The 56,051-nt window shown below is 71.0% G+C and carries 55 protein-coding genes and 1 pseudogene (1 of these 56 running past the window's edge); 33 read left to right on the top strand and 23 right to left on the bottom strand.

The annotated features are described in order from the left end of the window. Both murQ and Aco03nite_RS36855 read right to left on the bottom strand, forming a co-directional pair. On the bottom strand, positions 1-715 hold the 5' portion of the coding sequence (murQ, locus tag Aco03nite_RS36860) for an N-acetylmuramic acid 6-phosphate etherase (RefSeq protein ID WP_239145742.1). The gene continues 179 nt to the left of window position 1, outside the view; the window shows 715 of its 894 coding nt (coding positions 1-715); its start codon is at positions 713-715; the stop codon falls past the left edge of the window. Positions 716-738: 23 nt separating this feature from the next. After that, positions 739-1,632 (bottom strand): MurR/RpiR family transcriptional regulator, encoded by an 894-nt coding sequence (locus Aco03nite_RS36855; RefSeq protein WP_203804589.1) that lies wholly within the window; start codon positions 1,630-1,632, stop codon positions 739-741. Between the two features lie 48 nt (positions 1,633-1,680). Here Aco03nite_RS36855 and Aco03nite_RS36850 point away from each other — a divergent pair, with 48 nt between their 5' ends. Further along, positions 1,681-2,760, top strand: coding sequence for an N-acetylglucosamine kinase (locus Aco03nite_RS36850; RefSeq protein ID WP_203804586.1), 1,080 nt, complete (start codon positions 1,681-1,683; stop codon positions 2,758-2,760). Between the two features lie 29 nt (positions 2,761-2,789). On the opposite strand, the gene Aco03nite_RS36845 is transcribed toward Aco03nite_RS36850, so the two are convergent. Then, on the bottom strand, positions 2,790-4,019 hold the full coding sequence (locus Aco03nite_RS36845) for an exo-beta-N-acetylmuramidase NamZ family protein (protein ID WP_203804583.1): 1,230 nt from the start codon (positions 4,017-4,019) through the stop codon (positions 2,790-2,792). After that, entirely contained in the window at positions 4,016-5,698 is a 1,683-nt protein-coding gene (locus tag Aco03nite_RS36840) for a glycoside hydrolase family 3 protein (protein WP_203804580.1), read from the bottom strand. Before Aco03nite_RS36840 ends, Aco03nite_RS36845 begins: the two co-directional genes overlap by 4 nt. 109 nt (positions 5,699-5,807) lie before the next feature. On the opposite strand from Aco03nite_RS36840, the gene Aco03nite_RS36835 reads away from it, so the two are divergent. The 7 genes from Aco03nite_RS36835 (at position 5,808) to Aco03nite_RS36805 (ending at position 12,358) form a co-directional block, all read left to right on the top strand. Further along, the gene (locus Aco03nite_RS36835; protein ID WP_203804577.1) at positions 5,808-7,451 is read left to right on the top strand and encodes a serine hydrolase domain-containing protein; all 1,644 of its coding nucleotides are present in this window, start codon (positions 5,808-5,810) and stop codon (positions 7,449-7,451) included. 16 nt (positions 7,452-7,467) lie between these two features. After that, positions 7,468-8,868 carry an N-acetylglucosamine/diacetylchitobiose ABC transporter substrate-binding protein gene (ngcE, locus tag Aco03nite_RS36830; RefSeq protein WP_239145741.1) on the top strand — a complete coding sequence of 467 codons (1,401 nt, stop codon included), beginning with the start codon at positions 7,468-7,470 and terminating at the stop codon, positions 8,866-8,868. Position 8,869: 1 nt separating this feature from the next. Further along, entirely contained in the window at positions 8,870-9,742 is an 873-nt protein-coding gene (locus tag Aco03nite_RS36825; RefSeq protein WP_239145740.1) for a carbohydrate ABC transporter permease, read from the top strand. After that, positions 9,739-10,560, top strand: a complete 822-nt coding sequence (locus tag Aco03nite_RS36820; RefSeq protein WP_373872664.1) for a carbohydrate ABC transporter permease — start codon at positions 9,739-9,741, stop codon at positions 10,558-10,560. Before Aco03nite_RS36825 ends, Aco03nite_RS36820 begins: the two co-directional genes overlap by 4 nt. 13 nt (positions 10,561-10,573) lie before the next feature. Next, entirely contained in the window at positions 10,574-10,894 is a 321-nt protein-coding gene (locus tag Aco03nite_RS36815) for an RIP homotypic interaction motif-containing protein (protein WP_203804575.1), read from the top strand. Positions 10,895-10,942: 48 nt separating this feature from the next. Continuing rightward, positions 10,943-11,791, top strand: coding sequence for an ion transporter (locus tag Aco03nite_RS36810; RefSeq protein WP_203804572.1), 849 nt, complete (start codon positions 10,943-10,945; stop codon positions 11,789-11,791). 84 nt (positions 11,792-11,875) lie between these two features. Further along, a complete protein-coding gene (locus Aco03nite_RS36805) occupies positions 11,876-12,358 on the top strand; it encodes a hypothetical protein (protein WP_203804569.1) in 483 nt (160 codons plus the stop codon). A 270-nt stretch (positions 12,359-12,628) separates the two neighbouring features. On the opposite strand, the gene Aco03nite_RS36800 is transcribed toward Aco03nite_RS36805, so the two are convergent. Further along, positions 12,629-12,802 (bottom strand): hypothetical protein, encoded by a 174-nt coding sequence (locus tag Aco03nite_RS36800; protein WP_203804566.1) that lies wholly within the window; start codon positions 12,800-12,802, stop codon positions 12,629-12,631. Positions 12,803-12,911: 109 nt separating this feature from the next. Here Aco03nite_RS36800 and Aco03nite_RS36795 point away from each other — a divergent pair, with 109 nt between their 5' ends. From Aco03nite_RS36795 to Aco03nite_RS36780, 4 genes are all read left to right on the top strand, one after another. Next, positions 12,912-14,138 carry a sensor histidine kinase gene (locus Aco03nite_RS36795; protein ID WP_203804563.1) on the top strand — a complete coding sequence of 409 codons (1,227 nt, stop codon included), beginning with the start codon at positions 12,912-12,914 and terminating at the stop codon, positions 14,136-14,138. Beyond that, complete coding sequence (locus Aco03nite_RS36790; RefSeq protein ID WP_203804561.1) at positions 14,126-14,779, top strand: response regulator transcription factor; 654 nt, start codon at positions 14,126-14,128, stop codon at positions 14,777-14,779. The genes Aco03nite_RS36795 and Aco03nite_RS36790 overlap by 13 nt, the downstream gene beginning before the upstream one ends. A 105-nt stretch (positions 14,780-14,884) precedes the next feature. Further along, the gene (locus Aco03nite_RS36785; protein ID WP_203804559.1) at positions 14,885-15,652 is read left to right on the top strand and encodes an ABC transporter ATP-binding protein; all 768 of its coding nucleotides are present in this window, start codon (positions 14,885-14,887) and stop codon (positions 15,650-15,652) included. After that, complete coding sequence (locus tag Aco03nite_RS36780; RefSeq protein WP_203804557.1) at positions 15,649-18,120, top strand: ABC transporter permease; 2,472 nt, start codon at positions 15,649-15,651, stop codon at positions 18,118-18,120. Before Aco03nite_RS36785 ends, Aco03nite_RS36780 begins: the two co-directional genes overlap by 4 nt. Positions 18,121-18,226: 106 nt before the next feature. On the opposite strand, the gene Aco03nite_RS36775 is transcribed toward Aco03nite_RS36780, so the two are convergent. Both Aco03nite_RS36775 and Aco03nite_RS36770 read right to left on the bottom strand, forming a co-directional pair. Continuing rightward, entirely contained in the window at positions 18,227-18,937 is a 711-nt protein-coding gene (locus Aco03nite_RS36775; protein WP_203804555.1) for an FKBP-type peptidyl-prolyl cis-trans isomerase, read from the bottom strand. 79 nt (positions 18,938-19,016) lie between these two features. Beyond that, positions 19,017-20,144: a zinc-dependent alcohol dehydrogenase family protein gene (locus Aco03nite_RS36770; protein ID WP_203804553.1), complete on the bottom strand. Its 1,128-nt coding sequence runs from the start codon at positions 20,142-20,144 to the stop codon at positions 19,017-19,019. 82 nt (positions 20,145-20,226) lie between these two features. Here Aco03nite_RS36770 and Aco03nite_RS36765 point away from each other — a divergent pair, with 82 nt between their 5' ends. The 8 genes from Aco03nite_RS36765 to Aco03nite_RS36730 are packed head-to-tail and all read left to right on the top strand — an operon-like array spanning position 20,227 to position 26,858. Then, positions 20,227-20,568: a PadR family transcriptional regulator gene (locus tag Aco03nite_RS36765; RefSeq protein WP_239145739.1), complete on the top strand. Its 342-nt coding sequence runs from the start codon at positions 20,227-20,229 to the stop codon at positions 20,566-20,568. After that, entirely contained in the window at positions 20,561-21,661 is a 1,101-nt protein-coding gene (locus tag Aco03nite_RS36760) for a hypothetical protein (RefSeq protein ID WP_203804551.1), read from the top strand. The genes Aco03nite_RS36765 and Aco03nite_RS36760 overlap by 8 nt, the downstream gene beginning before the upstream one ends. 20 nt (positions 21,662-21,681) lie before the next feature. Continuing rightward, positions 21,682-22,749 carry an NAD-dependent epimerase/dehydratase family protein gene (locus Aco03nite_RS36755; protein WP_203804549.1) on the top strand — a complete coding sequence of 356 codons (1,068 nt, stop codon included), beginning with the start codon at positions 21,682-21,684 and terminating at the stop codon, positions 22,747-22,749. Continuing rightward, positions 22,746-23,888, top strand: a complete 1,143-nt coding sequence (locus Aco03nite_RS36750) for a glycosyltransferase (RefSeq protein WP_203804547.1) — start codon at positions 22,746-22,748, stop codon at positions 23,886-23,888. The genes Aco03nite_RS36755 and Aco03nite_RS36750 overlap by 4 nt, the downstream gene beginning before the upstream one ends. A 12-nt stretch (positions 23,889-23,900) precedes the next feature. Continuing rightward, the gene (locus Aco03nite_RS36745) at positions 23,901-24,617 is read left to right on the top strand and encodes a hypothetical protein (protein WP_203804544.1); all 717 of its coding nucleotides are present in this window, start codon (positions 23,901-23,903) and stop codon (positions 24,615-24,617) included. Between the two features lie 50 nt (positions 24,618-24,667). Continuing rightward, entirely contained in the window at positions 24,668-24,952 is a 285-nt protein-coding gene (locus tag Aco03nite_RS36740) for a hypothetical protein (RefSeq protein ID WP_203804541.1), read from the top strand. Then, positions 24,952-26,040, top strand: coding sequence for a glycosyltransferase family 4 protein (locus Aco03nite_RS36735; protein WP_203804538.1), 1,089 nt, complete (start codon positions 24,952-24,954; stop codon positions 26,038-26,040). The genes Aco03nite_RS36740 and Aco03nite_RS36735 overlap by 1 nt, the downstream gene beginning before the upstream one ends. Then, entirely contained in the window at positions 26,037-26,858 is an 822-nt protein-coding gene (locus tag Aco03nite_RS36730) for a hypothetical protein (RefSeq protein ID WP_203804535.1), read from the top strand. The genes Aco03nite_RS36735 and Aco03nite_RS36730 overlap by 4 nt, the downstream gene beginning before the upstream one ends. Here the strand turns inward: Aco03nite_RS36730 and Aco03nite_RS36725 are convergent. Further along, on the bottom strand, positions 26,840-27,556 hold the full coding sequence (locus Aco03nite_RS36725) for a hypothetical protein (protein ID WP_203804532.1): 717 nt from the start codon (positions 27,554-27,556) through the stop codon (positions 26,840-26,842). The genes Aco03nite_RS36730 and Aco03nite_RS36725 overlap by 19 nt on opposite strands. A 162-nt stretch (positions 27,557-27,718) precedes the next feature. After that, positions 27,719-28,423, bottom strand: a complete 705-nt coding sequence (locus Aco03nite_RS36720) for a hypothetical protein (RefSeq protein WP_203804530.1) — start codon at positions 28,421-28,423, stop codon at positions 27,719-27,721. Between the two features lie 117 nt (positions 28,424-28,540). On the opposite strand from Aco03nite_RS36720, the gene Aco03nite_RS36715 reads away from it, so the two are divergent. Next, the gene (locus tag Aco03nite_RS36715) at positions 28,541-29,224 is read left to right on the top strand and encodes a hypothetical protein (RefSeq protein ID WP_203804529.1); all 684 of its coding nucleotides are present in this window, start codon (positions 28,541-28,543) and stop codon (positions 29,222-29,224) included. Between the two features lie 283 nt (positions 29,225-29,507). Here the strand turns inward: Aco03nite_RS36715 and Aco03nite_RS36710 are convergent, their stop codons facing one another. From Aco03nite_RS36710 to Aco03nite_RS36690, 5 genes are all read right to left on the bottom strand, one after another. Then, positions 29,508-30,551: an NAD(P)-dependent alcohol dehydrogenase gene (locus tag Aco03nite_RS36710; RefSeq protein WP_203804600.1), complete on the bottom strand. Its 1,044-nt coding sequence runs from the start codon at positions 30,549-30,551 to the stop codon at positions 29,508-29,510. 70 nt (positions 30,552-30,621) lie between these two features. After that, on the bottom strand, positions 30,622-31,500 hold the full coding sequence (locus tag Aco03nite_RS36705; protein ID WP_203804527.1) for a helix-turn-helix transcriptional regulator: 879 nt from the start codon (positions 31,498-31,500) through the stop codon (positions 30,622-30,624). A 213-nt stretch (positions 31,501-31,713) separates the two neighbouring features. Then, positions 31,714-32,694 (bottom strand): HEAT repeat domain-containing protein, encoded by a 981-nt coding sequence (locus Aco03nite_RS36700; RefSeq protein ID WP_203804525.1) that lies wholly within the window; start codon positions 32,692-32,694, stop codon positions 31,714-31,716. A 341-nt stretch (positions 32,695-33,035) separates the two neighbouring features. Continuing rightward, positions 33,036-34,232, bottom strand: a complete 1,197-nt coding sequence (locus Aco03nite_RS36695; RefSeq protein ID WP_203804523.1) for a sporulation protein — start codon at positions 34,230-34,232, stop codon at positions 33,036-33,038. A 90-nt stretch (positions 34,233-34,322) separates the two neighbouring features. Continuing rightward, complete coding sequence (locus Aco03nite_RS36690; protein WP_203804520.1) at positions 34,323-35,627, bottom strand: hemolysin family protein; 1,305 nt, start codon at positions 35,625-35,627, stop codon at positions 34,323-34,325. Positions 35,628-35,979: 352 nt separating this feature from the next. On the opposite strand from Aco03nite_RS36690, the gene Aco03nite_RS36685 reads away from it, so the two are divergent. Together Aco03nite_RS36685 and Aco03nite_RS36680 are read left to right on the top strand one after the other, a co-directional pair. Further along, on the top strand, positions 35,980-36,669 hold the full coding sequence (locus Aco03nite_RS36685; RefSeq protein ID WP_203804518.1) for a response regulator transcription factor: 690 nt from the start codon (positions 35,980-35,982) through the stop codon (positions 36,667-36,669). 3 nt (positions 36,670-36,672) lie between these two features. Beyond that, positions 36,673-37,968: a sensor histidine kinase gene (locus tag Aco03nite_RS36680; RefSeq protein WP_203804516.1), complete on the top strand. Its 1,296-nt coding sequence runs from the start codon at positions 36,673-36,675 to the stop codon at positions 37,966-37,968. A 24-nt stretch (positions 37,969-37,992) separates the two neighbouring features. On the opposite strand, the gene Aco03nite_RS36675 is transcribed toward Aco03nite_RS36680, so the two are convergent. Further along, the gene (locus tag Aco03nite_RS36675; protein ID WP_203804514.1) at positions 37,993-38,967 is read right to left on the bottom strand and encodes an NADP-dependent oxidoreductase; all 975 of its coding nucleotides are present in this window, start codon (positions 38,965-38,967) and stop codon (positions 37,993-37,995) included. Positions 38,968-39,350: 383 nt separating this feature from the next. Between Aco03nite_RS36675 and Aco03nite_RS36670 the strand changes: the two genes are divergently transcribed. Continuing rightward, positions 39,351-40,166, top strand: coding sequence for an AraC family transcriptional regulator (locus Aco03nite_RS36670; protein WP_203804512.1), 816 nt, complete (start codon positions 39,351-39,353; stop codon positions 40,164-40,166). 119 nt (positions 40,167-40,285) lie between these two features. On the opposite strand, the gene Aco03nite_RS36665 is transcribed toward Aco03nite_RS36670, so the two are convergent. The 3 genes from Aco03nite_RS36665 to Aco03nite_RS36655 all read right to left on the bottom strand — a co-directional run bounded on the left by Aco03nite_RS36665 (position 40,286) and on the right by Aco03nite_RS36655 (position 42,969). After that, positions 40,286-41,332 (bottom strand): alanine racemase, encoded by a 1,047-nt coding sequence (locus Aco03nite_RS36665; protein WP_239145738.1) that lies wholly within the window; start codon positions 41,330-41,332, stop codon positions 40,286-40,288. After that, the gene (locus Aco03nite_RS36660; RefSeq protein WP_203804510.1) at positions 41,329-42,198 is read right to left on the bottom strand and encodes a patatin-like phospholipase family protein; all 870 of its coding nucleotides are present in this window, start codon (positions 42,196-42,198) and stop codon (positions 41,329-41,331) included. Before Aco03nite_RS36660 ends, Aco03nite_RS36665 begins: the two co-directional genes overlap by 4 nt. Before the next feature lie 228 nt (positions 42,199-42,426). Beyond that, on the bottom strand, positions 42,427-42,969 hold the full coding sequence (locus Aco03nite_RS36655) for a snapalysin family zinc-dependent metalloprotease (protein ID WP_203804507.1): 543 nt from the start codon (positions 42,967-42,969) through the stop codon (positions 42,427-42,429). 134 nt (positions 42,970-43,103) lie between these two features. On the opposite strand from Aco03nite_RS36655, the gene Aco03nite_RS36650 reads away from it, so the two are divergent. After that, positions 43,104-43,574 (top strand): cysteine hydrolase family protein, encoded by a 471-nt coding sequence (locus tag Aco03nite_RS36650; RefSeq protein ID WP_203804504.1) that lies wholly within the window; start codon positions 43,104-43,106, stop codon positions 43,572-43,574. 13 nt (positions 43,575-43,587) lie between these two features. Here Aco03nite_RS36650 and Aco03nite_RS36645 read toward each other — a convergent pair whose 3' ends face one another. Further along, positions 43,588-44,025, bottom strand: coding sequence for a VOC family protein (locus Aco03nite_RS36645; protein ID WP_203804501.1), 438 nt, complete (start codon positions 44,023-44,025; stop codon positions 43,588-43,590). Positions 44,026-44,036: 11 nt separating this feature from the next. Further along, positions 44,037-44,498, bottom strand: coding sequence for an SRPBCC domain-containing protein (locus tag Aco03nite_RS36640; RefSeq protein ID WP_203804499.1), 462 nt, complete (start codon positions 44,496-44,498; stop codon positions 44,037-44,039). Positions 44,499-44,561: 63 nt separating this feature from the next. Between Aco03nite_RS36640 and Aco03nite_RS36635 the strand changes: the two genes are divergently transcribed. Further along, a complete protein-coding gene (locus Aco03nite_RS36635; RefSeq protein ID WP_203804497.1) occupies positions 44,562-45,140 on the top strand; it encodes a hypothetical protein in 579 nt (192 codons plus the stop codon). Between the two features lie 414 nt (positions 45,141-45,554). Here the strand turns inward: Aco03nite_RS36635 and Aco03nite_RS36630 are convergent, their stop codons facing one another. Further along, positions 45,555-47,585, bottom strand: a complete 2,031-nt coding sequence (locus Aco03nite_RS36630; RefSeq protein ID WP_203804495.1) for a cellulose binding domain-containing protein — start codon at positions 47,583-47,585, stop codon at positions 45,555-45,557. Positions 47,586-47,692: 107 nt separating this feature from the next. Between Aco03nite_RS36630 and Aco03nite_RS36625 the strand changes: the two genes are divergently transcribed. Continuing rightward, entirely contained in the window at positions 47,693-48,214 is a 522-nt protein-coding gene (locus Aco03nite_RS36625) for a SigE family RNA polymerase sigma factor (protein WP_203804493.1), read from the top strand. Next, positions 48,211-48,897, top strand: coding sequence for a hypothetical protein (locus tag Aco03nite_RS36620; protein ID WP_203804491.1), 687 nt, complete (start codon positions 48,211-48,213; stop codon positions 48,895-48,897). Before Aco03nite_RS36625 ends, Aco03nite_RS36620 begins: the two co-directional genes overlap by 4 nt. 80 nt (positions 48,898-48,977) lie before the next feature. Here Aco03nite_RS36620 and Aco03nite_RS36615 read toward each other — a convergent pair whose 3' ends face one another. Both Aco03nite_RS36615 and Aco03nite_RS36610 read right to left on the bottom strand, forming a co-directional pair. After that, a complete protein-coding gene (locus Aco03nite_RS36615) occupies positions 48,978-49,262 on the bottom strand; it encodes a hypothetical protein (protein ID WP_203804489.1) in 285 nt (94 codons plus the stop codon). Continuing rightward, positions 49,259-49,966: a CHAT domain-containing protein gene (locus Aco03nite_RS36610; protein ID WP_203804486.1), complete on the bottom strand. Its 708-nt coding sequence runs from the start codon at positions 49,964-49,966 to the stop codon at positions 49,259-49,261. The genes Aco03nite_RS36615 and Aco03nite_RS36610 overlap by 4 nt, the downstream gene beginning before the upstream one ends. A 65-nt stretch (positions 49,967-50,031) precedes the next feature. On the opposite strand from Aco03nite_RS36610, the gene Aco03nite_RS36605 reads away from it, so the two are divergent. From Aco03nite_RS36605 to Aco03nite_RS54290, 5 genes and pseudogenes are all read left to right on the top strand, one after another. Further along, positions 50,032-50,748: a vWA domain-containing protein gene (locus Aco03nite_RS36605; RefSeq protein WP_203804484.1), complete on the top strand. Its 717-nt coding sequence runs from the start codon at positions 50,032-50,034 to the stop codon at positions 50,746-50,748. Beyond that, on the top strand, positions 50,741-51,595 hold the full coding sequence (locus Aco03nite_RS36600; RefSeq protein WP_203804481.1) for a protein phosphatase 2C domain-containing protein: 855 nt from the start codon (positions 50,741-50,743) through the stop codon (positions 51,593-51,595). Before Aco03nite_RS36605 ends, Aco03nite_RS36600 begins: the two co-directional genes overlap by 8 nt. Then, positions 51,592-53,094, top strand: a complete 1,503-nt coding sequence (locus Aco03nite_RS36595; RefSeq protein WP_203804478.1) for a hypothetical protein — start codon at positions 51,592-51,594, stop codon at positions 53,092-53,094. Before Aco03nite_RS36600 ends, Aco03nite_RS36595 begins: the two co-directional genes overlap by 4 nt. A gap of 16 nt (positions 53,095-53,110) precedes the next feature. Beyond that, a complete protein-coding gene (locus Aco03nite_RS36590; protein ID WP_203804475.1) occupies positions 53,111-54,535 on the top strand; it encodes a DUF4407 domain-containing protein in 1,425 nt (474 codons plus the stop codon). Further along, positions 54,535-56,051, top strand: a pseudogene (locus Aco03nite_RS54290) (hypothetical protein); the annotation flags it as partial. The gene Aco03nite_RS36590 and the pseudogene Aco03nite_RS54290, both read left to right, overlap by 1 nt.

The following is a 56,051-nucleotide window of genomic DNA, read 5'->3' as shown; positions in this document are numbered from 1 at the left end:
CCTCGGCGAGTATGCGCAGACGGCGGTCCTTCAACTTGGCGTTGGAGGCCAGCATGTCGGTCATCAGGTTCGAGTAGGTGCGCCCCAGCCGGACCATCGTCGCCGTGGAGAAGGCGTTCAGGATCAGCTTCTGGGCGGTGCCCGCCTTCATCCGGGTGGAGCCGGTCAGCACCTCGGGGCCGGTGTCGGGGGCGATGTGGACGTCCGCCGCGGGGGCGATCGGGGCCGCCGGGTTGGCCGAGATCAGGACGGTGTGCGCGCCGTGCGCCCGGGCGGTGGTCAGGGCGGCGTGGACGTACGGCGTACGACCGCTGGCAGTGACCCCGACGACGACATCGCCCGCCTCGACTGCGGTGACCACCGCCGAACCGGCGGCCTCGTCGTCCTCGGCGGCCTCGGACGGCCGGGTCAGCGCGGGCGGCCCACCGGCGATGTGAGCGACGACCCGGTCGGGTTCCAGGCCGAACGTGGGGATCAGCTCGGCCGCGTCGAGCACCGCGATCCGGCCGGAGGTGCCGGCGCCGACGTAGTGCACCCGGTTGCCGGCGGACAGCGCGGTCACCGCGAGTTCCACGGCGGCGGCCAGCTGCGGCAGCACCGCGGCGACCGAGTCCGGGACGGTGCGGTCCTCGCTGTTGATCAGTTCGAGTACCTCCAGGGTGGACATCCGGTCCAGGCCGGTGCTGCGCGGGTTGCGCTGTTCCGTCCGGGACAACCGTTCACTTGCAAAGGCCGGTCTCACTGGCGCCTCCGGTCGGGGCTGATCCGCCGGTCGCGTACCGCCGCGTAGGTGGCGTCGAGCGCGGTCCGGGTCTGCTGATAGGTGCGCTGCGCGACGCCGACGAACACGCAGTCGATGACGGTGAGCTGGGCCAGTCGGCTGGCCATCGCCCCGGACCGGTAGGTGGTCTCCCGGGCCGCGGTGGTGAGCACCAGGTCGGCGACCGTGGTGATCGGCGACTTGGGGAAGTTGGTGAGCGCGATCGTGCGGGCGCCGTGGATCCGGGCCTGGGTGAACGCGTCGATGGTGTCGCTGGTGGCGCCGGTGTGCGAGATGCCGAAGGCGACGTCCCGCTCGTCGAGCAGGGCGGCGCTGCTCATCGCCACGTGGGTGTCGCTCCAGGCGAACGCGACCCGGCCGATGCGGTGCAGTTTGTGCTGGAAGTCGGTGGCGACGAAGGCGCTGGCGCCGACCCCGTAGATGTCCACCCGGCGGGCTCCGGCGACCAGGTCGACGACCTGTTCCAGGACGGCGACGTCGATCTGGGAGGCGGTCTCCTCCACGGCGCGGGCGTCGGCGAAGGCGATCTTCTTGATCACCTGGGCGAGGTCGTCACCGGGGCTGATGTCGCCGCCGACCTGTTCCACCGCTTCGTCGCGGCGGCCGGCCTCGGCGGCCAGGGTGAGCCGCAACTCGGAGTAGCCGGCGAAGCCCATCGCCCGGCAGAACCGGATGACCGTGGTCTCGCTGGAACCGGCCCGCTCGGCGAGGTCGGTGATGGTGAGCCGGGACGCGGTGGCGGCCTCCTCGATGATCACCCGGGCGACGCGCTGTTCGGCCGGGGACAGGGACGGCAGCAGGCCGCGAGCCCGCACCACCGTTTCGGCTGTGCCACGCTTCCGGACTGTCATGGAGAAAACTTTCCTTTGCTCGGCACAGATCGTCAATATCCTTCATCCATGGGTACGGGGATGGTGATCGGTGTCGACGCGGGAGCGACGACGACCCGGTGTGTGGTCGCGACGGTCGACGGCACGGTGGTGGGCCGGGGCACGGCCGGCGGGGCCAACCGGAACAGCAGCGGCGTCGAGGTGAGCGCGAGCATCGAGGCGGCCCTGACCGAAGCGCTGCGCCGGATCGACCGCGCCACGATAGCAGCGGGTGTGCTCGGGGCGGCCGGCTCGTCGGGCGCGGGGCGGGAGGCGTTCCGGGCGGCGGCGGGGCGGGCCTGGCGGTCGGCCGGGCTGACCGGCGAGCTGGGCACGGTGACCGATCTGGAGGTGGCGTTCGCGGCCGGCACCCCGGAACCGGACGGGGTGCTGCTGCTGGCCGGGACCGGCGCGCTGGCCGCCCGGTTCGCCGCCGGCGCCCTGGAACAGCGCTGCGACGGCTACGGCTGGCTGCTCGGCGACGAGGGGTCGGCGGTGTGGATCGCGGTGCGGGCGCTGCGGGCGGTCCTCGCGGCCCTGGACGGCCGGGGCGAGCCGACGTCCCTGGTGGACGCCGCGATCGCCCACTTCGCCGCAGCCGGCGGAACGCCCGAAGAGAAGGCCGGCGGAACGCCCGGGGAGAAAGCCGTCGGAACGCCCGCGGAGAAGGTTGTCGGAATGCCCGGGGAGAAGGCTGGCGGAACGCCTGGGGAGAAAACCGGCGGAGTTCGGGAGGAGATGGCGCAGGCGCTGATCGCGGCCACCTTCGCGATGCCGCCGGCCCGGCTGGGCGGGTTCGCGCCCGCGGTGAGCGCCGCCGCCGAACAGGACGACGCGGTGGCCGTGCGGATCTGCGCCACGGCCACCGGCCGCCTCCTGCACACCTTCGACCACGTCGGCCCGCCACCCGGCGCGGTCGTGGTGCTCGCAGGATCGGTGCTGCTCACGCCCGGCCCGGTCGCGCGGCAGGTCCGGGCAGGTCTGCTGGCCCGCACCGGCGCGGAGCCCCGGACGGCACGGGACGGCGCCGCGGGGGCGGCCGCGCTGGCGATCTCGCGGGTCACCGGCGCCCCCGTGGCGTCGGTGACCCATGCCAGGTTGACCCGCTGAGAGCCGGACCTGGAGACGAGGTCGGCCCACTACGAGCCGGGCCGGGAGTAGAGCAGGTAGGGCTTACGCCGCCGATCGAAAGCGGCCAGCTCCCCGGCCCAGGCTCCGGCCACCTCGGGGTACGGCGCCCCCGCGTCGATCATGGTGCGCAGCCGGGCCGAACCGGTGAGCAGGTCGATGAAGTACCGGGTGCCGCTGTCGACGCGCCAGGCGAACGAAGGGGACTTGCGCGCCTCGACCAGCATGGCCACGGCGGTGCGGATCGGGTCGTACCGCCGCGGGTCGACGACCTTGACCTCGATGCCGGCGCAGAGCTGATTCGTGAACTTGTTGAACGTGGGCGTGAAGTAGGCCTCGCGGAACCGCACTCCGGGCAGGCCGAGCGCGACCACCCGGTCACACCAGCGGTAGTCGAAGCCGGGCCCGCCGATCAGCTCGAACGGCCGGGTGGTGCCGCGCCCCTCGGAGAGCGCGGCGACTCCTTCGAACATGCCGGTGCCGGGGTAGACCAGCGCGGTCTCCGGAGTGGGCATGTTCGGACTCGGCAGCACCCAGGGCAGACCTGCCTCCCGGCCGTACATCCGCCCGTGCCAGCCCTCGCACCTGATCACCTCCAGACGGGTCCGCAGTCCGAACTCGCCGGTGTAGAACCGGGCCAGCTCACCCACGGTCATCCCGTGCTGCTGCACGATCTTGAGCCGGCCCACCCCGGAGACGTGACCGTCGGTCATCATCGGGCCGTAGGCCTGCCCACCGGTGGGGTTGGGCCGGTCCAGCACGACGTAGCGCAGGCCGAGCTTCGCGGCGGCGGCCATCGAGTCGTACAGCGTGTAGATGTAGGTGTAGAACCGGGCGCCGACGTCCTGGATGTCGAAGACGATCGTGCGGACCCCGGTCGCCCGGAACATCTGCTCCCACTTGGCTTGAGTGGCCAGGTAGGCGTCGTGGACCGGCAGGCCGGTGCGGGCGTCGGTGCTCGTGCCCTCGGAGTCGCCGGCCTGCGCCGACCCGCGGAAACCGTGCTCCGGGCCGAAGACCGCGCCGATGGTGACACCGTCGGCGTGCATCCGGTCGACCAGGTGCCGGTAGTCGCGGTCGACGCCGGTCGGGTTGGAGACGACCCCGACCTTCTCCCCGCGGACGGCGGCCCATCCGTCGTCCGCGAGCTTCTCCAGGCCGGTCCGCGGGGTGCCGGCCGGTGCGGTGGGCGCGGGCAGCAGCACTCCGGCCCCGCCCGCGAGCAGCGCCCGCCTGTTCATTTCACACCCCAGGTCAGGCCATGGCCGTACGGGTACAGCCCGGGTATCGCCACCGGCAGCTTTCCGCGGGGCGGCACGACTCCGGTGAGGACCTTGGCGAGTGCTTTCATCGAGACATCCGTGTAGCCGTAGGTGGTCAGATAGGTGGTGACGCCGGGTAGCCCGGTCAGGTCGTAGGGATTGCGGACCGCCACCACGACGATCGGCTTCCCGGTCGTCAGCAGTGCCGCGACCAGCGCCTGCTGCTGGCCGTTGTTGCTCAGCACCACCGTCACGTCGTGCGTCCGGGCGGCCGCCGCGGCCTGATCCGGATCGGTCGTGGGCACTGCGGTGGCGCCCAGTTCCCGGGCCAGCACGCCGAGCGTGTCGTAGGTGGCCGAGGTCCAGCCGGTGACCAGCAGCCGTTTCCCGGCCACGGTGAGCGGCAGCAGACGGGCGTCGTTGCGGACCGCGGTCACGGTGCGGTCGGTGACGGCCTGCGCGGTACGGACGTGCGCCGCCGACCCGACGATCCGTTGTGCCGCGGCCGGGTCGGCCGGCGTGTGTTTCAGCAGGCCCCGCTTCTGCTTGAGGGTGAGGATCCGGCGCACCGACTCGTCGACGCGGGCCTCGGTCAGCTCCCCGTCGGCGACCGCCTTCTGCACGGCCCGGAACGCGACATCCAGGTTCGGGGGCATCAGCAGCACGTCGACCCCGGCCTCGAGGGCGAGCACCGGCACCCGGTCGTCGCCGTACTTCTCCCGGACGCCCTGCATCTCCAGCGAGTCGGTGACGATCACACCCCGGTACCCGAGTTCCCCGCGCAGCCTCCCGGTGATGATCGGTTTCGACAGGGTCGCCGGGTCACCGGACGGGTCGAGGGCCGGCACCACGATGTGCGCGCTCATGATCGTGTCGGCGCCGGCGGCGATCGCGGCCCGGAACGGCGGCGCGTCGATCCGCCGCCACTCGTCCAGGCTGTGGTTGATGACGGGCAGTCCGGTGTGGCTGTCGGTGGCGGTGTCGCCGTGCCCGGGGAAGTGTTTGGCGCTCGCCGAGATCCCGGCGCCCTGCTGGAACCCGCGGATCTGGTTGGCGGTGAGGGTGCCGGCCAGGGTGGGGTCGCTGCTGAACGAGCGGACGCCGATGACCGGGTTGGCCGGGTTCACGTTGACGTCGGCGACCGGGGCCCACACCTGGTTGACGCCGACCGCGCGCAGCTCGGCGCCGGTGATCTGCCCGGTGCGGTAGGCGCCGGCCGGGTCACGGGCGGCGCCGAGGGCCATCGCGCCGGGGAACCGGGTGGCCGGCGCGGGCATCCGGGTGACCACGCCGTGTTCCTGGTCGGTGGAGATGGCCAGCGGGATCTTTCCGGCCGCCTGCTGCAGGCCGTTGCTGAGGCCGGCGATCTGGCGCGGGTTCTGCAGGCTGCCGGTCCAGGTGAAGTAGACGACGCCGCCGAGGTGGTACTTCGCCACCACCTCGGCCGGGGTGTCCACCCCGTACCGGCGGGTGTTGTCCGGCGAGGACGTGGTCGCGGTCGCGCCGTACACGGTGGTGGTGAAGAGCTGCCCGATCTTCTCCGGCAGTGTCATCCGCGCGATCAGGGCGTTGATCGGATGCGGCGTGGCCACCGCCGGGGTGGCCGGTCCGACCCCCAAAGCGGCGACGGTGAGGAAAGCGACCGTACGCGTTCGCATGATGTCGGAAGGTAGCCGCAGGGTCGGCGGATGGCAATAACCTTCACTCCTCTTGCGAGTCGTGAAGGAAACATTCATCCTCGACAGGTCGGCGTATTGAGAGGCGTTGATGATCAAGCTGCGGTTCGTGCTGCTCGGTATGGTGGCCGGTCTCATGATCGGATCACCGGTGCGGGCCGTGAGCCCGGACGAAATCACCTTCCGGAGTGACGTGCTACATCAGGGAACACCCCGTCAAGCGGGTCTGCGGCCCGGCCCGATCGAGTCGATTCCGGACATCGCCGCGTCCTATCTGGCGCCCACTCCGGATCATCCGGGCCATCCCAGCTACGCGGGCGCGGCGGTGCTCGCCGCCCGGCACGGCGTCGTGGTGTCCCGGTTCGCCGTCGGCGACGCGGTCCGCTGGGCCACGCCGGCCCTCGAACTGCCGCCCGAACAGCGCGTCCCGGCGCGGGTGTACACGCTGTGGGACCTCGCCTCGATCACCAAACTGTTCACCACGATCGTGGTGCTGCAGCAGGTCGAGGCCGGCCGGGTGGACCTGGACGCCCTGGTCAGCGCCTACCTGCCGGAGTTCCGGGTGCCCGGGGCGACGGTCCGGAACCTGCTCACGCACACCGCGGGACTCCCGCCGTTCCGGCCCTTCCACTCCACCCACCCGACCCCGGAGACCCGGCTCGCCGCCGCCCTGAGCACCCCGGCCACCGCGGGGACCACGCCGGGCGGGCAGTACGCCTACTCCGACATCGGCCTGATCGACCTCGGCGTGCTGGTCGAACGGGTCGCCGGGAAACCACTCGCCGACCTGGTCCGCGCCGGGATCACCGGGCCGCTGCGGATGCGCGACACCGGATTCCGCCCCACGGCCGTGGACCGGACCGCGGCCACCGAGTTCCAGCCGTACGCGGGAAGAGGGTTGGTCCGTGGTGAGGTGCACGACGAGAACGCCTGGTCGCTCGGGGGCGTCGCCGGGCACGCCGGGATCTTCTCCACCGTCGACGACCTGGCGATCCTCTGCCAGACGCTGCTCAACGGCGGCATCTACCGGGGCGAGCGGATCCTGCCCGCCGCGCGGATCCGCCAGGCGCTGGTGAACTACAACGCCGACCTGCTGGACCGCTACCCGGACAGCAGCCGCGGGCTCGGCTTCGAACTGGCCAAGCACGTCTACATGGACGGGATGACCTCGCCGGTCACCTTCGGGCACACCGGGTTCACCGGCACGTCGGTGGTGATCGACCCCCTCGATCAGTCGTTCCTCGTCCTGCTCAGCAACCGGGTGCACCCGGATCGTGCGTGGGGGCCCAACACGGCCGCCCGCGCGGCGCTGGCCAGGGCGTTCGCCGACGCCCGCCCGATCGCCGCGCCGTCCGGCGGGGGCCCGGTCTGGCGGACCGCGTTCCGCGACGGGGCGGTCTCGACCCTCACGGCCGGTGGTGGTCCGGGTTCCTTCCAGCTCTGGTACGACACCCAGCCCCGTCTGGACACCCTCACCGTCGAGTTCTCCGCCGATCAGGTCGGGTGGCGACCCGCGGCCCTCGACCTGCGCTCCGGCCACCGGCGGGCCACCAGCGCCGGGGTGCTCAGCGGCTACGGCGAACGGCGCTGGTGGACGGCCACCCCCGCCGTACCGCCCGGGTCGGCGCTTCGTTTCACCTACCGCACCGACGCCGTCTCGCAGGGCCGCGGCGTGCTCGTCGCCGGAATCGGTCCCGTCGGCACGGCGGACGGGTGGACCCCTCAACACGATTGACGGACGGAGTCGAGAGATGACCACTGCGATGAGCCGGCGCGGCCTCCTGCAGGGCGCCGTGGGTGTGGCGGCGGCGAGCGGGCTGGCCGGGTGCGCCCTGGGCGGCGGCGGCACGACCGAGGGCGTCAAGGGGGAGACCAGCGCGGACAACCCGCTCGGGGTCAAGGCGGACGCCGCCCTCGAAGTGGTCATCTTCAACGGCGGGTTCGGTGAGGACTACGCCAAGGCGCATCAGGCGATGTACCGGCAGCGCTATCCGAAAGCCCAGATCAAGCACTCGGCCACCCAGCAGATCGCCGAGACGCTGCAACCCCGGTTCGTCGCCGGGGATCCGCCGGACGTGGTGAACAACTCCGGCGGCAGCCAGATCGACTTCAACGGGCTCGTCGCCCAGGGCGCCCTCACCGACCTGGGGGAACTCCTGGACGCCCCGAGCCTGGACGATCCGGCGAAGAAGGTCCGGGACGCGCTGCTGCCCGGGATCGTGGACGTCGGATCGTACGACGGGAAATTCCTGTCCTTGAACTACGCCTACTCGGCCTACGGCATCTGGTACTCGCGCAAGCTCTTCGAGTCCCGGGGCTGGGAGTATCCGCGGACCTGGACCGACATGATCGCGCTGTGCCGGACGATCAAGGCGGCCGGGATCGCGCCGTGGACCTATCCGGGCAAACACTCGCGCTACCTGAGCTGGCCGATCCTCGCGTCGGCGGCCAAGCTCGGCGGCCTCGAGGTGATCCTGGCCATCGACAACCTCGAACCGAACGCGTGGAAGCATCCGGCCGTGGTCGCCGCCGCCGAGGCGTACTACCAGCTCGCGGTGGACGGCTTCCTGCAACCCGGCGCCGAGGGCATGGACCACGTGCAGTCGCAGACCGAGTGGTGCCGGGGCAACGCCGCGTTCCTGTCCTGCGGCTCCTGGCTGGAGAACGAGCAGAAGGCGGTCACCCCGGCCGGCTTCCGGATGGCCGTCGCACCGACCCCGGCGCTGTCGAACGCGGACAAGCTGCCGTACGAGACGTTCCGCGGCACCGGCAGCGAGCCGTTCATCGTGCCCGCCCAGGGGAAGAACACCCGCGGCGGACTGGAGTATCTGCGGGTCATGCTGTCGCAGGCCGGCGCCGCCGACTTCACCCGGCGGGTCAGCAGCCTCACCTGTGTGCAGGGAGCCGGTGCGGGCATCCCGCTCGGGCCGGGGCTCACCTCGGTCACCGAGCTGATCGACGCCTCGAAGGGTGGCGCGTTCACCTGGCTCTACTCGTCCTACTACCGCAAGCTCGAACGCGAGCGGGTGGACGGGGCCAGCGCCGAACTGTTCGCCAAGCGGATCAACGCCACGCAGTGGTGCGACAAGGTGCAGAAATCCGCCGACGAGTTCGCGAAGGATCCAGCGATCAAGAAATACCAGCGGTCGTAACGTGCGGCGGATCTTCCTTCTCACGTTCCTGGTGCCACCCCTGCTGCTGTACGGGCTGTTCGTGGTCTCGCCGTACGCGCAGGCGTTCCAGATCTCCGCGACGAACTGGAGCGGGCTGTCACCGACCTTCGAGTTCGTCGGCCTGGACAACTTCCGGCGGCTGCTCGGCGACGGCTGGTTCTGGAACGCGCTGCGCCACAACGGGCTGCTCCTGCTCTTCCTGCCGGTGGTGACGATCCTTCTCGGACTCTTCTTCGCCTCGATGATCACCGTGCACGGGGTGCGCGGGGCCGCTGTCTACCGGGTCGTCTACTTCTTCCCGCAGGTGCTCTCGGTAGCGATCATCGGGGTGCTGTGGAAGGAGATGTACGCCCCGCACACCGGGATGATCAACGGACTGCTCCGGAGCGTGGGCCTGGACGATCTGGCGGTCGCCTGGCTGGGTGATCCACGGTTCGCCTTCTGGTGCGTACTGACGGTGCTGATCTGGATGAACGTCGGTTTCTACGTGGTCCTGTTCAGTGCCGCCATGCAGGCGATCCCGCGGGAGCTGTACGAGGCGGCCGCCCTGGACGGCGCGGACCGGGTCACCACCCTGGTCCGGATCACCGTGCCGCTGCTCTGGGTCACCATCCAGGTCGCCTGGGTCTACCTCGCCATCATCGCCATCGACGGCTTCGCGATCGTGCAGATCATCACCGACGGCGGGCCCAGCTCGTCGTCGGACGTGGTCGGGTTGCGGCTCTACAAGACCGCCTTCGGCGACGGCCAGTTCGGGTACGCCTCCGCGATCGGTGTCGCCATGTTCTTCCTGACACTCACCGTGGCGGCGATGTTCCTCCAGGTGACCAGACGGGACCGGGTGGAGCTGTGAAACGCCTGTCCCACGTCTTCCTGATCGCCTGGGCGCTGCTCACCACGCTGCCGCTGGTGTGGGCGGTGCTCGGCTCGTTCAAGAGCGACGACGAGATCCTCACCGACCCGTGGAGCCTGCCGGCCCGGCTGCGCTGGGAGAACTGGGAACGCGCCTGGACCTCGGCCCACATCGGCAGGTACTTCCTGAACAGCGCCGTCGTGGTCACCGGCGCCCTCACGCTGACCATGCTGCTCGGGGCGATGGCCGCGTACGTGCTGGCCCGCTACCGGTTCCGCGGCAACCGGATCGTCTACTACGCGTTCGTCGGCGGGATGATGTTCCCGGTCTTCCTGGCCCTGGTGCCGCTCTTCTTCGTGGTCCGCAACCTCGGGCTGCTCGGCACCCTGCCCGGACTCACCCTGGTCTACGCCGCGTACTCGCTGCCGTTCACGGTCTTCTTCCTGACCGCCTTCTTCCGCACCCTGCCCACCTCGGTCGCCGAGGCCGCCATGGTCGACGGCTGCGGCCACTTCGGCCTGTTCTTCCGGGTGATGCTGCCGATGGCCCGCCCCGGACTGGTCAGCGTCGGCATCTTCAACTTCCTGTTCCAGTGGAACCAGTACGTCCTGCCGATCGTGCTCATGCAAGGCGAGGGAGCCGAACGTCGCTGGGTGCTCGCCCAGGGGCTGACCGCGCTCGCCGTGAACGAGGGGTACCAGGGCGACTTCAGCGGCCTGTTCGCCGGCATGACCATCGCCATGCTCCCGGTGCTGCTCGGCTACCTCGTCTTTCACCGCCAGGTCCAGAGTGGTCTGGCCGCCGGGCAGCTCCGCTGACAGACTGGACACCATGGAACCGGTCACGCTGATCGTCCGGGCGCTCACCGCCGTCGCACACGGGAACTCCGGCACCGCACTGCGGGCGGCGGTCGCCGAGCGGTTCGCCGGGACGCCCGCGGCCACGCTGGTCCTGGCCGAGCACCAGAACGACCCGGACACCTGGGCGAAACCACTCGCGAAACACCTGCGACAACTCGGCGCCGACACCGACCCGCACATCGTGGCACTGGCCCGGGCGCTCCAGCCCGAGGGAAAATACGACGTCCGGATCACCGATGCCAAGGGTGTGCAGATCGGCGACGGGAACACCCAGACCAACACGTTCAGCTGACCCCGCCGGACGTAGGGTGACCGGGTGCCAAGATCGTCTATTTCGCGTATGCACCCGGTGGCCCGGTTCTGTGGCCGGATCAGCGAATCCCGGCCGTTCGAGGTCGCCATCGTCCTGGTGATCGGGGCCAACGCCCTGCTCCTGGCGGTCGAGACCTACCCGCACGCGGAGTCCATGGTGCCGTGGCTGCACGGGATCGAATACGTGTTCCGGGCCGTGTTCGTCACCGAGATCGCGATCCGGATCCTGGCGTACGGCCGGAACCCGCGGGAGTTCTTCCGGCACGGCTGGAACGTCTTCGACTTCATCGTGATCGCCGCCGTCTTCCTGCCCGGCCTGCACGGCGACACCGCGGCCCTGCGGGTGATCCGGATCGCCCGGGTGGTGCGGCTGGTCCGCTTCTCACCCGGGCTGCGGACCATCGTCACCGCCCTGCTGCGCAGCCTGCCCGGCGTCGGCGGGTTCCTGGCGCTGGCCCTGGTCACCCTCTACGTCTACGGGATGGCCGGGTGGCTGATCTTCGGCGCGTCCGACCCCGACCAGTACGGCACGCTGGGCGCCGCGGTGCTCACCCTCTTCGTGCTGCTGTCCCTGGAGACCCTGCCGGACCTGATCGAGTCCGGTCTGGAACTGTCGCCGTGGACGCTCGTCTACTACGTCAGCTACGTGCTGATCACGGTGAACGTGCTGGTCAACATCCTGATCGGCGTGATCGTGAACTCGATGGAGGAGGCCCGCCGCCTGGAGATGACCACCCACATGGCCACCGACGACGACAACGACGGCATCCCCGACGAGTTCGACCGGATAGTCATCAGCCAGCGCCTCGACGACCTGCGCACCGCGATCACCCAGCTGGAACGCGACCTCAAGATCGACCGCGGTCCCCATCTGTGACCCGGTCGGGGGATTAGATTCCGGTTCCGAGTGCGGAAATATGCCCGCTGACTATTGATCGTTGGGGCTGAAGGAGTCTGACCGGTGGGTTCGAGTCAATATCGAATCCTGCTTCTCGGCGCGGCATCCGCTGGTGATCTTCGAATCGGGCGAGAGCAGAAGCGAATCCGTGCAGCGGTGGAGAGTGCGCTCCACAGCGATTCGATCGATCTGGATCATCGGCCGGCCGCAACCACGGGTGATCTTCTCGACGGAATCACGAGGTTCAGGCCGCACATCGTCCACTTCACCGGCCACAGCGACGACAAATTGATCGAATTCGAGAAGGATGTGGACAAGCAACACCATGGCGTTGTTATCACCGCGATTGCCTACGCCGCCCAGTTCTACGCCGCGGTCGCCAACGGGCAGTCCATTCGCTCGGCCCACCCGTCGGCACAGGCCGCGCTCGAACTCGCCGGTCTCTCCAGCAGTGAACTGCCGGTTCTCGCACATGCACCCGACGTTGATCCGGCCACGGCGATACTCGTCAAGCCGATGAATGCGAATGAATACAGGGTGGGGTGACGGCCACCTTCGTGCTCATTCCAGGACGTTCCCGCGGAACTGGCCGCCGAGGCACGCGGCCGTGGGCGGGCACATTCCGAGGTGCGGCTGCGGGAGCCCACACCGATGCGGGAGTGGCCCGGCGTACCGACGACGGTGGTGATCTGTCGCGACGACCGCCTGTTCCCGCCCGGCTACCTGCACCGGGTCGTCCGTGAGCCGCTCGGGGTTCGTCCGGTGGAGATCGACGGTGGGCACACACCCGCCCTGAGCCGCCCGCGTACCCTTGGCTCACTGCCTCCGGTAACGATAGTGGTGGATCGCCAGGCCGGTGCCGGATGCCAGGGCGACAAGGCCGAAGACGGAGCCGACGAGCTGGTGGGCGCCGATGGTGGAGGCGGCCGCGTTGGCGGCGAGGCCGAGGATGAGCAGGAGCCACAGGACCGGGCGGAGTTTCTCGTTCATGGCTTCGACGCTAGGGATCGGCGGTGGCCGCGACCATCCCGCCACCGCCACGAAGAAGGTACAGCCTGCGCTACTGTGCCCGGCCGGGACGCTCACTATCGTCTGACGGATGCCCCGACTTCTCCCACGGTTGCGGATCGCCGTCGACGGCCTGGAACACATCGTCGGCGGGCTCGGTACCGCCCTGCTGGCCCTGGTCGCGCTGGCCTGGACGGTGCTGGTGCTGCTGGCCGTGCCGGTCGGGGTGGGACTGCTGCTGGTGCCGACCGTCCCGCGGGTGCTGCGGGCGGTCGCCGACCGGGAACGCGCGCGGCTGACCCGGTGGGGACCGCCGGTGGTCGGGCCGCCGCCGCTGCCCGAGGGCATCCGCGACGCGCTGCGTGACCCGGCCGTCCGGTGCGAGGCCGGCTGGGTCGGCATCCACGGCACGGCCGGCTTCTTCCTCGGCGCCATCGGCATCTCCCTGCCGATCTACGCGGTCGAGTACGCGTCGTTCCCCCTCTGGTACCGGGCCCTGGAACCCGAGGACGGCGGCCCCGGGTTCATCGTCTGGCGCATCGACGGGTTCGCCGACGCGGCGGTGGTGTGGCTGATCGGCGCGCTGTTCGTCGCGATCACCATCTGGCTGGGCCCGGCCATCGCCCGCCTCCAGGCCCTCCCCGGGCGGCGGCTGCTGGGCCCGCCCGACGACGTCGACCTGGCGCTGCGGGTGGCCGAGCTGACCCTGACCCGGGCCGCCGCCCTGGACGCGCACGCCGTCGAACTGCGCCGGATCGAACGCTCCCTGCACGACGGCACCCAGAACCGCCTGGTCGCGGTGAACGTGCTGATCGGCGCCGCCCGCCGGGCCACCGACCGCAACCCGGCCGCGGTCGCCGACATCCTGGACCGGGCCCAGGAGGCCACCGAACAGGCGCTCGCCGAGCTGCGGTCGGTGGTCCGCGGGATCCTCCCGCCGGTGCTCGACGACCGTGGCCTGGCCGGGGCGCTCGCCGGGCTGGCCGGCACGTCCGCGGTGCCGTGCGAGCTGACCGTCGACGTGCCCGGCCGGTGTGCGGTGTCGGTGGAGGCCACCGCCTACTTCGTGGTCGCCGAGGCGCTGACCAACGTCGCCAAGCACAGCGGGGCCACTTCGGCCCGGGTGATCGTACGGCGGGAAGGGGATCGTCTGCTGTTGAGCGTCGTCGATGACGGCAAGGGTGGCGCGGACGAGACCGGTGGCAGTGGGCTGGGCGGGATCCGGCAGCGGGTGGCCGCCTACGATGGCCGCTTCATGATGTCGAGCCCGACCGGCGGGCCGACGAGGATGGACGTGGAGCTGCCGTGCGGATCGTGATCGCCGAGGACGACGCCCTGCTGCGCGAGGGTCTGGCCATGCTGTTACGGGCCGAGGGGCTGGACGTGGTGGCCACCACCGATTCGCCGGGCCCGTTCCTGTCCGCGATCGATCAGTACCAGCCGGACGTGGCGATCGTCGACGTCCGGATGCCACCGACCCACACCGACGAGGGCATCGTCGCCGCCGTCGAGGCCCGCAAACGGCAGCCGAAGCTGGCCGTGCTGGTGCTGTCCGCCTACGTCGAGCAGGCCTTCGCCACCGATCTGCTGGCGCACGGGTCGAGCGGCCTGGGTTACATGCTGAAGGAGCGGGTCGGCCGGGTCGACGAGTTCCTCACCGCCCTGCACCGGGTCGCCGACGGCGGCACCGCCGTCGACCCCGAGGTGGTCGGCCAGCTGCTGTCCCGGTCCCGCCCGGACAGCCCGGTCAGCCGGCTCAGCGCCCGGGAACGCGACGTGCTCGGCCTGATGGCCGAAGGGCTGGGCAACGCGGCGATCGCCGAGAAGCTGTTCGTCACCGACGGGGCCGTGCACAAACACATCCGCAGCATCTTCGCCAAGCTCGGGCTGTCCCCGGACGACCGCGCCGACCGCCGGGTCACCGCCGTCCTGCACTACCTCAACGACCAGCGGAAGTAGTGCTGGCTGTACCCCCGTCGGGTAGCACGCTTCATTCCGCCTGATCCCTCCGGACAGAAGACTCTCTCCCAGCACGAAGAGCATCCACAGCGGAGAGGTCGAGAGATGTCCGTCCAGAGCGAACCCGCGGTCCGAGTGCACGGGCTCACCCGTGTCTACCAGGCCGACGGCGAACCGGTGAGGGCTCTAGCCGGAGTCGGCGCCACGTTCCACCGCGGCACCTTCACCGCGATCATGGGACCGTCCGGCTCCGGCAAGAGCACCCTGCTGCAGGCCGCCGCCGGGCTGGACCGGCCCACCGAGGGCAGCGTCTGGATCGGTGGGACCGAACTGTCGACGCTGTCCGAGACGAAACTGACCGAGCTGCGGCGCGGCCGGATCGGCTTCGTCTTCCAGGCGTTCAACCTGATCGGCGCGCTCACCGTCGAGGAGAACATCCTCCTGCCGCTGAAACTCGCCGGGGCACGCCCGGACCGGCAGTGGATCAGCGCGGTCGTCGACCGGGTCGGCCTCGGACAGCGGCTGCGGCATCGGCCGGCCGCGCTCTCCGGCGGGCAGCAGCAGCGGGTCGCCATCGCCCGCGCCCTGGCCGCCCGGCCGGAGGTCATCTTCTGCGACGAGCCGACCGGCGCGCTCGACACCAACACCGCCGCCGAGGTCCTCATCCTGCTGCGCGGCATCGTCGACGAGCACGGTCAGACCGTCGTCATGGTCACCCACGATCCGGTGGCCGCGTCGTACGCCGACCGGGTCATGGTCCTCGCCGACGGCCACATCGTGCACGACATGCCGCAGCCGGGCGCCGCCCGCATCGCCGAGCACCTGGCCGCCCTCGGCCGCCGCCCGGCCGACCCGGCGGGAGCGACCCGATGACCGCGCTCGCCGCCCGCATGCTGCGCCACCGGCCCGGCTCGTCGATCGCGACGCTGCTGGCGCTCGCCCTCGGGGCGCTGATCCTGACCGCGATGGGCACCCTGATCGAATCCGGACTGCGTTACACCCCGGAACCGGTGCGGTACGCCGCCGCCGATCTCGTGGTGGCCCGGCCGGACACCACGTTCGTCAGCAGGGAGTTCGGGGACACCCACACCAGCACGGTCGCGTTGCCGGAGGGCACGGTTCCGGTCGCGCTGACCGGGAAGATCCTCGGCGTGGACGGGGTCGCCGGTATCGCCGTGGACGACGACATCACCGTCACCGGCGCCGACGGTGGACCGGTCACGGCGCGGGGCTGGGGGAGCGCGGTGCTCACCCCGTACCAGCTGGTGTCCGGAAAAGCCCCGGCCGGAGACCGTCAGGTGGTGGTGAACAGCGGGGTCGCACCGCTCGGCGGGCCGGTGGACCTGGTGGTCGGCGGGACGCTGCGGACGTACACCGTCAGTGGTCTGGTCGACGGGCCGCGGGTGGCCTTCTTCAGCGACGCCCACGCCGCCGCCGTCAACCCGCGTTCCGGCACGGTCACCGCCATCGGCGTGCTCGCCGCGCCCGGCACCGACGTCGCCGCCCTGCAGACCCGGATCCAGAAGATCGCCGGGAAGGACGTCGCGGTGCTCACCGGCGCGCAGAGTGGTGTCGCCGAACGATCAGCGGACCGGTCCGCCGCCACCCTGCTGGTCCAGGTCGGCGCCTCGTTCGGCGGCTACGTGATCATGCTGATCGTGTTCGTGGTCGCCGCGACCATCGGCCTCAGCGTCCGGCACCGCCGCCGCGACCTGGCCCTGGTCCGGGCCGTCGCCGCCACCCCCGGCCAGGTCCGCCGCATGATCATGGCGGAGTCCGCGCTGGTCGGCGTGATCGCCGCGGCGCTCGGGGTGCCCGCCGGCCTGGCCGCCGCGCACTGGCTGACCGGCGAACTGACCGGGCGCGGGTTCCTGCCCGAGGGCTTCCCGATGCTGCCCGGCGCCGTCGCCGCCCCGGCCGCCGCCGCGACCATCGTGATCTCGGCCGTCCTCGCCGGGCTCCTCGCCGCCCGCCGGGTCACCGGCATCCGCCCCGCCGAAGCCCTCGGTGAGGCCGCCGTCGAACCCGGCACCGCCGGGAAGGTCCGCCTGATCAGCGGCCTGATCGCGCTGGTCGCCGCCGGTGCGACGGCCGCCGCCGCGGTCTCCGGCAGCGGGCAGACCGCGCTCGGCGCCGCCCTCGGCATGCTCTACCTGTTCGTCCTCGCCGTCGGGCTGCTCGCCCCCTGGATCAACACCGCCGCCGCCCGGCTGCTGGCCGGCCCGTTGCGGGCGATCTTCGGCGCCAGCGGCTACCTGGCCGCCGCCAACCTGCGGGCCAACGCCCGCGGCACCGCCACCGTGCTCACCTGCCTGGTGCTCGCGGTCGGCTTCGGCGGCTCGGTCTGGTTCCTGCAGAACAACCTGGAGCGTCAGGCGGTCGCGCAGAGCCGGGACGGACTTCTCGCGACACGGGCGCTGGTCCCGGCCGACGGGCTGTCCGACGCGGCGATCGCCGCGGTTCGAGCGGTTCCCGGCGTACGGGCGGCCACCCCCGTCCGGCACACCAGCGTCGTCCTGCCCCTGATGGGCGACGGCGAGGTCTTCGGCGCCCGTGCCGTGGACCCGGCCGGCCTGGACCAGACCCTCGACCTCGGTGTCACGTCCGGTGACCTGGCCGCCCTCGGCGACGGCACGATGGCGATCTCCGAAACCCAGGCGTCCACCTTCGGCTGGGAGCTCGGGCAGAACGTCCCTGTCCGGCTCGGTGACGGCACCCCGCTCGAGCTGCGGGTCGTCGCCGTCTACCGCAACGGGCTCGCGTTCGGTGACATCGTCCTGCCCCGCACCGCGGTCCTCGGCCACACCGGCACCGGCCTCGACGACGAGATCCTGGTCAGCGCCCCGCCGTCGGCCGACGCCGCGCTGGCGGAGGTGGCCGCCGAGCACCGCGCCACCGTGGTCGACAGCGCCGCCCTGACCGGTGGCCTGGCCCGGGACCTGGCCCTCAGCGCCTGGCTGAACCGGCTGCTGATCGCGGTGATGGTCGGGTACACGGCGGTCGCGGCGGCCAACACGATGGTGATGGCGGCCCTGGCCCGGCGCCGGGAACTCGCCGTGCTGCGGCTCACCGGGGTCACCAGCCGCCAGGTCAAACGCATGATCAACGCGGAACAGCTGGGACTGCTCGGTACGGCCGTCCTGCTCGGCGGCGTGATCGCGGCCCTCACCCTGAGCAGTGTGGTGCGGGCGCTGACCGGGAGCTTCGTGCCGTACGTGCCGCCGCTGGGTTATGTCACCGTTCTCGGCGGAACCGCGGTCCTGGCGCTGGCCACCACGATCCTGCCGGTCGCCCGCCTGCTGCGCGTCCCACCGATCGAACACATGGGCATCAAGGAGTAACCGCCCGCCGGACCGTCCTGTCGTCGCCGCTCATCGTGAACCAGCACCCCGGCAAACGGAGCATGGGTCACCCCGGCGGGTGTGCCGGAGTGACCCATGGGTGGGGTCAGGAGGCGGACAGGACGTCGACGACGAAGCGGAGCGCGCCGGCCGGCTGGCCACCGGACGGGCTCTCGCCATAGGCCTGGTCGGCCGGGATGTCCAGGGTGACCCGGGAGCCGACCTTGACGCCGAGCAGGCCCTTGTCCCAGCCCTGGATGACGTTGCCGGCGCCGATCGCGAAGCTGAACGCCTCGGAGCGGCTCCACGACGAGTCGAACTCCTTGCCGTCGGCATACGTCACACCGACGTAGTTGACCTCGATCGTCTGACCGGACTCGACCGCCGCGCCCTTGCCCTCGATGACAGTCGTCGTCTTCAGCGCGGAGACGGTGCCCTTGCCCGCGGTCGCGGCCGGTTTGGTGCTCAGCGCCGGGTCAGCGCCCTCCGGAACCGGCGGGAACGGTTTCGACGCGGTGCCCTCGGCGGCGGGCTCGGCGGTGGCCGCCACGGTCGGCGTCGCGGAGGAGGCGACGGTGGCCGGATCCGCCGACGTGTTGCCGATCCAGTAGACCAGCCCGACGACGAGAGCCAGCACCACCGCCGCCGCACCCAGCACGGTCAGCGTCTGACGGCGTTTCGCCAGCACGCGGGCACGGGCCTTGGCCGCCTTGGCCTCGGCGCGTTTCTCGGCCTTCGTCTTGAGCGGCGGGCCGCTCGGGGTCTTACGTGGTGGTCTGGTGGCCGCGCTGGTGCGGCTCGTCACGGAATCGGGCACCGCCCGACCTTACGACACCAGGCTGTGAAAAGTCCGACACCCAGCGTCGGTGGAACCCAACCGTCACCGGCCCGCGGCGTCAGCGCGCGGGATCGACCATCGTCATGCCCGCCACGGTCGCCTGATCGAACCCGGGCAGCAGGGCCGCCGCCTCGGCCAGGCCGATGGTCCGCTCGATCAGCCGCTGCGGTTCCAGCCGGCCCTGTTCGATCAGCGCCATCATCTCCGGATAGTCCACCGCGGCCATGCCGTGGCTGCCCAGCACGTCCAGCTCCCAGCCGATCACCCGGGCCATCGGCACCCGCGGGTGGCCGTCGACCGGCGGCAACAGCCCGATCTGCACGTGCCGGCCCCGGCGGCGCAGGCTGAGGATCGCGTCGGCGCAGGTCTGCTCGCTGCCGACCGCGTCCACCGACACGTGGCTGCCGCCGCCGGTGAGTTCGGCGACGGCGGCCGGAATATCCGTGCAGCCGGTGTCCGGACCGCGGGTGCTCGAACCGCCGGTGTCCGGACCGCGGGTGTCTGTGCCGCGGGTGTCTGTGCCGCCGGTATTCGTACCGGCGGCAAGTAGGGTTTGATCTGCTCCGAGTTCGGCGGCCACCGCGAGAGCCGCCGGGTGCCGGTCGACGGCGATCACCCGGGCGCCCAGGGCGCGGGCGATCATCACCGCGCTCAGGCCCACCCCGCCCGCGCCGATCACCGTCACCCACTCGCCCGCGGTGACCCGGGCCCGGCCGGCGAGCGCCCGGTACGCGGTGGCGAACCGGCAGCCCAGCGCGGCCGCCGCGGCGAAGTCGACGGCCGGCGGCAGCGCGACCAGGTTGGTGTCGGCGGCGTGCAGCGCCACCGACCCGGCGAACGAACCCCAGTGCGTGAACCCGGGCTGCTGCTGGTCGGGGCAGACCTGGGCCTGCCCGCTGCGGCACCACGCGCACCGGCCGCAGCCGCAGACGAACGGCACGGTCACCCGGTCACCGGGCCGCCAGCGGGTGACCGCCGGGCCGACCGCGGAGATCACACCGGCCAGCTCGTGCCCCGGGACGTGCGGCAGGGTGATCTCGTCGTGGCCCGCCCAGGCGTGCCAGTCGCTGCGGCACATGCCGGTGGCCATCACCCGGACCACCACACCGTCGTCCGGCGCGATCGGCTCGGGCACCTCCCTGACCCGGGGTTCCGAACGGATGCTGTCGAAGATCACGGCGCGCACGGACCCATCCTGCCATCTCGTCGTCCCCTTCGTTTTCCACCGGCAGATCGGTTGCATATACAGATGGTCTATAGTTCCGGTCATGGCGATGCAGGAACCGACGTTCTTCGTCCTCACCGCGCTGGTGCGCACCCCGTTGCACGGCTACGGGATCATGCAGGCGGTCGAGGAGCTGTCCGGCGGGCGGGTCAAACTCAAGGCCGGCACGCTGTACGCGGCCTTGGATCGGTTGACCGCCGAAGGCCTGATCACGGTGGACCGGGAGGAGGCCGTGGCCGGCCGGTTGCGCCGTTACTACGTGCTGTCCGACGACGGCCGGGCGGCACTCGAAGCCGCGGTGGAGCGTCTCCAGTCGAACGCGCGGGTGGCCTCCGGCCGGCTCCGCGAGGCGTTCGGCTTCATCGGGGGAGTTCAGCATGCCTGAGCTGGAGCGTTCCTACCGTCGCTGGCTGTGGGCCTATCCCGCGTTCTACCGGCGCGAGCGCGGGCTGGAGATCCTCACGACCCTGCTGGACTCGGCCGGGCCGGGGCAGACCCGGCCGTCCCGGGGCGAGGTGGCGTACCTGCTGTTGATGGGTTTGAAGTATCGGTTCGTCCCGGCGCACTGGACCGGCGCGATCGCGACCGTGCTGGTGGCGGTCTGGGTGGCCCTGGTGCTCGGCGGGGGCGGGGCGCTCGCGGTGTGGGCCGCCGCCGACCCGCAGAAACCGGATCTGGCCGTCCTCAGTGACACCCTGGCCGGGCAGGCGCCGACGTCCGTCGACGGAGCGTTGGGCGACGGCCTTCTCGACACGTCGATCACCTACCAGGCGGCCGGCGTGTTCCAGACCTTCGGTCTCGAGGGCTGGAGCGGCTCCTTCCCGGCGCCGTTCGGGGAGACCCGGTTCTACGACGGGGTCGCCGCGGGCCCGGCCGTAGTGACCGACGCCCACCGGAGCCTCGCCGCCGCGGGCTGGACGACCGGTGAGCTGCGCCCGTCCCCGTCCGGTGCGGAGACCGACCAGGTCTTCTGGGCCCAGCGGGGCGGCGTGCTGATCCGGGTGGCCGGCGTCGGCGACCGGACCGCGGTGGAGATCGGGGCCTTCCCGGTCGAGCCGGGCGGGGTGCCGGCCGGCGCGATCGCCGGGTTCGCGATCGGGCTGGTCGTGACATGGCAGCTGATGACCGCGGCGACCCACCGGATCGCCCGGACACCGTGGTCGACGCGACGACTGATCCTGCTGATCGGCCTGCCGGGGCTGGCTGCCTGCGCGGCCAACAGCGTGGACAGCGTGCTCAGCATGGTCCCCGACCTGGATGCGATCATCGACTCGGCGGGGGTGCCCGGGCGGGTGCTGATGGCGGTCGACTACATGTACCCGCTGGCCAGTCAGCTCGCCGCCCCGCTGGCCGTGGGGATCATCGCGATCTCGGCGATGTGCTGTGCCGCTCTCCTGTCGACGGCGGGTCAGCTGTGGCCGGGGTCGGCGGTGCCGCAGGCAGTTCCACAGGTGGTGCCACAGGTGGAAGAGGGCTGATGGTCGGTTAGAGTCCGGCTGTGCGGGTTGTGGTCACCGGAGCTGCGGGCTTCATCGGCAGCCATCTCGTCGACGCCCTCGCGCGAGCGGGCCACGACGTCGTGGCGGTCGACGTGGCCGGGATGCCGCGCGCTCCCGCAAGCCCCCACCCGGCCGGGGTGCCGGGTGCTCTCGCAAATCCCCACCCGGCCGGGATGCCGGGCGCTGTCGCAAATCCCCACCCGGCCGGGGTGCCGGGTGCTGTCGCAAGCCCTCGACGGGCCGGGGCGGGGGAGTGGGCGGTCTGTGACCTGGCCGTCGATGATCTCGGTGCACTTGCCGACGCTGACGTCGTTCTGCATCTGGCGGGGCGGCCCGGGGTGCGCAGCTCGTGGGGGCCCGGTGCGGCCGACGCGCACCGCGACAACGTGGTGGCTACCCGGCGGCTGCTGGAAGCCTGCGCGTCGACCCGGCCCCGGTTCGTGCTGGCGTCCAGCTCGTCGGTCTACGGGGACGCCACCCGGCCCTGCACCGAGGACGACCCGGTCGATCCGCGCAGCCCCTACGCGCGGTCGAAAGCCGAGGCCGAGCAGCTCGTCGCCGCGGCCGGCAACACGGTGATCCTGCGGTACTTCTCGGTCTACGGCCCGCGGCAACGACCCGACATGGCGTTCCACCGGTTCATCGAGGCGGCGCTGGACGGGACGCCGGCTCCGCTCTACGGCGACGGCGGGCAGAGCCGGTCCTTCACCTACGTGGGCGACGTGGTGGACGCGACGATCCGGGCCGCCACCACTGCGCTGCCCGATGGCACGATCATCAACGTCGGGAACCCGGAGAGCACCACGCTGCGCGACGCTCTGGACCGGATCACCACGCTGACCGGCACCGCACCACCGACGGTGGCGAAGGACCCGGCGCCCGGCGACGTGCACCGGACCTGGGCCGGCACCGCACGGGCCACCGCCCTGCTCGGCTGGACCGCGGGCACCGGCCTGGACGAGGGGCTCCGGCGGCAGGTGACCTGGCACCGGCAGCGGCGCAGCGGAGCGCCGGCACGACCGCGGAGCGGGGCACCGGCACGACCGCGGAGCGGGGCGCCGGCATGACCGGACACCGCGGGCATCGGGCCGCCTACATCGCCTTCGACAGGTTCCCGTCGGCCAAGGGCTCGGCGGTGCACATCCGGCACATGGCCGCCGAGCTGTTCGAGCGGTACCGGGGCGGGCTGCTGTGTGTGCTCGGCGGCCCGGATCTGCCCGCCTACCAGCGGGAGGGCGATGTCGAGATCGTCCGGTTCACCGAGGTCGTCCCGAACCTGCTGGACCGGGCGCAGGCGTTCTCGGCCTGGGTGGCCGAGCAGCTCGCGCCGTATCACGACACCCTGGAGCTGTGTCACGTCCGCGACCCGTGGAGTGCGCTGCCCGCGCTCGGCACCGGGGCGCGACTGGTCTACGAGGCGAACGGGCTGCCGTCGATAGAGTTGCCGTACGCGTGGCCGCACGTCGCCCCGACGACCCTCGACAAGGTGCGTGAGCTGGAAGGACACTGTCTGACGGCGGCCGGCGCGGTGGTCGTTCCGTCGTACGTCATCAAGGAAGCGGTGACCGCCCGCGGCGTCGAACCGGACCGCGTGGTTCTGATCCCGAACGGCGCCGACCCGGTCCCGGCCGACCTGCCCCGGCCCGCCGCCGCCCCCGGCCGTTACCTGATCTACGTCGGCGCGGTGCAGCCGTGGCAGGGCGTGGACGTGCTGTTGCGGGCGTTCGCCCGGCTCGCCGACCTGCCCGATCTGACGCTGGTGATCTGCTCGTCGGTGGCTCCGTCCCGGACCCGCCGGCTGCGCGGCCTCGCCGAGCGCCTGGACCTGCGCACCCACTGGGAGCACATGCTGCCGCACGACGAGGTGGCGGCCTGGCTGACTCACGCCGAGCTGTCGGTGGCCCCGCTGACCGCGACCCCGCGCAACCTGGAGCAGGGCTGCAGCCCGATCAAGGTGTGGGAGTCGATGGCCGCCGGGACCGCGGTGGTGGCCTCGGACCTGCCGGTGATCCGCGAGGTGCTGGGGGACTGCGGCCGGCTGGTCCCGCCGGACCGTCCGGCCGAGCTGGCGCGGGCCATCCGGGTGCTGCTGGAGTACCCGGATCTCGGCCGGGAGCTGGGCGAGCGCTCCCGGGGGCGGGTGCGGGGCTGGCAGCATGCCCGGGATCAGCTGTCCGGCGTATACGACCGGGTCACGGCCCACTGATAGCGTCCGATCATGTTCTTCTGGGGCAAGCAGAAGGCCGCCATCGCGGAGTTCCATCCGCTGCACCAGGCCCTCATCCACGAGCGCGGTCTGCGTGGCACGCTGCCCGCGTCCGCCTGGCTCGCGGTGACGGCCAGCCTCGGGCGCCATGCCGGGCTGGTCAGCCGGACGAAATGGGCGCTGCCGGCACGTACTCTCGACGTGCTCGTGCCGTTGATCCAGGAGGTCTGCTCCGATCTCGGCCCGAAGGGAATGCTGTCGCTGGTCGTGGATCTGCGCGGCGCCCATGCGCCGGGAAAGAGCCATCCGTCGCGGCAATTGCCGGTGCGGCCGCCGATCCGGTCGGTGGTCGAGACGTGGAGCATCGACCCGTGGCTGACCATGGTCGCCCATCTGCGGGACGGCAGCACTCTGGAGATCCTGGTGGTCGACCGGGAACGGCACCGGCGGATCACCAAACGCAATTTCCGCAACAAGACCAAGACCAAGAGCAAAATCAAAAAGGTTCAGATCATTCGCGTACGTCGGAAGCTGGCTCCCGTGACCCGGGGTGTGCGGCCGTCGTCCCCGCCGCCACCCTGGATCGCCGTGACCGTGCAGGACGGGGAGCGGCGTGCCATCTCGGCCTCCGCCAAGCTCAGCACTCCGCAGAGCGCCCAGGACCAGATCGACCGGATCCTGACCGTGGCCACCGAACCGTTCCGCTGGACCCCGCGAGGACTGTCATGACGCCGTGTGCCGTCACCACCGGATTCTTCACCCTCGGGAAATGCGGTCAAATGGCCGTCGCCGGATGCCCGGGGTGCGGGCGGGCGCTGTGTGCCGATCATATTGCCGAGGGCGGATTGTGCCCGGAATGCGCGGCGTCCCGGAATCAGTTCGGGCATCCGGCGTCGGCTGCCGCGTACCGGCGCCGCCGTTACCGGCATTCGTCGTCCTCGGCCTATCAGGACACCCTGTGGTACACGAGTTTCGACGCTTTCGACCGGGCCGCTTTCGACCCGCACGCCGGCGCGGATCAGGATTATCTCGACGACGGTGACGACGCCCTGGTGGACAGCTGATGCGGCTGCTCTGGGTGACGGAGAACTTCCCGCCCAGTCCCGGGGGAATGGCCAACTCGTGCGACCGGATCGTCCGGGGACTGCGCGCGGCCGGGGTCGGGGTGGACGTGGTCCATCTGAGCCGGCGGTCGTCCCCGCAGAAACTCGACGGGGTCCGGGTGGTGCCGTTGGGTGAGGACCCGGAACACGCGTTACGGCAGTTGTGGACGATTCTCGAACCGTCGATGGGCGACTATTCGCACGTGGTCGCGTTCGGCGGCACCTATCCGATGCTGTCCGCGCCGGTGTATGCCGCCTGGGCCGGGTTGCCGCTGGTCACGCTGTTGCGGGGGAACGACTTCGACACCGGGATGTTCTCGTTGCGGCGGCAGCCGGTGGTGCTGGAGGGATTGCGGGCGTCGGCGCACGTCTGTGTCGTGGCGTCCGGAACGGGGCCGCTGGTGTCCCGGGTCGCGCCGGGCACCCCGGTTTCCTGGGTGGCCAACGGGATCGACACCACCGAATGGGCTCTGCTGCCTTCCGAGCGGGAGAAAGCACAACTCTGGCGTACCGAAAATGTTCCTCGAGGGCGCCGGACCCTCGGTTTGATCGGCCATCTCAAGAGCAAGAAGGGTGTCCGGTTGCTGCTGGACGCGCTGTCGATCGGGCGGAGTCCGGAGCGTTTCCACCTGATTCTGGCGGGGGAGTTGGAGCCCGGCGTCGAGGAGTGGCTCTCGGCTCACCCGGACATCTCGTACAACATCCTGCCTTTTCAGGATCGTTACCAGCTGCTCGGGGTCTACGCCGCCTGCGATCTGGTCGCCCTGCCCTCCTTCTACGACGGGCTGCCCAACGTGGCGCTGGAGGCCGCCGCGCTCGGTGTGCCGCTGCTCGCCTCGGACGCCGGTGGGCTCGCCGACCTGGTCGACGACGAGATCGGTTTCCGGTTCCCGGCCGGTGACCCGCACGCCTGCCGGGCCGCCGTGCACCGGGCCGCCGAGGCCGACCTGACGTCCCGGGGCGCCGCCGCGGCCCGCCGGGTCCGGGAACGATTCACCGTCGCGGCGGAGACCGAGGGCTACCTGAAGGTCCTCGCGGCCAGCCGGTGATCGTCTGCTACGCCCAGGGCGGTGGGCTCGGTCACCTGACCCGGATCCGCGCCTACCTGCACACCGTCCACGCCGACGAGCCCGCGACCATCCTCAGCACGTCGCCGTTCGCCGCCGACCCGCGGATCCTAGGACCGCATCGGCTGCTCCCCGCCGCCGCGCTCGGTGACCTCAGGCCGTCGGTGCTGGTGGTGGACGCCTTCCCGGCGGGGCTCTCCGGCGACCTCACCGCGGACCGGATCCCGGCCGGCACCACCACGGTCCACCTGGCCCGGCTGCTGCGCTGGGACGCGTACCGCCCGCTGCTCCCAGCGAACCCGATCCGGTTCGACCGCACCTGGCTCATCGAGGACCTCGCCCCCGCCCACCGCGCGAGCCTGACCGGCGCGATCGCCCCGCTCACCCTCGTCGACCCGCCCGCCCCGGCACTCCCCGCCCTGCCGCCCGGCTCCTGGCTGGTCCTGCATTCCGGCCCGGCGAGCGAGATCAACGACCTGCTGTCGTACGCCCGGGACTGCGCCGCCGCCGAGAACGCCCACCCACGGCTGATCCTGGTATCACCGCAGCCCCCGCCCGGCCTGCCCGCCGACGTCGAGCACGTCGACGCGTACCCGGCCCGCTCGTTGTTCGCCTCCGCCGACCGGATCGTGACCGCGGCCGGTTTCAACGCCGTCCGCCAGACCGGGCCGTGGCGCGCCAAGCACCTGATGCTCCCGTTCCCCCGCCGCTGGGACGACCAGTTCGCCCGGGCCGCCCTCGCCCGGGCCGCCCACGCCAGGTCCGCCCACGCCCGGCCTGGCTACGACGCCGGGCGCTGAGCGGGGATCTGGGCGATCACCGAGGTGGCCTGGCCCTCGCCGAACTCCCAGGCCGCCACCACCTGGTAGTCCTTGCGCTTCATCCAGTCGAAGCCGGGGTGGTCGGCGCCGGCGAAATGGGCGCCGTCGCCGCGGGCCGAATGCGCGTCCAGGCAGAGCATCCGCAGGTGATCGCGCAGGCCGGTGTGCGGGACGGCGGCCAGGCGCTTCTCCCACTTCGGCTTCACCCGCAGGCCGATACCGTCCGGATCGAAACCGGTCAGCTGCGGCGGGTCACCCATGGTCCAGGTGGCGGCGCGCATCGCGTCGAAGAGGGTGCCGTCGGTGTGCACGCGCAGCTCGATCCGGGCCCACTCGTCCTCGAGGTCGGCGGCGGTCAGGCCCTCCTCGGCGAGCACCCGGCCCACCTTGGCGCCGGAACGGGACCGCAGCAGCTTCGGCACGTCGGCCTCGATCAGGAACATCGAACGCCCCAGGTCGACCGGCCACACGTGGGAGGAGAACGTCCCGTCCACACCCGCCGACGGCGGGAGGATCTCGCCCCGGGTCAGCAGCCCCAGGTCGAAGTCCCCGTGGAAGAACTCCGACGACTGCATGTCGTCCCAGTGATAGAGCGCATAGGTCGCCTCGGCGTCGAAATCGGTGAGCGGCCGGCGCAGCAGAATCTCGAAAGCCTGTGCCAGGTCGTGGTCCGACATCTGTGGTTCCTCCGTCGCGGTGCCTGGTGGATCGGGGTCGCGTTACTTGCCGGGCCGGGGCCGGGTGCTCCGGTAGGCCGGGTGCCCTGGTGGGCCAGGTGCCCTGGTGGGCCAGGTGCCCTGGTGGGCCAGGTGCCCTGGTGGCCGGCGTGCAACCGTAGCTCAGGACCGCTTCGCCGGGATCTGTACGACGAGCGACGTCGCCTCGGATTCACCGAAGCTCCACGCGGCGATGACCCGATAGCCCTTTGCTGACATCCAGGGAAAGCCCGGATGCCGCCGGCCGAGGAACCGGGCGCCGGCCCCGCGCGCCGACTCGGCGGTCAGGCACAACTCGCGCAGGTGATCACGGAGGCCGGGATCGGGGATCGCGGCCAGCCGGCGTTCCCACTTCGGCTCGACGGTCAGCGCCGGATCCAGGCCACCGTCGCCGAAGGCCCGGTTCGTCCAGGTCGCGGCGCGCATCGCGTCGAACAGGGTGCCGTCGGTGTGGATCCGCAGGTCGACGCTGACCCACTCCTCGGACAGGTCGACCGGGTCGCGGCGCAGCACCTTGCCGACCTTGGTGCCGCGACGGTGCCGCCACAGGGAATCCGGCACGTCGTCGGCCTCGATCAGGAACACCGACCGGCCCAGATCGACCTGCCACAGCCCCGGGAAGCCGGTGTCGGCGAGTCCGGGCACCCCGTCGAACGGCTGCCCGACGATCTCGCCCCGGGCCAGCAGATCCAGATCGAGATCCTCGTCGAAGAACGCATCGGTGACGCTGTTGTCCTGGCGATACAGGGCGTACGTCGCGTTCGGCTCGAAATCGGTCAGCGGGCGGCGCAGCAGGGTCTCGAAAGCGTGAGTCAGCTCCGGGTTCATGGCAGCTGTATAGCGGCCCCCACCAGCCAGGCGCGCGTCGGCTCCCGGGACGTGTTCCGGAATCGAGGTGTCAACCGGAAAATCGGTGGGCAATTTGTGGTCATGAGGACAACATCGATGCGTTTTGCGGTAGGTGCCGGTCTGCTCACCGTCTCCCTGGCCGGATGTGCTTCCGGCGCCGGGAACACGGCGTCGAGCGGCTCGGTCCCGTCGCCGGTCTCCGCGTCGGCGGAGTCGGAATCGAGCACGGCCGCGGTCAGCGGGATCCCGGCCGAGGCCCTGCTGCAGCCGGACGACACACGCGGCGCCACCGCCGAGCCGTTGGAGAAGGGCGACTTCCCGCATGTACGGCCGTTGCGGCCCTGTGGCACCGACCCGTACCCGAGCGACGGCACCCGGACCGACGCGGTGGCGATGCGGTACACCGTTCCCGGCAGCGAGCAGGGCAGCACCCCGTCGACGGTGGTCGAGTTCGTCGGCCGGCACGAGGCGGGCGGGGCCGCCGCCCAGTTCACCGAGATCAGCGCGGCCCTGGAGAAGTGCCCGGGCGGCCTGGGCAAGGACCAGCACCAGTGGACCGTCATCGAATCCGACGACGACTCGGTACTGGTGAAGATCGAACAGAGGTTCAGCTACGCCGACGAGGCCCCCGCGACGGTGGCCCAGTACGCGGCCCTGTCGAAGGTGAACGACACGGTCCTGGTGGTAACCGACCTGGGCTGGGAAAACATGGACGGCTCAGAAAAGCTGGTCCGAGACCTGATCGAAAAGGCCGAAAAGCGAGCCGCCACCATCAAGTAACAAACCCCAACGCCACAACCGACCGGGGCCGCAGTCAAGCGCTCACTCGACCGCGGCCCCATCACGTCAAATCCCGCCCCGCCTGGCCCCGGCCTGGCCCGGCTCGGCTCGGCTCGGCCTGGCCCGGCTAGGCCTGGCCCGGCTAGGCCTGGCCCGGTTCGGCTAGGCCTGGCCCGGTTCGGCTTGGCGGTGTTGCCGAGGCTTCGGTCGGCGGCCAGGCCCCGATCCCGGGGCCTGGCCCTTGTGCCGGCGCCCGGGGCGTCGGCTCAGATCGGTGGCCTGCTCAGCGCAGGGACGCGATGTCGATCACGAAGCGGTAGCGGACGTCGGACTTCAGCACCCGCTCGTAGGCGTCGTTCACCTCGTCGGCGCTGATCACCTCGACCTGCGGGGCGATGCCGCGCTCGGCGCAGAAGTCCAGCATCTCCTGGGTCTCGGCGATGCCACCGATGCTCGAACCGGCGAACGAACGCCGGTTGTTGAACAGGGTGAACACCTGAATCGGCAGCGGCTCCGGCGGCGCGCCCACGCTGACGAACGTGCCGTCCAGCCGCAGCAGGCTCAGGTAGGCGCCCATGTCGATCGGCGCGCTGACCGTGTTGATGATCAGGTCGAAGGTGTTCTTCAGCGTCTCGAACGTCGCCGGGTCACCGGTGGCGTGGTAGTGCTGCGCGCCGAAGGCCAGGCCCTCGTCCTTCTTGCTCAACGTCTGCGACAGCACGGTCACCTCGGCGCCCATCGCCACCGCGATCTTGACGCCCATGTGGCCGAGGCCACCGAGGCCGACAACCGCGACCTTCTTGCCGGGACCGGCCTTCCAGTGCGCGAGCGGCGAATACGTGGTGATCCCGGCACACAGCAGCGGCGCGGCCGCCTCGTGCGGGATCGACTCGGGCACCCGCAGCACGAAGTCCTCGACGACCACGATGTGGGTCGAGTACCCACCCTGGGTGACGGTGCCGTCCTTGTCGACGGCCGCATACGTCCCGGTGTTGCCGTCCAGGCAGTACTGCTCCATGCCGGCCTTGCAGTTCTCGCACTCCCGGCAGGAGTTGACCATGCAGCCGACGCCGACCCGGTCACCGACAGCGTGCCTGGTGACCTCGGCGCCGACCTCGGTCACGTGACCGACGATCTCGTGGCCGACGGTCAGCGGGTAGGGAACCTTGCCCCACTCGCCGCGCACGGTGTGGATGTCGGAGTGGCAGATGCCGGCGTAGGTGATCTCGATGAGGACATCGCGCGGGCCCAGGTCACGCCGTTCGATCGTGGTACGCACGAGCGGTTCGGTGGCCGAGGGCGCGGCGATGGCGTTGACGGTGAGAATGGTGTCCTCCGGTGAAGGTCTCTCGAGTGGTACCCCTCCACGAGAACACAGCGGGCCACTCCTGGGGGAGTTACTGGTGGTACACCCCTGGGGTCACCGGCTCGGCCGCCCACGACGCCAGCAGCCGCAGCCGGTCCGCGGTCGCCGAATCCGGCTCGGCGGCGTAGATGGTCATGTTCAGGTCGGACTCGGTCCGCAGATCCATCGTCTCGTAGTTCAGCTCCAGGTCGCCGACCACGTGATGCCGGAAATACTTCACACCGCTGGTGTGGATGCGCACGTTGTGGGCCTCCCATCGTCGGCGGAACTCGTCACTGCGCGCCGACAGATCGCTGACCAGCTCCTGCAGGCCCTCGTTGCACGGATCCTTGCCCTCGGCGGTACGGAGGTTGGCGACCAGCATGTCGGCGGCCAGATTCCAGTCCGGGTGGAAACGGCGCGACGCGCTGTCCAGGAACGTGAACCGGCCGAAGTTCGGGGTCACCGCGGAGTCGGCGTAGAGATCCGCATACATCGCCCGGCCCAGCAGGTTCGCCGCCACCAGGTCCTGCCGCAGGTTGACGACGATGGCCGGTGAGGTGATCGCGTCCAGCGACCACTGCAGGGCCGGCCGCAGCACCCACGGTTTCTGCTTCGACTTGCTCTCCGGCCGGCACCGGCCACCGGCCCCGTTCGCGTGCTGCGCGAGCCGCTGCAGATGAGCGCGCTCGGCGTCGTCGAGCTGTAGTGCGCGGGCGATGGCGTCGAGCACGCTCGGCGAGACCCCGGCCAGCGAGCCGCGCTCCAGCTTCGCGTAATACTCCACGCTGACCCCGGCCAGCGCCGCCACCTCACCACGGCGCAGCCCAGGCACCCGCCGCGTCCCCACCACGGGCAGCCCGGCCCGCTCCGGACTGATCTTGGCCCGTCGCGTGGTCAGGAACTCACGCACTTCCACTCGGTTGTTCACCGTTCCGACGGTACTTGGCCCCACCCCGACGAAGGAGTCCCCGTTGTTACCACCCTCGCGAAGGCTGGTAACCGGCCCGGAGCAGTCCCGTTCCAGCGGGACGACGACCGGTCGAACCAGGCTTCCTGCCGTGGAAAAGGTAGGCAGCAGGAGGGCGACCGGTCGATCCAGGCTTCCTGCCGTGGAAAACTGGGCCGGGAAGAGGCTTTGCCCTCAGTCGCGTAGCCGGATTTGAACGGCGTCGGCCATCTTTGTGGCCTGGCTTTCCTCTCCGGCCTCGTCTCCGAGCCGCCTCAGCTCCTGGTATGCCGCGGCGTCTCCATCCCGGGCCAGTACCTCCAACGCCAGCGCCCGCACCTCGGGATCCGGATCATCACGGAGCGCGGCGCTGAACCTGGCGGTCACCGGATGGTCGAAGGCGTAGCGGCAGACCCCGAGGACGGTGGCGCGGACCCGAGGATCCGGGTCCTGGGCAAAATCGGTCAGAAGATCGATCTTTTCGGGCATCGACCAGCAGATCACCCCGGCGACCCATTCGCGCACCCGAGGATCGGGATGCCCGGCATGAGCCTGGATCTCGGGAAGGTGTCCGGCGTCGTGGTATCCGGCGAACGCGCTGATCAGGCAGATGAGGACGTCGGAGTTCGTCTCCACCGGCAGGCGTGCGGCCAGGACGGCCCGCGCCTCGTCCGGACATGGCATCCCGGCGGTGGAGAACTCGTCCACCACGACAGCGGTGAACCACCGGACATCCGGATCCGGATCGTCGAGCCGAGAAAGGGCCCAGCGGACGCTGGCATCCTTGTCTTCCCGGCACATCACCTCGATCCGCCCGTCATGCCAGCCGAAGGCCGATTCCGGATCCCGTTCCACCAGCACCCGGGCCAGCAACGCATCCAACGATTCGCCTACACCGCGGCCGGGCGCGGCGTCCGCACCGTGGCCGGGCACCGCGTCCGCACCGTGATCGGGTGAGGCATCCGCAACGTGATCGAGTGAGGCATCCGCAACGTGATCGGGCGAGGCATCCGCACCGAGGTCGAGCGAGGTGTCCGCACCATGGTTGAGCGAGGTGTCCGCATCGAGGTCGGGCGAGGTGTCGATATCGAGGTCGAGCGAGGCGCCCGCATGGAGTCCTTCCACGCGGGTTGAGCCTTCGCCGCCGGATGAACCGGATGAATCCGTCGATCTCATCCGGGCCATCTTTCCGAGTCGATCCGGCGTGGGCAACGGAGATCCCGGTGCATCGGAGCGGGCGGCCCCCGCCACCCGCTCCGTCACCTCGTCAGGCCGTCACCGGCGAGAACGCCGGCCCTCACCCTTGCCGAGGAGAAGGCCGGCCCCACCGGCGACGGCACGCAGGTAAGCCCTCCCCGGACGGAAAGCCGATCGGGCTTGACTCGGCGGGAACGTCAGTCCTTGCCGGCGCCAGGCAGAAGGTCGTCCGCGCCGGCGAAGGCGTCAGGTAGACGGTCGCCTCGCGCCGGGGAAGGCGTCAGGTAGACGGTCGCCCCGCGCCGGGGAAGGCCTCAAGGTCAGTCCTCGCCCTCGTCGCCGCCCTCTTCGTCGTCGCCGAAGAACTCGTCCATGACCTCGCCGGCCACGTAACCGGCGGCCAGACCGCCGACCACGCCCATCGCCACGCCGCCCATGCCGGAACCGCCGCCGTGGCCGTGACCGCCGTGACCGTGGCCGTGGCCCTGGTAGTGGCCGTGGTGGCCGTAAGCAGGCTGACCGTAGCCGGGAGCCCCGTAAGCGGGCTGCCCGTAACCAGGCTGCATAGCCGGCTGCCCATAGCCGGGCTGACCGTACCCGGGCTGCATGCCAGGTTGGCCGTAACCGGGCTGACCGTAACCGGGCTGGCCCTGGCCATATCCGGGCTGTCCGTGACCGGGCTGGCCGTACCCCGGCTGACCGTGCGGCATCGGGGGCTGGCCGAAACCGGGCATCGCCTGGCGGCGCTCGACCGCTGAGCGCACCCAGCCGTCGACGACCGACGTCCAGTCGGTGGTGTCGGTGTCGTTGTGGGACACCGTGTAGCGGCCGAAGCTGTCGGCGCCGCCGCCACCGAACATGCCGCCGCGCTTGTCGAACTCCAGGATCACGTCGACCTGCTGCGGGCTGGTCACGAAGGTCAGCTCGACCTCGTTGACGACGTGCGCGTACTGCTGGGCCGGGAAATACTCGATCTCCTGGTAGAACGGCAGCGTCTGGTGCACGCCGGCGATCTGCCCGTACTCCAGGTCGGCGGACTTGAAGACGAAACCGAGCTGGGCGAACGCGTCCAGGATCTTCTGCTGCACGGGCAGCGGGTGGATCTGGAGCGGGTCGAGGTCGCCCTTGTCGAGCGCGCGGGCGATCGACACCTCGGTGCGCACGCCCATCACCATGCCGCGCAACGGCTGCCCATACACCGTGGTGATCGGTGTCTCCCACGGCAGGATCAGCTGGAACGGCAGGGACAGCTGCTGGCCGGCGGCGAGCCGCATCGGGCCGCTGACGGTCAGGCGGTGGAACTCGCCCGTCGCGTGGCCCTCGCCGCCGCCGTGCTCCACCTCCATCCGGGTGACCAGGCCGAGGGTGATGTGCTCGATGGCGGCGTCACTGCTGCCACCGACGAGGTTGACCTGCCCGGTGATCGGCGCGCCCGGCTGCGCGCCCGGTTGGGACAGCACCGTGTCGACACTCGGGCCACCCACCCCGAAGGCACCCAGCATCTTCTTGAAAACCACGTGAACTCCGATCAAAGCCCCAAACCACAATTTACGGTACGTAAAACTAACCGACCGTCCTGAGTGGTCGCTGAAAGGTTTGCCAGGGACTCAATCGTCCTGTGCGACCTCGGCGGGGGCGGCGGCACGCAGCCGCAGACGGGTGATGGCCCGGCCGGTGACCTCGACGACCTCGGCGGTGTGCCCGTCGATACGCACGGTCTCGCCGGTGGTGGTGGGAATGTGCCCGAGACGGGCCAGGACCAGGCCGGCGACGGTGGTGTAGTCGCCCGCGTCCAGCTCCTCCTCCTCGATCTCGACGCCGATGTCCGGCAGGTCGTGGATCGGGAAGGTGCCGGGGACCAGCATCGCCCCGTCGTCCTCGCGCACCACCGACTGCACGTCCCGGTCGGTCTCGTCGTAGATCTCGCCGACGACCTCCTCGACCAGGTCCTCCATGGTCACGATGCCGTCGATGGCGCCGCGCTCGTCGACGACCAGGGCGAACTGCTGCCGCTGGGCCCGCAGCTGGCGCAGCGCGTCGGACACCTTGAGCGTCTCCGGCAGGAACACCGCGGTGAACATGTGGTCGCGGACCAGCCCGTCGGCGGCCACCAGATCGCGCAGGTGGACCACACCGAGCACGTCGTCCAGGCCCATCGGCCCGGTCACCGGCGCCCGCGAGTGCCCGCCCTTGACCAGCCGGGTCATCGCCTCGGCGGCGGTCAGATCGGCGGGAAGAACAAGCACGTCACGACGCGGTACGAGGATCTCGCGCAGGATCCGGTCGGCGATCTCGAAGGCACCGGAGATGATCTCGCGCTGCTCGGCGGTGAAGTCCTGCTGGTTGGCGACCATGTCGCGGATCTCCTCGGTGGAGACCTCCTCGCGGCCCGCTTTCGGGTCGCCGCCGGCCAGCTTGACCACGCCGTCGGTGGACTTGCCGAGCAGCCAGATCACCGGCCGGGAGAGCGTGGCCAGCACGTCCAGCGGGCGGGCCACCAGCATCGCCCAGCCCTCGGCCCGCTGCATGGCGATCCGCTTGGGCGCCAGCTCGCCGACGACCAGCGTGAAGAACGTCAGGATCAGGGTGATCAGGAAGATCGCCACCGGTTCAGCGGCGGTGCCGAGGAAACTCAGCGGCTCGATCAGTGGCGCCGCCAGGGCGACAGCGGCGGCTGCCGAGGCGAGGAATCCCGCCAGGGTGATGCCGATCTGGATGGTGGCGAGGAACCTGTTCGGGTCGCGCGCCAGTTTGGCCAGGGTCCGCCCGGTCCGGGACTGTCGTTCGAGGCGCTGCAACTGGCTCTCCCGCAGCGAGATGAGTGCCATCTCGCTTCCCGAGAACGCCGCGTTGAGCAGCACCAGGACCACGACCAGGACGACTTGCCAACCATATCCGCCCACGGCGGACATCAACTCCACTCACACTTGAATCGACAGGGGTCTACGGTTCCGGTCGCGGTGGGAAGAGCGTCGGGAGGAGCGCTGGGAACAGCGCCGGTAAGAGCACTCGACAACGGCCGGAATGTCCGCGAACCTTATCCGACCCCGATGGGAACGGCGAACTTCTCATTCGTACACAATGATTTAGTAATTGATCTTCTGGCTTTTCCCTTGCAGTTTCCTGGCCTGTTCCTGGGGTAAAACTCACCGATTCCCAAGCTGACTCTCAGCGAGTGACGTGCGGCTCGTCGAGCACTCTCCGGAGCGGCCCGGCTCCTATAGTCGTCATCGAGCGAGGCGGCGCGAACACGGTGGCGAAGGGATGACGATGCAGGTGCTTCTGGTCGAGGACGACGACTCGATCGCGGTGCCCCTGGTGGAGGGCCTGGCGCGCTACGGCATCGTCGCACGTCATGTCGGCACCGGCGCCGAGGCGCTGGCCTCCCCACCGGTCGACCTGGTGCTGCTCGATCTCGGGCTGCCCGACATCGACGGCGTCGACGTGTGCTGGGAGCTCAACCGGACCCGCAACGTGCCGGTGATCATGCTCACCTCACGGCGCGGCGAGGCCGACCTGGTCCGCGGGTTGGAGGGCGGCGCCGACGACTACCTGGCGAAACCGTTCAGTCTGCGCGAGCTGGTGGCCCGGATCCGGGCCGTCGACAGGCGCTCCCGGGCCGCGGCGGTGGAGCGCGCCCCGGTCGGGGTGGCGGCCGAGCCCGACGTCCGTACCATCGGTGGCCTGGTCATCGACCGCACCACCCGCGAGGTCAGTGTCGGCGGCACCCCGGTGCCGCTCGCCCCGAAGGAGTACGACCTGCTCGACATGCTCGCCGCCCGCCCCGGCGCGGTGGTGCTGCGGCAGAAACTCCTGGAGCAGGTGTGGGCGACCGCCGAGGGCCGCGGCAAGACCCTCGACTTCCACATCGCGGCGCTGCGCAAGAAACTCGGTGACCCCGCGTGGATCGAGACGCGGCGCGGGGTGGGGTTCCGGCTCGTCGCGCTGGACTGACCGATGATCCGCCGTCTCCTTCTCAGCCACCTCACCCTGGTGCTGCTGGTCCTGGTCGCGCTCGCGATCCCGCTCGGCTACGTGTTCCAGAGCAGCGAGCAGCAGCAGGCGCTGCGGCAGCTGGAGCGCGAGGCCGAGGTTCTCGCGTCGTACGTGGACGCCGAACTGGACGAGGCCGACGCGGACGGCGCCGAGCAGATCGCCCGCGCATCGGCCGAGCGCTGGCGTGGCCGGGTCGAGCTGTTCGACGCCGGCGGCAACCGGGTCTTCAGCACCGCGCCGCCCGAGGAGGGCGTGTCGCTGATGTCGGCGGAGGTTCCGGTCAACCCCGGCAAACCCTCCTTGGGTACGGTCCGGGTCAGTGTCCCCTCCAGCACCCTGCTCGCCCAGGTCCAGCAGTTCTGGGCGCTGCTCGCGGTCGCGTCGGTCGCGGTCCTGGCGTTGAGTGTGGCCGTGGCGTACGCGCTGGCCACCTGGATCGGCAAACCGGTGCGCCTGCTGGAGAAAGCCACCCGGCAGCTCGCCGACGACACCGGGCCGGCCGTCGTCCCGGGCGCGGCCGGGCCACCCGAGCTGCGGCGGCTCGCCGAGACGTTCAACCGGACGGCCGCCCGGCTGCACAGCGTCCTGGAGGCCCGCGGATCCTTCGTCGAGCACGCGTCCCACCAGCTCAAGAGCCCGCTCGCCGCGCTCCGGCTGCGCCTGGAGAACCTGGAGCCGGACGTCGCCCCGGCCGGGGTCGCCAACCTGGACGCGGCTCTCGGCGAGACCGAACGGCTCGACAAGCTGGTCAACACGCTGCTGGACCTGACGCTGATAGAGCGCCGGGAGGAGACCCCCGAGCCGGTCGACCTGGCCGCCGGGACCGTGGAGCGGGCCGAGATCTGGCAGCCCCTCGCGGCGGAGCGGGGCGTGACCGTGGTGGCGCGTACCGGAAAACCGGTCTGGGTCTCGGCGGTCTCCGGCAGTGTCGAGCAGATCCTCGACAACCTGATCTCCAACGCCCTGATCGTGGCGCCGTCCGGCAGCGAGATCACCCTGACCGCCGTCCGGATCGCGGGCGGCCGGGTCGAACTGCACGTCACCGACGCCGGGCCGGGCCTGCCGGACGGGCAGCGGGAGCAGGCGCTCGAACCGTTCTGGCGCGCGCCCGGCGCCCCGCGCGGCGGCAGCGGCCTCGGCCTGGCCCTGGTCCGCAAACTGGCCGAGGCCGACGGCGGCGGAGTCCGCCTGGACCCCGCCGTCCCGACCGGCATCGACGCGATCGTCACACTGACGGCACATCCACCCCCATCGTGACGAGCCCCTTCGCCGACGCGGTTGTCACGCTGGCGGCGCGTCCGCGTCCATCGTGACGACGACCTTGCCGAGTGGGTGTCCGGTGCTGTAGTTGATCGCGGCCTGTACCGCGTCGTTCAGGGAATGGCGTGCGGCGATGACTGCGGTCAGGTCGCCGGCGGCGACCGCGCGCATGTCGCTGTGCGTGCCGCTGAGGTCCATCACGAAATGGACCTCGATGTCGTCGCGGCCGATCTGTTCCGGGGACAGCGGCGGGAAGATGATCGACACGAACCGGCCGCCGGGGCGCAGCGCCGCTACCGCGGGGGCGAGGGCGTCGGCGAAGAGCGTCAGGTTCAGGACCACGTCGACGTCGGTGGGGTAGTCGGTGTAACCGGTGATCTCGTGTGCGCCCAGTTCCCCCAGGAAGCGGCCGCGCTCCGCACCGGACGCGGTGGCGATCACCGTGGCGCCGGCCTTGGCCAGCAGCGGCAGCACTACCGTGCCGACACCGCCTGTCGCGCCGATGACCAGGACCCGGTCGCCCGGGCCGATCGCCGCGACGTGCATGATCGCCAGCGCGGTCGCGCCCGGGATGGCCAGGGCGGCGGCCTGATCGGCGGGCAGCTCCGGCGGGCGGTGGGCGAGCATCGGGGTGTCGGCTTCGAAGACCGCGTACTCGGCCAGCGCGCCGGTGCTCAGCGACGGGCGGGTGGGTGCGGCGGCGATGCTCAGTGCCCGGGGCAGGGCCTGGCCGAAGACCTCGTCGCCGACCCGGTAGGCGGTGACGCCCGGGCCGGTCTCGGTGACGGTTCCGGCGAAGTCGGTGCCGAGGACATACGGGAACTCCAGCTCGACCATGGCCCGGAAGCCGCCGGCGGTCGCTCTGATGTCGGTCGGGTTGATGGTGGCGGCGGCGATGCGCACCTGGATCTGGCCGGGGCCGGGCCGGGGGATCGGCAGGTCGGCGACTACCAGATCGGCGGGCTGTCCATAGCCGGTGGCGACGAGGGCTTTCACGGTTTCTCCTTGGAGGGGTGTGCGACGACAAGAGAGCGAACGGCGACAAAAGAGCGAACGGCGGGATGAGAGCGGACGACGGCAAGAGAGCGGACGACGGCGAGGGCGGACGGGCGGCAAGAGAGCGGACGACGGCGAGGGCGGACGGGCGGCAAGAGAGCGGACGACGGCGGGGGTGGAGGGCGGCGAGTGGGTGCGGTGACGAGAGCGGACGGTGGCAGGAGGGTGTGGTGGCGAGAGGGGGCGGTGGTAGGGAACTTCAGTGGTGCGAGGGTCGGATTTCGGCTGTGGGATGACCGTACGAGGGGAGCCGTGGGTTGATCGATGCTCTTTTGACTCGGAGAATTGATTGATTGACTCAGGGCGCGGCTAGGATTTCGGCCGTGGATGTGGTCAGCGACATGCTTCAGGTGTCCGGGGTTCGGGGGGCGCTCGGTGCGTGGATCGACGACGCGGGGGAGTGGGCGGCGGCGTTCGGGGACCAGGCCGGGGCGGCGCTGCACGTCGTCGTGGAGGGTGCGGCGACACTTCGGCGGCCGGGGCATCCGCCGCTCGATCTTGCCGCCGGGGATGTCGTGCTGCTGCCGGAAGGGGCCCGGCACCGGCTGAACGGGCGCGGATCCCGGTTGATCACGATGCACTACGACTGTGACCACACCGCTCGTACCCAGGTGATCGACGCCCTGCCCGACCTGATCCACGTGCGTGGCGGGCGGGGCGACGACGGGTTCGACGACACCGTCCGGCTGCTCGGGCGGGAACTCACCCGGCCGGGGATCGCCGGCACCGCCATGCTCAACAACCTGGTCGACATCATGCTCATCCAGTTGCTGCGGGCCGCGCCGCTGAAGGGTTTCCTGGGCATGCTGCACGATCCGGTCGTCAACCGGGCGCTGGAACGGATCCACACCGAGCCGGGACGCCAGTGGACCACCACGAGCCTGGCCGCCGAGATCGCGGTGTCCCGGGCCACTCTCGCCCGGCGGTTTCCGGTGGCGCTCGGGCTGAGCCCGGCCGCCTACCTCACCCAGTGGCGGATGGACCTGGCCGCGATGCGCCTGCGCCGCACCGGCGACAGTGTGGAGAGCATCGCGGCCGCCGTCGGGTACGGCTCGGTGCCCGCGTTCAGCCGCGCCTTCACCCGGGCCCGGGGCCTGACCCCTGGTCGTTTCCGGTCACGTGTCCGTGCCGCGACCTGACCCCGGCCGGGGCGTCGTTTCCGGTCATGCATGTGCGCCGCGGCCTGACGCCGGCCGGGGCGTCGGTTTCGGTCATGCATGTGCGCCGCGGCCTGACGCCGGCCGAGCATCGGTTTCGGTTATGTGTTCGCGCCGCGGGCTGACACCGGCCAGCGGTCCACCGGGGTGCCGTTCTCGGTCACGATCAACTCGTCGGCCAGGTTGACCGTGGCGCACACGTGGTTCGGGACGACCCGGATCCGGTCGCCCCGCCTCGGAACCGGCTGGCCCTCCGGGAGCACGACGGTCGCGTGATGCTCGGACAGCGCGACGATCCGGGCGTCCGGCAGATCCAGCAGGCGGCCGCCGCCGGTCGCCCACGCCTGCTGGTCGGCGCCGAGGACCTTGCTGCCCGCGTCCAGGATGAACCGCTGCCCGGACCGGCTGACCACCGTCGCCGTCACGGTCAGCGCCACCCGGCCCCAGCCGCACGTGCCGAGTTCGACCTGCTGGGCGTCACCGAAGACGTAGACGCCGGGCCGCATCTCGGTCAGCGTGTCACCGGTCAGCGCGGCCGTCGGGGTGGAGCCGCCGCTGCGCACCGACGCGTCCAGCCCGTGCGCGGTCAGGGCGGCGGCGGCCTCGGCCAGGGCGGCCGACTCCTGATCCACCGCCGGTTGCTGACGGGACGGACCGTAGGCGTGGCCGGGGAACGTGAAGACCCCGCGTACCAGCAGATCTGCCTTGTCCGCGGCGACCGCGACCGCTCCGGCCTCCGCCGGGACGACGCCGCTGCGGTGATGCCCGCTGTCCACCTCGACCAGCACCTCCAGGCCGGGCAGGGCGCGGCCGAGGGCTTCGGCGCTCTCCGCCGAGTCGACGCCGATCCGCAGCGCCGTCCTCTCCCGGAGCGCCCGCAGCCGGGCGACCTGCTCGTCGGACGGCCAGATCGGATAGGCGATGAACAGGTCACCGGCGTCCGCGAACACCTCGGCCTCGCTGACGGTCGCCACGGTCAGGCCGGTCGCGCCGAGTGCCAGCTGGCGGCGGGCGATCTCCGGTGACTTGTGGGTCTTGGCGTGCGGGCGCAACGCCACCCCGTGGGCGGCCGCGTGGTCCGCCATCGCCCGGAGGTTCGTGTCGAGCACGGTGACGTCGACGGCGACAAAAGGCGTCAACAAGTTCAACTCCAGATTTCTCGTACGTCATCAGCCAGCACCCCAGCCTGCCGCAACCCGGCCCGTACCGCCGCCGGACGCCGTCGCGCATCCATCAGATCCGGCCCGAACGCCTCCAGCGCGGCGGCGTCCGGCTCGATCAGCAGCGACCGCCCGGCCCCGGAGGCGGCCATCTCGTCCCGGATCCGCTTGCGGTCCAGCATCGCCAGCGGGGCGATCACCACCAGCCGGTCCGCACCCTCGGCCAGGTCGGCGGCGGCGCCCAGGCGGACTCCGCCGTCCATGTACCGTCGCCCGCCGATCGTCACCGGCGGCATCAGCCCCGGCACCGCACAACTCGCCGCGACCGCCTGCAACAGCGTCGCCCCGGACCCGGCGTCGAGCACCCGGTCCCGCCCATCGGCGGTATCCACCACGGTGATCCGCAGGTCAGCGGCCGGCCAGTCGGCGACCGGGATGAGCGGCCGCATCCGCTCCAGATACGCGGCCTCGTCCCCGGCGGCGGCCAGCGCCATCGCACCGACCCGGGTCCGCGCCTCCATCGTCGGCACCGACGGGTCGGCGAGCACCGCCATCGCCGTCAGCCACCGGTCACCGGCCGGCCCCGCCGCCCGCGGGGAAGGGGGAGCCGCCACACTCGTCGCCTGCGGGGAAGAGGGAGTTGCCGCATCTGCCGGAGTCTCCTGTAGGGCGACCGCCTTCTCCAGGTCCACACCGGCCGCGACCAGGGTGCCGACCACCGAGCCGGCGGAGGTGCCGATGATCGTTCCGGCGTTGCCGAGGGGTACGCCGGCCCGCTGGAGTCCACAGAGAAGGCCGAGATGCCAGGCGATGCCGGTGACACCACCGCCGCCGAGAACGAGAGTCCGCTTCATGATTCCGACCGTATCGGCCGGCGGCCACCCGGTGCTGCACGATTGTCGTAAGGATTCCGGACCGCCCGCCGCGACCGTCACCCGTCCGCCATGGCGATCCACCACGATCGCGGGTGGACCGTGCCCCCACAGAGCGCACAGGTGATGGTCGCGGCGGTGCGGAGCGCCGGGCAGGCCCCCGCCAGGGCCCGCCCGGCGGGTCCAACCAGCCGGGCTGCTCGAAACCGGTCAGCCGACCCAGACGTAGGTTCGGGCCGGTGCGGTCGCCGCCGACGAGGTCAGGGAGGCGAAGTTGGCGTTGACGGTGGCCAGTTCCCGGGCGCTCGGATACGCGTTGGTGCAGCTCACCGGCGCGCTGCTGCCGGACATCAGGTCGGTGCAGAGGCCGGTCCGGTTGTCCGGCAGGCCGAGCAGGTGGCCGATCTCGTGGGCGGCGATCCGCGGCGGGTAGTAGCCCTGGTTGACGGCCTGCCGGCCCATGTACCAGTAGCCGTTACCCAGCGACTGGGTGTAGGCGCGCGGCCAGCCGTTGTCGGCGTACACCCGGATGTTGGGGGTGCGGCCGGCCGGGACCGGGTCCAGGCGGACGTTGGTGGCGCGGCTGTTCCAGATGGCGAAACCCTGCTGGGCGACGGCCTGGAACTCCTGGGCCTGGCTGACGTCGTAGTAGAGGACGCGCGGCGCCGCGGTGGCGGGCGCGGCGGTGGCGACCTGGACGCCGGCCAGGGTGAGGGCGGCGAGGACGGCTGCCGCGATTCGGCGGATCAGCATTGTTGCCTCCGGGGGACGGGGGTACGGATAACCTCCTTTGTATAGATGTAAATCGATGGATGCGGCATATCGGTTCGGCCCTCTGATCGACGTGATGGTCGCCGTGATCCGACACGCCGCCCTTCCAGTACCCGGTGATCCGGGCGTCCAGCCGCCCCGGCTCCCCGGCCGCGAACAGGAACGTGCCCGCCCCGGCGATCAGCCCGGTCACCGACTCCAGCTCGTCGTGCACGACTGTCACGGTCCGGGTGGAGCGCCCCGGCGTCGCCGAGCAGCCGCCCGGCAGCGACTTCGTCCCCGAGCTGACCCCGGTGGCCGGTGACGTGGTGGTGGTGAAGCGGACGATCGGCGCCTTCTACGGCACGGACCTGGCCACCCGCCTGCACGAACGCGACGTGGACACGGTCGTCCTGGCCGGCCTGGCCACCACCATGGGCGTCGAGTCCACGGCCCGGGCGGCAGCCGACCACGGCTTCGAGGTGATCTTCGCCGCGGACGCGATGAGCGGAGTGACCACAGCCGAACACGATCACGCCCTGACCGTCGTCCTGCCCCGTTTCGGCGAGGTCCTGACCACCGGCCGGGTCCTGAGCCGCCGCGACTGAAAAGCCGGCCGGGTCAGCTGATGCGTTCGGCCAGGGAGACGATGATGCCCTCGGGGCCCCGGACGTAGGCCATCCGCCACATGTTCTCGTACTCGCCGATGCCTCCGACCAGGTGGTAGCCCCGGGTGGCCGCCGCGGCGACCGCGGCGGGCAGGTCGGTGACCTCGAAGGAGACGTTGCGCAGGCCCAGCACGTTGGCCATCGCGTCGGGGGTGCCCGGTAGCGGATCAGGGTGCAGGAAGCGGGCCAGCTCCAGGCGGAAGCCGTCGGGGGAGCGCAGCATGACGATGTCGGTGCGGGAACCGGGGATCCCGCAGACCGTGTCGATGAACTCACCCTCGACCGACGTGCGGCCCTCCACCTCCAGGCCCAGCGACACGAAGAAGTCGCTCACCACATCGAGATCGGCGACCGTGATGCCGATGTGGTCGAAACGCCGTACGTATGACATGGGCCCAGTATTCAGGCCTCCAGGTACGCGGCGAGCTGGGCCAGCGACGAGTTCATCCCGTCGGCGTGGTCGGCGGCGGAGATGCCGGGCGGCACGTCGTCGGCCCGGAAGACCACCCGGGTGCCCGGCTCCACCGCCGTGACCTGCCACGTCATCGTCATCGTGCCGGCCTGCGCCGGATCGTCGGAGACGAAGTCGACGGCCTGCACCACCCGGTCCCCGGGGACGACGTCGACGAACCGGGCCTCGACCACATCGGAGTCCGCGGTCGTCTTGCCCGGTGCGGCCGACGCGTCGGCGTATGTCAGCACCAGCCGGTACGACCCGCCGGGGCTGGCGTCGTACCTGTCGAACCGCCCGCTCATGCCCTCCGGCGGCAGCCAGACCGTCAGCGCCACCGGATCGACGAGCGCCGCCCACACCCGCGCGACCGGGGCCGCGATCGTCCGGGAGGCGATATCCGTCCGAGTCATGCACCGATCGTACAAATCAAGGGTCAAAAGCCGGTCCACACCCTGCCGCTGTACGGTCGGGGCATGCCGCCTCCGCCGCAGTGGCGCCTGTTCGACAGCGAGACCGGTGTTCCGCTCACCGACTGCCAGGACATCGACGGCCTGTTCGACGACCGCCCGTTCCCGGCCGACCCGGTCTACGAGCGGGTGACCCTGCGCGGTTGCGCCCCGGCCGGCCCGTTGAAGGCAGCCGTCGACGGCACCGGCCCCGCCTGGCTCGGCACCGTGGACGCCGGCCTCGAACTGCAGGACGCCTGCGTCATCGGACACCGCCGGTCCACCGACGGCCTGCTCGACATCGACCTGCTGGCCCACCGCCAGTCCGCCGAAGGGGGAACGACCGACACCTCCCGGCTGACGGTGTGGTGGCCGTGGGAACAACCGGCCGGAACGTTCCGCACCGCGGAGGGCCTGGCCCGCTACGCCCCCGGCGACTGCCCGCCGGGCCCGCCGGTCATCCTGCTGGGCTGTCGCCCGGCGCCGGCTCTTGAATCCGGCCGGGCTTTCGACGCAGACCTGGCGCACCTGCGGACCGACGGCACCGTTCTCGACGACATACTCAACACCCTGACCACCGACGGCGTATACGTCGAACTCCGCTGATCAATTGCTCCGATGTGGATGATAGAACCATGCCGGATCTGGGGATTCTGTTGGCGGTGGCGGTGTTCGTCGTTCTTCTGGCGATTCTGACCGGGGTGGTGATTCTGGTCAGGGTGACTCGCCGGGAGGCTGTTCGGGTTCGGCGGTCACGGTCGGTTACGAGCACTCTGCCGGTTTCCGCTGTCAAGGAGGCCGCCACCAATCCGGTCTGGGCTGACATCAACGATCGTCGCCGGGGTGGTGGCGTCGCACCGGAGGCCGGCGGCGGACGGCCCCGCCGCCGGTCGCGCTCCCGTGACAGGAGCACCGGTTCTTTCTGGGGCGGCGGGGACAGCGGCTGCGACGGCGGTGGCGGTGGGGGTGGGGGTGGCGGGGAGTGAGTGGTGACCCGCCGGATGGCGGGCCACCATCGGATCACGCGCTGGTGCAGATGGTTCCGTTGAGGGTGAAGACCGTCGGTAGGACGTTCGGGCCGCTGTAGTTGCCCACCAGGCCGGTGCCGATGGTTGCTCCGGCGGCCAGCGCGCCCTCGCCGACCACCCGGACCGTGGTGCCGGTCTGCGTCCACGTGGCGTTCCAGCCGCTTCCCAGCGACTGCCACGTGGTGGGCCAGTCGAAGGTCAGTGTCCAGCTCGGCAGGGCCGCCGTCGTGTTGTTGGTGATGTCGAGCTGGCCCACGTAACCGTTGCCCCAGTCGTTGACGTCGCGGAACCTCACCGTGCAACCCGCGTTCGCCGGGGTCGCCGTGGTGAACGTCAGCGGTGGCGACGAGGCCGAGAGGCGGCCCGCGCCGTCCCGGGCGACCACGTTCACCGTGTACCGGCGGCCGGGCTGCAGGTTACCGGCCGTCAGTGACGTGCCGGTGGTCTCGCCCAGCAGTTCGGCGGCGCCGCCGTTCTGCCGGTACACCTCGTACTTCAGGCCTGCCGTTCCGGCCGGCCAGGAGATGGTGGCGCCGCGGTCGGTGACGGTCGCGGCCGGTTTCCCGGGCGCGGCGGGAGCAGTGCCGGCCACCGGGTTCGGGCGCAAGGTCACCAGACTGATCGAGTACGGGGCCAGCGTCTGCGTCGCCGCACTGCCGGCCGGGCCGGTGACCACTCCGGCGGCGCCGTTGGTGTAGGTGGCCACCGTCGGCGTCCCGGAGACCGGCGTGAACCCGTGGTATTTCAACGACACCGACTGTGCCACCGACGGATCCTTGTTGATCAGCAGCAGGGCCACGTCACCGTTCTTCCGGCGTACCGCATGGGCAGTGATCTCGGGGTTGTCGCTTCCGGCGGCGATGAAACGGTCACCGGGCCGGGCCAGCTCGCCGACCAGCGAAAGCGCGTGATACGGCGCGAACGGCGTGTTCAGCGGCGGCTGGCACACCCCGGCGTCGTTGCAGTTCCCGCTGGACAGCAGGCCGTAGTCGCCGTAGTCGGTCTGCCCGGCCACCTCCGACACCGTCCCGAGTCCGTTGTGCGTGTTCCACCAGTGGACGGTGAAAACGCCCTGGGCCAGCAGCCCGCTGTAGACGTCGGCGAGGAACAGCGCACCCGGCTGGGTGTTGCGGCCGATCTCCACGTTGGTCTCGGTCATGCTGATGCCGATCCGTCCGCTGGTGTCGCCGGCGAAGTCCCGCAACTGCTGCCGCAGCAGGTGCACGGCGTCGGTGATCTGCGCCGGCTTGGTCAGCGTCTCGGCCGCGGTGGCGCCGCCGGGGTACCAGTGCACGTCCACGAAGTCGATCACCGACCCGGCCCGGCTGAGCACCTCCTGGTTCCAGCTGCCCTGGTCACCCGTGCCGACAATGGCGTCCGGCCAGTTCCCGGGCATCGTCAGGACGGCGCCGACCTTGATGTCAGGGTCAACTGCCTTCATGGCTTGCGCGTACGCGATGACATTGCTCGCGTACTCCCGGGGGCTCTTGTCGGCGTGGTCGTCGGCCTCCCAGGCGGAGCCGTAGTGCCCGTTGCCGTAGTTCTCGTTGCCGATCGTCCAGTACGTGACGTCGTAGTCCTTGGTGATGTTGGCGTACCGGACCCACCCGGCCGCCTCCGCCGCGGTCCCGGTCCCGTAGTTGGCGATGATCATCGGCTGGGCGCCGGTCCGCCGGGCCCCGGCCATGAACGTGTCGAAGTCGGTGTCCGGGGCGACGTGACCACCGGGCGCGGTGTGCGTCTCCCAGTGGTAGATGTCGGCGTAGGAGCCGCCCGGGTAGCGCACCATGGTCACCCCGGCGTCCCCGAGCAGGTCGGCGACGGCGGGCGTGCCCAGCTGGGAGTCCCAGATGGCGTGGTTGACACCGACGGCGACGTCACCGGCGGTGGCGAGCCCGGCCCGCACGTCGACGTCGACACGGGCGTCGGCGGCGGCGAGGGCAGGGGCGGGGGAGACGGGTACTACGGCGGTGGCGGTCGCGAGCAGCAGGGCGCCGGCGACCGCCTTCCATGAGTTCAGCACGGGCACTCTCCGGGCATGCGGGGATGGGAGCGCTCCCAATGCTCGACCGCGATAAATGACAATGTCAATATGCAACCTCGGCAGCCCCGTCCCGGGTCTGGAAGAACGTGAAAACAGACAGCGAGCGCGATCGGCAGTTCGCGGCCTTCGTGGCCGAGAAACGCGGGCACATGCTGCACACCGCCCGGCTGCTGACCGCTGGTGACAATCACCTGGCCGAGGATCTGGTGCAGACCGCGCTGACCAAACTGTTCGTCTCCTGGGCGGCGTTCCGGCGGGCCGACAGCCCGAACGCGTACCTCAAGCGGGCCTTGTTCAACGCCCTCACGGACGAGCGCCGCCGGATCTGGCGCCGCTTCGAACGGCCGGTCGCCGAGGTCCCGGAGGGCTCCGCCGCCGCCGTCACCCCCGAGACCGACCCGGAGCTGGCCCGCGCCCTCGAGCAGCTGCCACCCCGGATGCGGGCGGCAGTGGTGTTCCGGTTCGTGCTCGACATGGACATCGCGGACACCGCCGTGGCGCTCGGCTGCTCGCCCGGAACCGTCAAGAGCCAGACCGCCCGAGCGCTGGAGAAGCTCCGGGCCGCCCTCAGTTCCACCCCGATGATCCCGCAAGGAGCGAACCGATGAACGACCTGCACAGCCGCCTCACCCGCTTCGGCGGCCCGGTACCAGGCGTCTCCGCCGACACCGTCGCCGCCGACCTGGCCCGCGGCCACCGCGCGGCACGCCGCCGGCGGACCGCCCGGATCGCCGCCGGTTCGGCCTTCGGGACGGCCGCCCTGGCCGCGGTGGTGGCCGTCCTCGGCACCACCCCGACCACCACACCCGACATCAGCGCCCGGCCCGCGATCGGCGCCACCGTGGAGACGCTCAAACTCGTCGAATACCGCGGTGAACAGCCGAAATACTTCACCATCGACAAGGTGCCGGACGGCTTCTTCGTGCAGAAGGACTACGAGGGCGGCCTGACCATCGCCCCGGACAAGGCCCGCAACCCCGCCCCGGACGTGAACCCGTCGGTGGACACGCTCTACAACCCGGACGACTTCACCGGCAAGATCGCCGTCTACCTGGAGAACAAGTTCTACCGGGGCGAACTGACCGGCGACACCGTGGACCTGGGCGGGCGGAAGGCGATCCTGCACGAGATCGGCGAGACCACCCAGCTGATCATCTCGGTCTCCGACGACGTCTACGCCACCATCCAGGCCGACGTCCCGCTCACCCAGGCCCAGCTGCTCGAACTCGGCGCCGGCCTGACCGTGCACCAGGACGCCATCGACAGGCAGGGCCGGGCCCGGGGCAAGTGACGGCCTGCTCACCCCCAGCGGCCGGCTCACCCCCAGCGGCCGGCTCACCGTCGGCGGCCGGCTCACCGTCAGTGGCTGGCTCACCGCCAGCGGCGGCGGAACCATCTGCCGAGCGTGGAGAGCGTCACGAACACCAGTAGCAGGAAGATCCCGGCGCGCCAGGTGTCGCCGCTGGTGTTGTCGCCGGTGTAGGCGAACATGCCGTAGAAGAAGAAGATCACGTCGAGGCCCAGCAGGATCAGTACCGGTTTGCCGCTGGGCGGGGCCGCCCCGTGGTTGACGGTGATCTTCCCCTTCTGGGTGGCGTAGACGTTCTGGCCCACGTTGTACTGATTGCCGGAGTTCGGGTTGCCCGTCGAGCTCATCGCGGTCCTTCGGTCAGGTAGGGGTCGGCGCCCGTGCGCGCCAGCAGTTCCGGGATGTGCCGCTCGGTCAGGCCGTGCACGGCCAGCGCGGCGACCGCCTGGTCGAAGGCCTGCGGCACCGGGCAGCGGAACCCCAGTGCCAGGTAGAAGGCGGCGGCGAACACGGTGGCCGCCTTGTCGCTGATCGGTGCCCGCATGCCGATGACGTAGTCGATGTGCTGCCCGATCGCCCGGACCGCGCCGGCCGTCCAGCAGGCGTTGAGCAGCACGATCCGGATCCGGTGGTTGGCGACGCGGAGCAACTCGCCCAGGGCGGCGGCGCTCACCCGTTGCTCCCGGCCGCCGTCGGCGGCGAGCACGATCTGCCCGGCCCGGTCGCCGTGACCGCTGAAGTGCACGATCTGCGGACGATGCTGGTTCAGGAACTGCAACAGATCCATCGGGCGTACGGCCAGGCAGGTGATCAGCTCGTAGACGTCCCGCTCGTCGGCCAGCCGGAGCCGCTCGCTGATCTGCCGGGCCTCCTCGTCGATGGCGAGCCGCCCGGAGTCGGCCGGGTTCGCGGCGAGCATCAGAACCCGGACCCGGTCGGCGGCCGACGCCCGGGGCGCCGGCGGTCCGCTGACGTTGATGTCACCGCGCCGTGTCGCATACACCGAACCGTCGCCGAACGCGACGTTGAACTGATCACCCAGGTCCCTCATGACCACTCCTGACGGACAGCGGTCCGTCAGGAGTGGGCGTACACATTCGACCTGGGAGGAACACCGTGTCCGAACAAGCCACCGAGGGGCAGATCGTGATGCCCTTCTACATCGTCTGCGACGTCTCCGGCTCCATGTGCGGTGACATGGCCCAACTCAACGCCGGAGTCCAGGCACTGCGGGACGAGATCATGAAGGATCCCGTCGCCGACGACCTGGCGATGCTCAGCATCATCGCCTTCGACAGCACCGCCCGGACCGTGGTGCCGCTGGACACCCCCAGCGAGATGGCGATGCAGCCGCTGCAGTGCGGTGGCGCCACCAACTACACCTCGGCCTTCCAGGAGTTCCACCGGGCGTTCACCGCGGACCGGGCCCGGCTCAAGGCCGAGGGCAAACGGGTCTTCCGGCCGTGCATCTTCTTCCTCACCGACGGCGACCCGACCAGCACCGACCACGGGCAGGTGTTCCAGCAGCTGCTCGCCTACGACCCGGTCACCAAGCAGGGCAACAAGGCGTACCCGTACGTCACGCCGTTCGGATTCCGGACCGCGTCCGAGGCGTCGATGAAGGCCCTCGCCTACCCCACGTTCGGGGAGAAGAAGGGGCGCTACTTCCGGGCCAAGGACGGCACCTCGATCGGGAGCCTGCTCAAGGAGATGGCCGGGATGATCGCCACCTCGGTGCTCGGCTCCACGATGAGCGCCACCACGAACACGCTCCAGTACACGCCACCGGCCGTCAACGCCTCGCCCGTGATGGAAGGCAGCATCCTTGACTAGGACCGAGGTCCCTGCCATCGGGGAGCCGGGCCGGGCCGCCGTCGAACTCGGCGCCGGCCGGCCCACCCGGTTCCCCGGTCCGGCGGACCACGAGCTGAGTGAGTGCCGGGTGCCGGGCGCCTCGGTCCGGGCGGCGAGTGTGCGCGGGCTGATGCACCGCTACCGGGATCAGCCGCGCCAGGACAGCTTCTCGGTGGTCTGGGACGAGCCCACCCGGACGCTGGTCCTGGCGGTCTGCGACGGTGTCGGCCAGTTCGAGCTGTCCCAGGAGGCCGCCGCGTTCGCCGCGCTGGTCACACCGCGTGCCTACCTCGCGCACCGGGACTGGCCGACGGCGTTCACCGAGATCAACAAACGGCTCGCCGAGTTCGTGGCGGCGCCGTCCGGCGACGCCCTGCTGGGCCCGGCGCCGGCGGACGCCCGGATGGCCACCACCCTCGCGGCGGCCGCCGTCCGGATCGGACCGGACGGCCGGCACGCGTCGGTGGCCTGGACCGACGACTCGTCGGTCTGGCAGCTCGACGACGGGCGGTGGTGGAACCTCACCCCCGACCCGGACGCCGAGCCGGACAGCGGCCTGTACACCGGCCGGGTCAAGGCGCTGCCACACGCCGACCCGCGTCTGCGTACCGCCGAGCACCCGCTGACCGAGGGGCCGTTGTTCCTGATGACCGACGGTGTCGGCGTTCCGTTGCAGGGCTCGGCGCAGGTCCGCGAGACCCTCGCCGGCTGGTGGGCCGGGCCGCCGGACGTGTTCACCTTCGCGCGGCAGGTGGGCTTCGCGCGCAAGGGTCACATGGACGACCGTACGGCCATCGGGGTGTGGTTCGAACCGGAGAGCTCGTGAAACCGATCCGTGCCGATCGGCTGGGCACGCTCACGCCGCTCGGCAAGGGCGGCATGGCGCAGGTCTACCGGGTCGGCAACCCGCTTCCGGAGTTCCCGAACGAGACGCTGGCGTTCAAGAAGCTGTTGCCGAGCATCGTGGAGCCGAACCGGACCAAGCTGCTCACCGCCATGCGCACCGCGGTCGGGCTGCGTGACCTGCTCGGTCCCGCCGAGCAGGCCGAGCTCGACGCGGTCGCGGTGTGGCCGCTGGCCATGGTCCAGGAGGGAGGTGGGGACGTCGGCCTGCTGATGCGCTGCATCCCGGACGACTTCTTCCTGGACACCCGCAACGGCCGTGAGGTGTTCGAGCTGCAGCTCCTGTGCACCAGCACCAAACAGGCCACGGCGATGGGGTACGACAAGAGCCGGGAGCGCGCCGACAAACCGCTGGTCCGGCTGGCTCTGGCGGCGCGGCTGGCCTACGCGATGGAGGTGGTGCACCGGCCGCGTGGCGGACAACGGCTGGTGTACGGCGACATGAACCTGAAGAACGTCGCGGTGGCCACCGATCCGCCGCGGGTGCTGCTGATGGACTGCGACGGTGTGGCCGATGTCGGTGACACCTCCCGGACGCAGCCCAACACGTTCCTGTTCTTCCCACCGGAGATCATCGGCAAGCAGCAGAAGTTGCAGGACCAGGTCACCGACGTCTACAAGCTCGCGTTGGCGATCATGCGAGGGCTGTCCACCGGCCAGGCCGCGACCCAGGTCAAGGATCCGGCCAGTCCGAAGATCATCTCCGGGCTGCTCGACCCGGCCGGTGTCGCCCTCTTCCGATCGGCGGTCGACAGTGACCGCGCGCGGCGCCCGGCCGCCGAGGATCTCAAGGAGTACCTGGTCGACCGGGTGCTCGACCTGGCCAGCCCGCCGGTGCTGCTGTCGGCGGAACTCAGCGACGAGATCACCCTGCGCGGCTCCGAGGTCTTCGTGCGCTGGACCCACCAGGGCGCCCGGACCGTCCGGATCCACAGCGCCGTCGGGAACTTCAGCGTCGACGGCATAGCCGCCGACGGCTACCCCGGCGGCTATCCGATCAAGCCGCCGACCGCGGGCGAGATCCGGGTGACGGCCGTCAACGACGACGGCGAGGACACCATGTCGGCCGGCCGGCTGCGCTACTTCGAGATACCGGACGTGCACGTCTCCCTCCATCCTCCGCCCGTCGTTCTCGACGGCCTGCCCAGCATGGAACTGCCCCGGACCCACGCCGAACTGCCGCCCTACCCGATGCATTCGGCCGAGGTGGTGGCGGTGCCACCGGTGCGCTGGCCGCAGGTGCCGCCGCTGCGAGTGGCGGCGCTCGGCTCCCCGGCGCCTCTGGCCCGCGACCTGTGGCAGGGGATCGGCCGGGCCTACCACGACGCCAGCGAGCGCATCGACCTGGCCATCCGGGCCGCGGTGGACGACGCGACCAGGACCCTCCCGGCCCCGCCACCGGCCGGGCCGCCCACCCCATGACCATCGACTGCGAAGAATGCGAGAAACGATGCGAACCGGCCCGTTCCTAGCCAGCCTGGGTGGCGCCGACCCGGACGTCCTGGCCCGCGCCAAACAGATCAGCAAGGCCGGCGCGGCCAAGGACCAGGCGCGTTTCGTGGCGCTGGGCCTCGTGCTGCTGGCGACCGCGGCGCTCGCCATGGTCTCGATGACCTTCGCGATGACCGACGGGCTTCACATCGGCCCGGTCGGCGCGGTCCTGGTGGGCGTCTTCTGGGGCCTGATCATCCTGATCGTCGACCGGGCCCTGATCCTCAGCCTGAAACCGAAGGGCAGCCGGTGGCTGCTGTTCTGGATGATCCTGCCGCGGGTGCTGATGGCGGCCCTGCTCGGCCTGGTCGTCTCGACACCGCTCACCCTGCGGATCTTCGCCGACGAGATCGGCCGGCAGATGTCGCTGGACAACATCGTCGCCGCCGAGCAGTCGTCGATCGCGCTGTCCACCGGAGACCGGCAGAAACGGCTCAAGGACCTGGACACCGAGATCGCCAAGTACGAGGGATATCTGCGCGGTGACGTTCCGGTCACCTCGCCCGAACTGGTCGCCGCGGAGAACGAGTACAAGCAGGCCGACACCGCCTACCAGACCAAACAGGCCGCCGCGGACAAGGCGTGGGCGGCCTGGAAGTGCGAGCTGGACGGCAAACTCTGCGACGCGGGCAGCGGCAAGCCCGGCAACGGGGACCGGGCCCAGGCGCTCCGCCGGGAGTACGACCACAAGGCCGACAGCGCCAACGCCGCGCGCACCCTCGCCCAGCGCAAACAGGCGGCGCTGACCAGGGCACAGGCGCAGGCCAAGAACGCGACCGGGGACAAGGTGACCCAGGCGCAGGACTCCGCCGACCAGGCGCTGCCCGCGCTGCGCCAGCAGCGGGACGTCCTGCGGGCGGCGATCCAGGACGACCAGCAGACCGCCAACCAGGAGGCGGCCGGCAACACCGGCCTGCTCGCCCAGCTCGTCGCCCTGTCCCACCTGGGCGAGGACAACGGCTGGGCCCGGGCCGCACACCTGCTCGTCGCCGCCCTGCTGTTCATGCTCGAACTGCTGCCGGTCGCGGTGAAGTCACTGTCCATCCTGGGGCCGCCGACCGCGTACGACCAGATCGACGACCTCGACACCAAGGAGGTCGTCCGGGCGGCCGGCCGGCAGGAGTACATCGACAAGGATCTGGAGAACCGCAAGAAACGGATCGTGGCCGAGGTGCACAACGAGGTCGAGGTGGTGATGCGCGAGATCGCCAAGGACCAGATCGAATCCTGGAAACAGAAGGTCAAACAGGTGATCGCCAACCCGCCACCGCCCGGCGCCACCGCCCCGGCGGCCGGTAACCGGCCGCGGCCGTCGGCGGCGTCCCGGGTCGCCCGGGGGCTCAACCTTCCGCCGTCGAAGAGGAACTTGTGATGCCGGCCGCCGACCCCACCCCGTACTGGCCCGACGTCGAGGACTGGACCGGATTCCTGCTGGTCGTCGTCCCGGTCGGGGAGCTTCCGGTGCCGGCCGGGGAGATCTGCCGGCAGGTGCGGGCCCGGATCGAAGCCGACCCGGTCCTGTACGACCTGGTCACCGTCGGTCACACCCCTCGGGTCGACCCCGGGACCGGTCGTGGGCTGCTCACCGGCGTGGTCGAGGCGGCCATGCCCGAGCGGCACTTCTTCGCGCCCCGAGGTGTCATCGGCGTCGTCTTCGTCGCCACCGACAAGGACGCGGTCCGGACCGCCTACGAGAACGCCCGCCGGTTGCCGGGCGATCAGCGGATCTGGGGATTCCCGTACGGCACGGTCGCGCATCCCGACGGGCGTGCCGGGATCGGCGCGGAGGCGATCCAGAACTGTGTCCGGTCCATTCGCGAGATGATCAGCGCCTACGAGGAACAACCGGAGATCGCGGGATCCGAACGGGACTTCCTCCACCGCGTCACCGCCCTGATCGAGGCCGGGCTGGTGTCGCCGGAAGCGGCCCGCCCGGAGCCCTTGGAGCCCCCGGAACCCCGGCGTCCCGAGCCGGCCCCGGCGCGCCCGGCCCCGGAACCCCCGGCCTCGCCGCGCCCGGCTCCGGCCGAACCGGCTCCGCCTTCGGGGGCCCCGGCCGGGAAACCGGTCGAGGATCCGGTCCCGGGGGCCGATCCGGACCGGATCGTGCCGCCACCGGAGCACCCGCTGCCGTCGGTGGTGTACGACCGGGCCGACGTCGTCACGGTCGACGGGCGCTCGGCGGTGCGGCGGCTCACCGGCCCGGCCCCCACCGACACCGACTGCCTCGACGAGTTGCAACGCGACGGGCGCAGCGTCGGGCTGGTCTACTTCGTGCTGGTACCCGACGACGGACCGGTGCCGCGGTCGACGGTGAAACGCCGCACCGAGGTCGTGCTCGAACTCGATCAGGTCTTCGCCACGGTCCAGTACGACCCGGTGGGGGACCGGCCCGCCCACGTGGCCGTCGAGGTTCTCGCCGCGACCACCCCGGTCCAGAGGATCGGCGTCCTCCGCCGGGCCGGCGAGATGACCGAGTCGGCGGTTCCCCGCGGCAGCATCGAGTACTTCTCCCTTGCCGAATCGGTGGATTCGCTGCTCAGCGAGGTCCGCCGCACCGCACGGAGTCTGCGGGCCCGGGGTCTGACCGTCGCGAACATCCACTTCGTCTTCCTGGCCACGATGGCGTTCCCCGCCGAGGAGGCCACCGCCCACGACTGGGCCCGTCTCCTCCGGCAGGCCCGCGTCACCTGGATCGACTTCGGGCCGCCCGACCCGTACGCCGATCGCTTCGACATGCCGTCTACCCCGTTCGGCCTGCACGTCCTGTCCGGCGAGGCGGACGCCGTCACCCTGATCAGGCAGCAGTCCGCGCCGCTCTACGACTACGCCCGCCCCACGCCGCGCCCGGCGCCCGAGTCCGCCCCACGCCGCTGGCCCTTCCACCG

It is taken from the genome of Actinoplanes couchii (genome assembly GCF_016862075.1).
GTDB lineage: Bacteria > Actinomycetota > Actinomycetes > Mycobacteriales > Micromonosporaceae > Actinoplanes > Actinoplanes couchii.
The sequence above is the reverse complement of the archived record's forward strand: the minus strand, read 5'-3'. Positions and strand labels throughout refer to the sequence as shown.

Coding starts and splice junctions, on each gene's coding strand:
- ngcE (WP_239145741.1), top strand. CDS start 7,468: ATGACCACTGCGATGAGCCGGCGCGGCCTCCTGCAGGGCGCCGTGGGT.
- Aco03nite_RS36850 (WP_203804586.1), top strand. CDS start 1,681: ATGGGTACGGGGATGGTGATCGGTGTCGACGCGGGAGCGACGACGACC.
- Aco03nite_RS36590 (WP_203804475.1), top strand. CDS start 53,111: ATGCGAGAAACGATGCGAACCGGCCCGTTCCTAGCCAGCCTGGGTGGC.
- Aco03nite_RS36840 (WP_203804580.1), bottom strand. CDS start 5,698: ATGCGAACGCGTACGGTCGCTTTCCTCACCGTCGCCGCTTTGGGGGTC.
- Aco03nite_RS36735 (WP_203804538.1), top strand. CDS start 24,952: ATGCGGCTGCTCTGGGTGACGGAGAACTTCCCGCCCAGTCCCGGGGGA.
- Aco03nite_RS36615 (WP_203804489.1), bottom strand. CDS start 49,262: ATGAGCTCGACGGGCAACCCGAACTCCGGCAATCAGTACAACGTGGGC.
- Aco03nite_RS36690 (WP_203804520.1), bottom strand. CDS start 35,627: ATGTCCGCCGTGGGCGGATATGGTTGGCAAGTCGTCCTGGTCGTGGTC.
- Aco03nite_RS36620 (WP_203804491.1), top strand. CDS start 48,211: ATGAACGACCTGCACAGCCGCCTCACCCGCTTCGGCGGCCCGGTACCA.
- Aco03nite_RS36635 (WP_203804497.1), top strand. CDS start 44,562: ATGCCGCCTCCGCCGCAGTGGCGCCTGTTCGACAGCGAGACCGGTGTT.
- Aco03nite_RS36795 (WP_203804563.1), top strand. CDS start 12,912: ATGCCCCGACTTCTCCCACGGTTGCGGATCGCCGTCGACGGCCTGGAA.
- Aco03nite_RS36785 (WP_203804559.1), top strand. CDS start 14,885: ATGTCCGTCCAGAGCGAACCCGCGGTCCGAGTGCACGGGCTCACCCGT.
- Aco03nite_RS36835 (WP_203804577.1), top strand. CDS start 5,808: ATGATCAAGCTGCGGTTCGTGCTGCTCGGTATGGTGGCCGGTCTCATG.
- Aco03nite_RS36855 (WP_203804589.1), bottom strand. CDS start 1,632: ATGACAGTCCGGAAGCGTGGCACAGCCGAAACGGTGGTGCGGGCTCGC.
- Aco03nite_RS36740 (WP_203804541.1), top strand. CDS start 24,668: ATGGCCGTCGCCGGATGCCCGGGGTGCGGGCGGGCGCTGTGTGCCGAT.
- Aco03nite_RS36610 (WP_203804486.1), bottom strand. CDS start 49,966: ATGAGGGACCTGGGTGATCAGTTCAACGTCGCGTTCGGCGACGGTTCG.
- Aco03nite_RS36745 (WP_203804544.1), top strand. CDS start 23,901: ATGTTCTTCTGGGGCAAGCAGAAGGCCGCCATCGCGGAGTTCCATCCG.
- Aco03nite_RS36845 (WP_203804583.1), bottom strand. CDS start 4,019: ATGAACAGGCGGGCGCTGCTCGCGGGCGGGGCCGGAGTGCTGCTGCCC.
- Aco03nite_RS36700 (WP_203804525.1), bottom strand. CDS start 32,694: ATGAGATCGACGGATTCATCCGGTTCATCCGGCGGCGAAGGCTCAACC.
- Aco03nite_RS36660 (WP_203804510.1), bottom strand. CDS start 42,198: ATGAAGCGGACTCTCGTTCTCGGCGGCGGTGGTGTCACCGGCATCGCC.
- Aco03nite_RS36715 (WP_203804529.1), top strand. CDS start 28,541: ATGCGTTTTGCGGTAGGTGCCGGTCTGCTCACCGTCTCCCTGGCCGGA.
- Aco03nite_RS36810 (WP_203804572.1), top strand. CDS start 10,943: ATGCACCCGGTGGCCCGGTTCTGTGGCCGGATCAGCGAATCCCGGCCG.
- Aco03nite_RS36780 (WP_203804557.1), top strand. CDS start 15,649: ATGACCGCGCTCGCCGCCCGCATGCTGCGCCACCGGCCCGGCTCGTCG.
- Aco03nite_RS36725 (WP_203804532.1), bottom strand. CDS start 27,556: ATGTCGGACCACGACCTGGCACAGGCTTTCGAGATTCTGCTGCGCCGG.
- Aco03nite_RS36645 (WP_203804501.1), bottom strand. CDS start 44,025: ATGTCATACGTACGGCGTTTCGACCACATCGGCATCACGGTCGCCGAT.
- Aco03nite_RS36685 (WP_203804518.1), top strand. CDS start 35,980: ATGACGATGCAGGTGCTTCTGGTCGAGGACGACGACTCGATCGCGGTG.
- Aco03nite_RS36720 (WP_203804530.1), bottom strand. CDS start 28,423: ATGAACCCGGAGCTGACTCACGCTTTCGAGACCCTGCTGCGCCGCCCG.
- Aco03nite_RS36815 (WP_203804575.1), top strand. CDS start 10,574: ATGGAACCGGTCACGCTGATCGTCCGGGCGCTCACCGCCGTCGCACAC.
- Aco03nite_RS36640 (WP_203804499.1), bottom strand. CDS start 44,498: ATGACTCGGACGGATATCGCCTCCCGGACGATCGCGGCCCCGGTCGCG.
- Aco03nite_RS36680 (WP_203804516.1), top strand. CDS start 36,673: ATGATCCGCCGTCTCCTTCTCAGCCACCTCACCCTGGTGCTGCTGGTC.
- Aco03nite_RS36760 (WP_203804551.1), top strand. CDS start 20,561: ATGCCTGAGCTGGAGCGTTCCTACCGTCGCTGGCTGTGGGCCTATCCC.
- Aco03nite_RS36655 (WP_203804507.1), bottom strand. CDS start 42,969: ATGCTGATCCGCCGAATCGCGGCAGCCGTCCTCGCCGCCCTCACCCTG.
- Aco03nite_RS36765 (WP_239145739.1), top strand. CDS start 20,227: ATGGCGATGCAGGAACCGACGTTCTTCGTCCTCACCGCGCTGGTGCGC.
- Aco03nite_RS36750 (WP_203804547.1), top strand. CDS start 22,746: ATGACCGGACACCGCGGGCATCGGGCCGCCTACATCGCCTTCGACAGG.
- Aco03nite_RS36800 (WP_203804566.1), bottom strand. CDS start 12,802: ATGAACGAGAAACTCCGCCCGGTCCTGTGGCTCCTGCTCATCCTCGGC.